Genomic DNA, 56552 nt, shown 5'->3' on the forward strand with positions numbered 1-56552 from the left:
TGCACCTACTCTAAACCAAAAAATGCCGTTTCGCTGAAATCCGGCCAGAGCCATCCAATCAGCGCCTTCAAAGTTAATCGGGTTATCGACACCTTCAAACCATTCAATATCAATACCAAATATTACGTCTTCCGCCAAATCAGGCTCGAAATAAAGATAACCACTCAAGTAGGCTTTGTCGGGGTTCTGAAAGAAAGTATCAAGTTCCTGCCCGTTGTATGCAAATGCTACAGCTGCACTATTGATAAATTCAAGACTTTCAGGTGCCTTATCATCTTCTTCTGTGCAAGCAATAAAAACTAAAAGCGGAATAAAATATTTTGTAAGTCTCATTATATTGGCACCAACTTTTTATAAATAACTTTATCTAATAAAGATTATTGTAAAAAAATCCTTTGGTGCGGTTAAATCCGCTCCTCCAACCACTTTTTAAACGAATAAAAATTTTGGGGCGATACGCCGTGCCCCACGGGAAATTCTTCATAGGTATGGGCAATGCCAAGTTTTTCAAGAAATTCTGGGGCGCGTTGTGCCCATTCAACCGGAATCACCTGATCGACCTGCCCATGCGAAGCATATATCTGTAGTTTTGAATGGTCTTTTTCTTGATACCCCTCCACTAGAATGGCCTCGTTGATATAACCGCTGAGGGCTATCACATTTTTTACCTTCTCTGGATACGAAAGTGCCACGGCATAGCTCAAAATGGTGCCCTGGCTGAACCCTAGCAGGGTAATGTTGTTGCAGTCAATAGGGTAGGCTTTGCAGGCCTCATCGATAAAGGCCACTATTTTTTCGCGCGATTCAATCGCCTGTTGGTCATCGCTCCATTTACCAAATTCTGCATCAAAATTAATGGCGTACCACGCATAACCAAAAAATTCAAGGTTGTGGGGCGCCCTTATAGAAATGATGAAAAGTTCTTGGGGCAGCTCGTTCGCAAAAGAGAAAAGATCTTCTTCATTACTGCCATAGCCGTGCAGCATGAATACCACAGGGGCCTTTTCAACATTTTTGGCGGGACGAATTAGGTGGGTGAGCGATAGTGGGGCGGGGGACATATTGAGTTACGAATTTAGAATTACGAATTTAGAATTATGAATTACGAATTGTGGTTGTATGTTGTGTGTTAGGTTTGGGCATTAAACATTGCATCTGTTTGTCTCACGTCTAAAGTCTAATAGCTAAGCCTCAAGAAATAAAAGTAAACCAATTTTGAAAATGCTCTCCCAAAAGGGGCAATGGCCGCTTTTTTTCATCGAGGGCCGATGTAAGGCCATAGATAAGGCCTATCACGTAGGCCGCAAACAATATGAGCCAAATGTAGGCCGAAAACGAATAGGTGAGTACAATGGCCAGTGCATGAAAAATCAAATGGATACCAAAGGCCTGCCGGGTGTGGAACCGGGCAAAGGCATGCTTGGGCTCGGCATTCATGCTGATGGCGATCAAAGAACCCACAATGGTAATATAGGCGATGATGGCGGTTGATTTCCCTTCAGGTTTCAATTCAATTCTATTTTTCCGTTTTTGATACTACCGAATACGCGGCCCTTTATTTTTCGGTTCAAGAAAATACTGTTTTTTGAGGTTGACCCAATGTGGCCATTGCTGAAAACGAATGTTTCGTCTGGGTCGAAAAGTGTCAGGTTGGCCGGTACTCCCTCTTTTAGGTCAGGGGCGCTAATATGAAAACGTTCTCGGCCCTTTGTGAGCAATTCAACGGCCATGTCTGTGCCCACCAGTGAATTTAATCCGCCGAAGGTACTTTCAAGGCCAATGGTGCCGTAGTTGGCGTTGTCAAATTCCACTCGTTTTTCCTCAATGTCGATCGGTGTATGGTCACTGGTCACATAGTCAATGGTACCGTTCTTAAGGCCCTTTATCAGGGCCTGACTGTCTTTTTTCTCTCTAAGCGGGGGCAAGGTCTTGAAGTTGGTATCAAAGGTTTCGAGTTCTTCATCGGTAAAGAATAGGTTGTGAATGGCCACACTGCAGGTAACGTCCAACCCTTTCTTTTTGGCCTCTGCAATCAATTTTACGGATCTGGCGCTCGAAATGGTGGGTATGTGCAGTTTTCCCCCTGTATATTCCAACAAGAACAGATCACGGGCCAGTTGCAGTTCTTCGGCCAAGGCCGGAATTCCTTTTAAGCCCAACCGTGTCGAAACGGCCCCTTCATGTACATTTCCGTAGGCGGCTATTGAGGCATCTTGTGGGAACGAACATACCAGGCCATTGAAATTTTGGGCATACAACAGCGCTATTTTCAACAGATTGGCATCGGACAACGATTTTTTATGGTCATAGAACGCCACGGCCCCGGCGTTGTGCATATCGTAGAGCTCTGCCAGCCCTTTTCCGTTGCCCCCCAAGGTAAGGTTGCCCATTGGGTGCAGATCGGTTAGTTTGCCGCGCGCCCTATCCTTTAAAAAAACAATATCTGAACTGGTATCAGGGGTGGGGTTGGTATTGGCGTTCAGTACAACATCGGTAAAGCCACTTTTTGCTGCCACATCAAGGCCGTTGGCAATGGTTTCGCGTTCTTCAAATCCGGGTTCGCCAAAGGCAACGCCGCCATCGAACCACCCGATGGATGCGTGCAAATTGGTTCTTTCAATAATTTTCTCGGAACCCTTGGGCGCAATCGTTGAAGCGATTTTTTCAATTTGTCCGCGTTGAATCAGTATATCACGCTTCTTTTGGTGCAAAGAATTGTTGCCTGGCGCGATGATGGTGGCAGACTTGATCAAGATGCTCATGAAATGAGTTTTTGGATGAACATTTCCATAAGGGCGAAAACCAGTGCTAAAATAACAAACCATTTCCAATACGAAGTGATTTCGTCTTGGGCGTTCAGCACCGCAAAGGTATCCTCCAGATTTTCTGTTTGTTCGGTTATAGTAGCGCCAGATAGTTCGTGATAGGCCAAAAGGCTTTCTGTTCGCGGATAATTAAAACTAATACGTCCCACGCGTTGTTGGCCGTTGGTGATGTCATATGTACCGGCAATATGGGGGTTTGCGTCAAAGAACAGGGAGGTCTTATTGGCAAAAGAGCGTTGGCGCGGTATAAACTCTTCCCCATCCAAAGAAAGTTTCAAAATATTGTCTTGACCGGTCTGAACAGGCAGGTCTACCTGGGTGGGCCGCCCCAAAATTTCATACGGCCGAGGCCTTTTTAGGCTTGTCAGGCACATATTGTAGAAAACGGGAACAATAAGCGGGGATCCCTTAAAATTGGTGTTTTCTGAATGAAGCGGCGCAGAGAAAGCATAGAGATTTCCCTGTTGGTACAGAAAGGGCTCGTTGCCATCATACCCCAAAATCGTATTCGCCACACCGTTCGTCTTGTAATGCCCTTCCACTTTTGGATACTGGAAATTTGTCACCTGTTTTTCAAACACGCTCGCCAAAATAGGATGGTCAAAATTGATATTGGATATATTTTTAGGCGCATCAACCCATTCCAAGAACCGGGGAGCGCCAAAAAACGACAACATTTGGTTGTAGTTGCCCAGATCTGCTTCTTTGGAAGGTATAAACACTAGGTTTCCACCATTGGCCATAAAGTCTTTGAGCACTTCTGAAAGGCTTTGGGGGACTCTGGTAAGCCCATCAAGAACCAAGGTGTTCTGTTTTTCTATCAGGCTATAGTCCAGTTGGTCAGGGCGGGCAATGGTCAAATCGAATTCATCTTCGGTATAGATACGCCGCAAATAGTCGCTATTCGCATTGGCGACCACCAGTACCTTGATTTTTTCAGGCTTGCCAATGGTGAAGAAAAAATTGTTGTCATAGGGCAAACCTCCGTCAGAAATCTCTATTCTTCCTTTGATGTCGTCCCCGGCAGGGATTGAGAATATGACCTTTGCACTGCCCGTTTGGTCCATGGCAGCGGAGGTTTTGGCAATCAGGGTATCATTATCAAAGAGTGAAATGGGCAAGTTGTCCTCCTCATGATTGCCAGAGAGATATATGGTAAGATTTGATTGCGAAAGGCCGTTGCCACTTTCAATACTGATGGAGTCGATGGAAACATTGGTTCGTTTTTCGGGCCGTAGGGCCACCGCAAACAGCTTTTGGCCGGGAATGTTATCAGGTACCTCTCCCAATGTTTCTTGAAAGTCTGAGATAAAGACCAAATTGCGAACAGTGCCCTGATTTTTTGAGAAAAGGGTGCTTGCCTTCAACAAGACATCATTAAAGCGTAGTTGCTGTATGGTGGGCCGAATGGCCAATAATTCATTTTTGCTGTCGTTGATGGTAATATTGGCATAGGTTTCACTGTTCGTGATAAGGCTGAACTGGCCATTGTCATCAAAATTGCTTATCAGGTCTTGGATGGCCTTTTCAAGAAGGGCGGCACCCTCTTTCTGTGCCTGCATACTGAATGAATTATCGAGATACACCACCGTTTCTTTGGGGGCCAGCGCGGTTTCATTGGAAGAAAAAGGTTTGGCAAAAGCCAGTACCAAGGCCGTCAATAACCCCAAACGGGTAAGTAACAAAAGCCACTTTTTTAAAGTGCTGCTTTTTCGCGACTCTGAGACCACCTTTTGCAGCATTGCCACATTGGTGAACGGGGTCTTTTTGAACCGTCGCAATTGAAAAAGGTGTACAATGATAGGAACCAGAAGAAGAAAAAGGGCCCAAAGTAGTGCTGGATGTTCGAACTGCATTCCCAATAAGATTGGCCAAATATAGAAAATATGTTTATGGTGGCTATGTTTCTTGTTTAGAGTTTAACAGTTTATGATATTTTCGGGAGAGGCTAGGGCAAGTGTTCTATGTGATGTTTCAAAACAATGATAAGAATTGACTTTTACACCCAACACGTAAACTTGTTCAGCAAAAGAAATAATGGTCTTTCATGGGCTGTTGGCCGAGTTCTTTCAGGTAGCCCCGGATCTCTTTTTGGGCATCTTCATTCGCCACCGTAACGATGCTTTGGGGGTTTCCCATCGCTGGAAGGATGGAAAAGTGCGACAACTTTTTCCCATAAATTTTTTTATCGATTTTATTTGGATTGTCACACAGCCAGGTAAAATCCACCCCTTTTTCAAGCAATGTTTTGGCAATGGTCTTTCCTTTGAACCCGGCGCCCCAAATGACCAAGGGGCGGTTGGGGTCATAATCCAGCTTTAAGAAATAGTGCAGTTTAATATCCAAAAAATAGTTTTGGGCATAGTGCTCATGGGTGCGTGAGGTACGTGTGTCGTAATCGCGCCACAGGTGCAATACTTCTTTGCAGGGAATTATTTTCAATCCCTTTTCATAAAACCGAAAGGTAAGGTCATAGTCTTCTGGGTATCTATCGGGTCGAAATGCGCCACAGGCCTCAAAATCGTCGCGATGTACCATCCAACAGGGCGAGGGAATCACACATTCCTTATAAATTTCCGAATAGTTTTTTCCTTCGGAAATCAATTCGTTCAGCCACTTTTCATAACGGTCATACCCGTCACTGATGCCCCTATCAGAAAAATATTTCACCTGACCCACGGCCACATGGCCTTTTCCCTGTTTTTGAAGCGATTCGACCATTACCTGCAACCGATCGGGCATCATGATATCGTCAGAGTCCATACGGGTAGTGAATTCACCCGAACTGTGCTTGTAGGCCGTACGCAGCGCGGGAATGATTCCACTCCTTTGATTCTCAAAAACCTTTATCCTCAAATCTTCTTTTGCATATGATTTCAGCACTTCAATGCTTTTATCGGTAGAATGGTCATCCACGGCCAACACCTCCCAATCTGTGTGGGTTTGGGCCAAAATGCTTTCAATACATTCGGGTAGATAATGGGCCGTGTTCTTAAAGGGTATCAGGATGCTGACCATATATCAACTCAACAACGAATAATCGATCAACAATTTTCCATTTCGTTGCCATCGTATCCAGCCCTTGCCAATGGGTCTGAAGTCATCGTTCCATAGCTCGACCTGCATCCATTCGTTTTTAATGGAAACGGGCTTTAAGAAGGAATAGGGGAGGTTTACCTCGCTTGCCTGTTCAAAAGGTCGTGCCCTGATCTTTTCGTTGGAATCGGGCGGAAATTCAACCGAATGGACCTGCAACAGAAACGCTGGCCAGAAAATGATTTTACCATCATACTTATTTACAAGGGCAGTTCTTCGGGTTTGGGTGTTTACGACCACTTCGGCAAATTCACGACCCAAAGCAGCTATCTCAAAATAGAGCATGTCATAGTCTAATTTCATGTGCTCGGGCACCAGCCACGGCGGAGCTTGGGCAATATCGAAACCGCCCTGCCCACGTCTTTTAAAAACGATACTGTCGGTAGGGGCATGTTCCATCACCGATTTTTCAGGGTTCACATTGCCATAAAAATAAAGGAGGGGATTGTCGTAAAAATTGGGCGTAAAAAAGCCAAGGCCCATGTCGTTTTCAGGGTTCTGCAAATGTTTTTTTTTTGGGATGGCTGACCAAATCAAGAGATTTCCCTTTTCGGCCGGAGCTGTGGGTTTTGGCGCCTTCATTTCATGCTCGGCAGGTTTGGGGCTGTTTCGGTTTTTGTATTGGATCCTAAAATATAGCAAGAAAGACACCAACAACACCGAAAGCACTATATTGGCGATGACCACATATCGATGCTTTGTATAGCGCACGATTATGAAAGAGGTTACAAAGGCCAGCCCAGCAAACAGCACCCCATAGCCCAAAACAATTGCTCCGGCGGCAAGCATTTGGCCCTTGCCGGCATCAATCAACTTTGCAAACAACAGTCCGACAAAGAAGAACGATACGGGCATCAGCAGATAAAAGAGAAGAAAGGCAGGTTTTAAGAACTTTTTCATCTACGGCCCCTTAAGTGTTTCTTCAATGGCCTTTTCGACCAGTTTTTCCATAATGGCGTATCCTTTTTTGGTAGGATGCACTTCATCACCCGCTAATTCTTTGGGCAGTCCGTTGCGGTCGTCGGCCATGGCCGAAAAATAATCCAAGTACATGACGCCCTTTTCTTTGGCCATTTTTTTGAGCATGGTGTTCAGTTTTGGGATTTTGATGTTGGGTTCCAAACCGGGTCGCCACGGATAGTCATACGCAGGAAGCACAGACGAAACAATGGGTTTGATGCCATTGGCCTGTGCCAATTCGACCATCGAAAGAATGTTGTCGTGTATTTGTTGCAAGGTCATCGGCCCCGTATTGCCCGCAATGTCGTTGGTGCCCGCCAAAATGACCACGACCTTTGGTTGTAGGTCGATGACATCTTGCCGAAAGCGTAACAGGATTTGGGGCGTGGTCTGCCCACTGATACCGCGGTTGATATAGGGCTTGCCCTCAAAAAAACCAGGATTGGCCACCGACCAACCTTCAGTAATGGAATTGCCCATAAAAACCACTCGATTCTCACCCTCTGCCGGTGCCTCGAGCCGGGCATTGGCCTCTTTGTATTTTTGTAGGTTGGCCCAGTCTTGGGCAGTAGCGGTCATGGTTACGGCAAAAAACAGCATCATTATTGTCAGCTTTGATATCAATTGAGGTTTCATGTTATTTTAGAATTGTGTATACGGTTAAAAATAGTTCTTAATGTAGATAGTAGCAATTTTCTGTCTTTCAAAGTTTTGGTATAAATCTTTTCTTTTCCACCTTGTTTGGCAGGTCTGTTAAGTTCAAGCCATGTGGCCATATTTTTGAGGTTCCATAAGCTGTTGACCAAAATCTCATTAAAGCATGGTCAAAGCCCTTAAAATATCAATGGATGCTACACGCATGTTTTCTTGTTGTTCGACTGCCCTATTGGAAGGGGTTACTGCGCATTAGTTTTTTTCTTTTTCCTGAATGGCCGCTGTCATGGCCCTGAAGGTCAATACAGGGCTACGCCCTTTTTCATCCAGTGTGTGTGATGGATCTTTGTACGCTTCCATAAACCGTTCGGCCGAAGACCAGTAGGTGTGCATGACACCCAAATATCGGTCGGCCATTTTTTTGATGGAATTGGCCTTGAAGTCGGCCATCATTTCAACCTGTTTTTTGGCCACCTCTGGAATGCGCCAAGGGCAGGCCACCACATCAAAACCCTTCGTGGCAAAATAGGCAGGCGTCGGGTCGGCCCTTTCGTAGTGCCAATCAGAGATGACCACGTCTTTTGGAATCATATCGATGGCCCGTGCGGTGTTGTTCATACTGGCTTCCCACATACCTATGCCCGTTTCGGCACCGTCGATAAGACGGTCGCCCCAAATCCATAAGCGAATCTTGTTTTGTGCCAAATGGTTACGGATCTTGCGCACCTCATCGGCAAAGAGTTTGGCAGGGTCACGGCCATGGCACCGTGGGCAATCTTCATGGGCCAGGTAAAAGACCTCATCCATGCCCGCGTGAAAGGCTTTTGCCTCAAACACCTCCACAATCTCATCGACCAGATCGAAGACCACCTCGTGTACATCGGGATGCAACGGACAGTAACTCTTGCAGTAGAGACCGTCTTCGTTGGGCCATTCGTAGTTTTCAGGAAGCTTGATGTTCGGGGTTTCGTCAAATTCGGGATATAATTCGAGCAGTTTGGTAGCCTTTGAATGCCAGCTTTGGTGCCCCAACAAATTTACCTGCGGAATGATTTCAATACCCACTTCTTTACAGCCGCTCACCAATTTCTTTACCTGTTCTTTGCTCAGCGCATTCTCTCCTCTAAGCTCGGGCCTAGAGTCATATTCATAGCGATAGTCAACACGCAAAACCAAGGTGTTGATGCCGTTGGGCGCCAATTCTTTTTTTGCAAAATCGATGAACTCATCAAGGGATCCGGGTTGTGGGGCCGCAATGCAGAGCCCTTGCACGGCAAAGACATCTTGACTTAGCGTTGGGGGTATGTTGCCAAAGAAAAGGTATGCCAAAAGAAGGTATTGAAAGGGTTTCATCATGGTTGGAAGTTTTGATTGCCCAATGGGAACCCTCAAAATAGCAAATAAATAGCTCTTGGGCTAACTTAGCCACCAAAAGAGCAAGACAAAGAGAAAGATGGTGGCAACAGCTGCCCACAAAGTTGCCCGAAGGTTCTTTCGCTTTTGAATGGCGATTTTTTTACGGATGGCTGCCATATCTTTGGGAATGGAAGTCTTGAGGCTTAGCTGTGTCAGGTTTTGTTTGCCGTAAACCTCCTCTTTGGTTTTTTTGCTACGTCCCTTCTTTTTGAGCAAACTTCTGTTCTGCCTGATTGTTTTAAGTGCGTGTAATGCAAATCCTCCTCCACCCATTTTTATTGTCTTTTAATTATGGGTATCAAATCGGCATGTTTTGTTACAAGTGATGGGTTTATAGGTGCTATTGAAGATATGCAGAGGGGTTCTTGGCCATTTCTTCAAAAGTTTGAAAAAACTGTCCCATGTGCCAGCCGTCGACCAGGGCATGGTGTGCCTGTACCGATAGCGGCATAAGGGTCGCCCCGCTTTGCCCAAAAAACCTGCCCCAACTGATTCGTGGAACTGAATCATGTGGATGATAGCTCATGGCATGTTGTATACCGGTAAAACTGATCCATGGGATGGCAGACATGAACAAAAAGTCATCGCGACCGGGTTCGTCTTCCATAGAAGGATTTTTCTTCATATCCTCCTTGACCTTTTGGGCCCTTTTGATAAAGTCAGAAGCTTTTTCGGCATGGTCAACCGTACAAAAACTGAAGACATCGGCCTCATCGGTCGGCACAGTGAATGAGGGGTGCACAGATTCATGCTCAATAATTGAACCGTTTCGAATACGCCAACGAAACTCGGGAATATCATTGGCCGTTTTTGATAGCAGATAGACCAAACTAAAGGTCAGGGGCAATTCTGATGCCTTAACATATTTGACAAATGCCGTTATTTCAATATTGGCGGTAATATTAAAATGGGGGTGGTTCATCCCATTGAAAAAATCAAAGTGCTTTTTTCTATGGACGCTGCCAAATTCGATTTTTTTCATTGGCAATTCTTTCAGTTTTTCTTGGGGGGCGTGATCATGATATGCGCCCTGTGCGTGCCGGGATCCATCAGCCAGGCATGGCCCGGTGGGGAGGGGGTGGTCGGTAAGCCCGTACTTTCGCCCGTCGCATACGGAATGTAGAACACATACCGTACATAGGGGTTTTCAATTTCCTTTGTTTCGGGGTTCACCTCACCCGTGAATACACAGAGCGTGGCCTTATCGGGCATTTTCAGTTTTCCTGATTTTACCTCGGCCTCCCTAATGTCGAAAATTTCCTTGAAGGTCTTGCCCTGTGCTTTCAATTCACGGCCACGTGCCATAAAAGGCTCCAGATCCTTGTGGTAGGCAGCGGTTGAGAATTTTTCTCTTTTCGGGTCACTGGCAAGCGCTATGTAATCATTGGTGCCTTCCCGGAGTGTGGTGAAGTTTCCTTCCGCATCATAGCCATAGACTTTTGCGCCATCTTTGTAATCATCGGGAACGGCCATTAAGGCGGTCTTGATCTGCCATGCTGCGGGTGGAATTTCTTGGGAGGCCAAAACTTGGCAGACCAGAAGAAGGGCGAATGCGGATAATAGGTGTTTTTTCATCATGTTTTTCTTTAATATTTGGCACTTTTTCCTATGGCGGTCGTGCGTTTTATGAAATCACGCAGGTCGTCATTGGCCTTTTTAAGGTCTTCACGTCGCAGGTACATCATGTGCCCCGATCGGTAGCCCTTAAACTCGAAACGGTCTTTCATGCGCCCGCTGGGGTCAACTTGCCACATGGTGTACTTCGCGTTGAAATAGGTAGTGGCCCCATCATAATAACCTGATTGCACCAATACGTGCAGGTATGGGTTTTGGGCCATTGCCTGTCTGAGGTTGTCGCGCACATTGTCGTTTTCGTTGTTCCATGGGCGTACAGGGCCGAACATATTGTACTTGATGTCGGTCTTGAAGTTCAGTTCTTCCTGTAGGTAATAATTGATGGCAGGGGTAAAACTGTGAAGCCATGAAGTCAGTTCTGCCGAATAGTCGGGCCCCTCACCGAACAGTTGGCGGTCGATGCCCAGATAGCGGCTGTCAAGACGGCCAACATTGTAGCCGCCCTTATCTTTCAACAAATTTTTCCAAAAAAATCGGGTGGGCACATCTAAATTGTGATCGAGGATGTCTTTCTTGTTGAGTCCGGAATAGTAGGCCATTTTTTCGGCCACGGCATTTCGTTCACTTTCAGGTATAAATCCGCCCTTTGCCAAAGCGGGAATCAGCGTGTTGATCGTATACGCTTCGGCCTCGGGAAGCACTTCGAGCAAATCTTTGCTCTGCAACTCGCTCGGCAAGGCCTTGTGGTGCCACGCCGTAGCGGTGTAGTAGGGCAGGTTCAGGGCACTTGACACGGGTCCGCCCACACGGATCACCTTATAATCAGCCGGACTCACCATGATGACCCCGTTGAGGTACATCCACTGCTGGTTTTGCAATGCCAGGGAAAGACCCATGACGCGGGTGCCCCCATAGCTTTCGCCGATAATGTATTTGGGTGAGCGCCAACGGTTGTTTCGGGTCACAAAAGTGTTCATCCATTCGGCGAGATATTTTACATCGGCATTGATACCGAAAAACTTATCGCGGTCTACTTCTTTACCGGTTTCAGGTATGGTTCTCGAATAACCTGTGTTGGCCGGATTTATATAGACAATGTCGGTAACATCCAATACTGAGTAGGGATTTTCTTTGACGCCGTACGGCTGAACAGGGTAGCCCTCATCATCAATTTTCAATATTCTTGGCCCTGTGTATGCCAAGTGCATCCAAACCGATCCAGAACCTGGCCCCCCGTTGAACGAGAACAGAATCGGCCGCTCGGCCCTGTTTTTGACATTGTTTCGGGTATAATAGGTGTAGTGCAACGAGGCGATGGGCTTGCCCATTTCGTCCCACACAGGCTGCGTGCCCGTTGTGGCCGTATAGGTCATTGGTGTGCCATTGATGGTGACACTGTGTTGGGTGGTCACCATGGTGTCGACAGGTAATTTCCGATCTTGGGAATAAGCAAAAAGAAAACTCATTGTAAGAATGAGAGAGAGTAACTGTTTTTTCATTTTCATTTGAATTAGACTTGCCTTAAAAATAGGCATTTTGTTTAAGAAACTTTAAAGTCTGCAGTGCCCTTGACAATCTTTGTTACCTTTATTAGGCAACAGTATGTTCATATGGAAAAAAACTCAAGAAGAACCTTTAACACCATGCTGGCAAAAGGCATCGGAGCCACGGCCTTGGCCGCCCACCTGCCTTTGTCATGTGCCATGGGAAACAATCAAAAAAAGAAAAAACTGGGCATCGCTTTGGTGGGTTTGGGCAGCTACAGCACCTATCAGTTGGCCCCTGCACTTCAAGATACCCGGCATTGCTATTTAGCAGGCATTGTTACGGGTACCGCTGCCAAGGAAAAAATATGGGCCAATCGATATAACATTCCCCAAGAAAACATCTACAACTACGAGAATTTTGACACCATTGCCGATAATGATGCCATCGATGTGGTGTATGTGGTGCTGCCCAACAGCATGCACGCTGAATTTTCAGTACGGGCGGCCGAAGCGGGCAAGCATGTCATCTGCGAAAAGCCGATGGCCATGAATGTCGCAGAGTGTGATGCCATTATCGATGCCTGTAACAAAGCCGGGGTCAAACTGGGAATGGGCTATCGCCTGCACTCAGAACCCTACACTCAAGAGGTGAAGCGTTTTGTAAGGGAAAAAACCTTTGGCGATGTACTGTACGTCTCGGCAGATGCCGCTTATCGCTCTACGGGAAACCCCAATCAATGGCGGTTGAACAGAAAATTATCAGGCGGTGGAGCCTTGATGAACATGGGGGTATACGCCATTCAAAGTGCCATTTACAGTACGGGCGAAAACCCTGTTTCGGTGACCGCCCAAGAGTTCAGTACACGGCCAGCTTATTTTAAAGATACCGACGAGACCATTACGGCCCAATTCGAATTTGCCAGTGGCGCCGTGGCCAATATGATGACCTCACACAATGTCAGGGCCAATAGACTATATGCTTCCTGTGTGAACGGATGGTTCGAACTCGACCCTGCCAGCACGTATATTCCCTTGGCGGGAAGAACTTCAAGGGGTGAACTGGATTTTCCGCAGGAAAGCCAACAAAAACTACAGATGGATGATTTTGCAAGTCATGTGCTGTACGGCACGCCAAAACTTGCCCCCGGTGAAATGGGCAAACGTGACATGATCATTGTAGAGGCTATTTACAAATCGATTGCCGAGGGAGGAAAAAAGCAGCAAATGAATTTTGAACCAAAGTACGGGTTTGGGGGTTGATTTTAAAAATCTTTTGAAAATTCTCAATCCGAAAAGGGGAAAGTCGTATTTGACGTGATCTTTGGAGTCTAATTTTATGGGATTTAAATCTAGATTGACCATTACCTTGATATGGTTTTTTCTGGTTATGGATCAACCGTCGGAATAGCTCTTTGAAATGTTTGTTTATCAATTTAAAAACGACTTAGGTTAAAAGAGCAGCCTGCCCCCGACAGCTAACCCGGGGAACTTGTGGATGTATTCACTCAATTTAGAAATTGATTTTCCGGTTACGGGTTGGCAGACTGCTATGCTATCGATTTTGAATCTGGAAGTACAGATTAGGTTCGTATTGCAGCGGCGAAAACTAATAAGATTGCTCTAATCGAGCAAGTAAATTTCCTACATTTCGTTGAACGGCATTTATGCTTTTGAAAATAAGTAAAAGACCTCCTTGATGCCTGCCAACAAATGAAATTGAAAGATGGCCTGAAACTGGCAATGACCTATCCGGGCTTCTAAAACTTCTCAAAAACACCTAGACCAAACAGGGCAAAGTCGTATTTCACAGGGTCTTGCAGGTCTAGCCTTCGCAGGTTGCTATCCAATTCTTCAAGTGCTTTGGCATCGTTCTGTTTCCGTTTGAGCAATTTGAGCTTTCGGGCCACGTTGCCCGAATGAACATCCAAGGGACACGACAGTTTACTTGGCCGAATGCCTTTCCATAGGCCAAAATCGACCCCTTTGTCGGCGGTGCGCACCATCCATCGTAAAAACATATTGATACGTTTGGCCGCGGAGCCTTTTTCTGGATTGGATATATGCTTCGTGGTGCGTTGGGCATGGGGCAACCTGAAAAAAAGCTCTTTAAACCTGCCAATGGCCGGTTGTAGCGATGTCTCGGTCTGATAGTCTGTGAAAATAGCTTCCAACCCTCCATGATGCTGGTAAACATATTGTAGCCCCTTCACAAAATAGCAGAGGTCATCACCGTTAAAGGTACGGTGTACAAAGGGTTTCAACCGTTCAAGGTCTCTTTGGGCGTGGTTGACCAAAAAGTCGTGGGGAGCGTTATCCATCAATTCCATCATGCGGGATGCATTGTTGATGATGCTCTTGCGATTGCCCCATGCAATTGTGGCGGTCAAAAATGCGCTGATCTCAATGTCTTCCTTTTTTGAATAGCGATGGGGTACCTGAAGGGGATCGCTCTCCAAAAACTGTGGATGCTCATACTGTTCAGCCTTTGCATCGAGAAAGTCTTTGAGTTCTGCTTTGGTCATTCAAACAATGGTTTGAAGGATTGCATTATGATAAAGGGGCCCAGTAAAATGGCGTTGAAACAGGCGTGCATCAGAATCGAATATCGAAGCCCCATCCTTATTCGGGTGTACCCCAGTAAGATACCTGTGAACAATTGTGGGGAAACAAGCAAAGGGGCCGCCCAGAGTGTTTCATTGTACTGCTCAAAATTGAACAGGTGTACGGCGCCGAACAGCACCACTGAAATATAGAACGCCCATGGAAAATATTTCGAATTTCTGAACCATATCAAGGGTCCCCGAAAAATGGCCTCCTCTACCAATGGGGCAAATATGACGACCAGAAAAAAGATATAGAGGGGCGGTTCATCAAAAAGTTCGCCCATCATATGTTCGCCAGGGTCAAATCCAGTGATGCTTTCAAAAATCCCCGTCACCATTCCCAAACAGAACGCAACCAACAGGTTTGTTCCCAACAAATTGACAAAGAGACGCTTACGTAATCTTGGCGGATACTTATATTGCTGATATCTTGTTTTTTTGGTAAACCGCCATATTTTTCGCAATAGGTCCATCATACGATCAATCCGTCGATCATGGTGAGTTTTCGGTCGGCCATATCGGCCAGTTCTTGGTTATGGGTGACTATTACAAAGGTCTGGCCAAATTCTTCGCGCAGTTGAAAGAACAGTTGATGAAGGTTGTCGGCACTTTCAGAATCGAGGTTGCCGCTGGGTTCATCGGCAAAAACAATGGAGGGATTGTTGATCAACGACCTTGCCACGGCCACACGCTGCTGTTCACCACCTGAAAGCTCGTTGGGCTTATGGTCATGGCGGTGCGAAAGACCCAGAAAATCAAGCAATTCTTTGGCGCGCTGTTCGGCCTTTGCCCTCGGGGTCTTTTTGATGAAAGCAGGAATACACACATTCTCAAGTGCCGTGAACTCGGGCAACAATTGGTGAAACTGAAAAATGAACCCGATATGGTCGTTTCGAAAACGCGCCATGCCCTTGTCATTTAATTTTAGCACATCGACATTGTTGATCTGCAATTGGCACTCTTTCTTGTTGGAGGGAAGGTCAAGGGTGCCCAAAATCTGCAGCAGGGTGGTCTTTCCGGCCCCTGATGGACCAACAATCGAGACAATCTCACCTTTTTTGATATCGATGTCGACCCCTTTTAGTACCTGCAGGTCGCCATAGTTTTTTTTGATGTTCGAGGCCTTGATCATAGCTCTGATGTTCGCTGTGTGAAAGTAATCATTCCCTTGCATTGCAAAAAATCAGCACGAAAATAAGTTTTGCACTATCTTTCCGACTACAAACTTTAACGAATAATTAGGGTGGCAGAGTTCCCTAATGGTTAAATTTGTTCAACTTTTATTTTAAATGGATAAACAAAATAAAGACTCTTTAGAGACAGCCATCTTTGCTGGGGGCTGTTTTTGGTGTACCGAAGCGGTTTTTCAACGGTTGCGTGGGGTAAAGGAAGTGGTTTCCGGATATACTGGCGGGCACATCAAAAATCCGGCCTATCGTGAGATTTGCACGGGTAGAACGGGCCACGCAGAGGCGATAAAGATTACTTTTGATCCAAGTGAGATAACGTTTCGCGAATTGATGGAAGTATTTTTTGCCACCCACGACCCGACCCAATTGAACCGACAGGGCAATGATGTGGGCACCCAGTACCGAAGTGAAATATTTTATACTTCAGAAAAACAAAAAGACGAGGCCGAGGCCTTTATAAACCAATTGGAAAAAGAAAATGTTTTTGGTGCGTCGATAGTAACGGCCGTTTCGCAAGAGAAACCTTTTTATGTGGCCGAAGAAGACCATCAGAATTTTTATAACGAACACCGTTCGCAACCTTATTGTCAATTCATCATCGACCCCAAGATCAAGAAATTGACTTCGACATTTGCAGATAAACTCAATACAGTTAAAAGTTGATATGGCACCATACCAGAATTTAGAGGAATATAACATCAAGATCACCAACGAGGTAAAGGAACGGTTTTCAAAAATCATCGATGAAATAGGGGAGGATGTCAACCGTGAGGGACTGGTAAAAACGCCTGAACGGGCGGCCAAGGCCATGCTTTTCTTGACCCAGGGGTACCGCCAAGATGCGGCGGCCATTCTAAAAAGTGCCATGTTCAAAGAATCGTACAACGAAATGGTGATCGTAAAAGACATTGAAATCTACTCGCTTTGTGAACACCACATGTTGCCTTTTTTTGGCAAGGCGCACATTGCCTACATACCCAATGGCCATATCGTCGGGCTCAGCAAACTGCCGCGTATCGTTGATGTGTTCGCCAGACGATTGCAGGTGCAAGAACGGTTGACCGAGCAAATTCTCGACTGCATCAATGATACCTTGAAACCACAAGGTGTGGCGGTGGTCATAGAGGCCGCGCATATGTGTATGATGATGCGCGGTGTGCAAAAACAGAATTCCGTTACGACAACCTCTGGCTTTCGGGGATCTTTCAAGAACGAAGAAACGCGCAACGAATTTCTAAAACTGATCAGTTCAGATCTTTCGTAGTTGTTTTTTTGGTACGCTACTATTTTCTAAATTTCCAAAATGGGCGAAAAGAACGATAAGAAGTATCAAAAGCTCTTACTGAGTATATTGTTGGACGGCATAGGAATGCTATCGTTCGTGGTTCCGTTTATCGGTGATTTTTCCGATGTGATCTGGGCCCCCATCGCCGGATGGCTGATGACGCGCTTGTACAAAGGAAAAGTGGGGCAGGCAGCAGGAATCATTACGTTCATAGAGGAGCTGATTCCCGGGTTGGATGTGGTGCCTACCTTTACCTTGACTTGGATTTATACCTATCTGTTTAAAAAGGGTAACTAACCCCTTATTGATGCCCATTACCATTTCAATTCGATTTATGGGCAAATCGATCAAAAATAGTTCTATATCAGCAAACACAAATGCTGACTTAGCATACCTTATAAAATGAACATTTAAAACAACATGGTATGAGAAAGTTAGGTTATATAGTATTGTCCATCCTTCTATTGGTAGGTTGTGACAACCAAAAAAAAGAACTGGCAGCACAATTTGACAAATTGCAACAACAGCATGACAGCATTTCGCAAGTGCATGCTGATTTTAAGGCAACCCACGCCCAGATGTCAGAGAAACATCAAGAATTCAAATCTAACATGGAGGCAATGCAAGCACAAGATTCAAGCCTTATGGAAGACATTGCCAAGCACGAAGCCATTCTAAAGAAACATGATGCTCTTTTAAAGGGCGATGATGAAATCATCGAAGCGCACCAAGAACTCAAAAAAGGATTTGGTGAGAAGTCGGCTGCAGAGATGCAGGCCCAAATCACTGAAATGATCGATACCCATAAAAAATTGATGGAAGAGCAAAGTGAAATGGAAAAAAAGCATGAAATGATGCAAAAAGAGCATGAGGCAATTCTCGCAAAACTTGATAGTGCCGATACTTTTGAATAACAATCGGTTAAATTAACTTAAAAGAGCCGCTAGTAATAGATAATTTATGGCATAGCGGCATTTATTATTCAAAAAGCATCTATTTTTCGATACAACTGGCATCGTTCTGGCAATGGCAATACTTACGATTATAAAGGTGAAGTAAGACAAGTGCAACAGTAGGGGCGTATATGGCCTGCTCAGCAATTGGTAACCAAGAAAATTTCTCGTTGCCCACGATTAGGGCCAAAACCACCCAGCTCACCCAAAGCGCGTTTCGCATCCACTTTTTTGAGGTCATTTTGCCCGACCACCATACGGCGGCAAAGGAAATGCCCAAAAACACGATATCGAGAAGACCCCACCACAGCGGATGGCTGTGACCATGCTCGACCAATCCGGCCTGTACCACGAACAGAAATGGGGTGGCTACACAATGAACTAGGCAAAGTGCGCCCGCGACTGCTCCGATTAAATCAGATTTTGAATGTACTAGCAGGGTATTCATGTTTTTTTAAAATTTTCTAGATAAAGCGCAAAAATAGGTTAAAATTTTTAAATGCAACCTAGTTGCATTTACATTTATTTATATTTTTGTGCAATGATCAAAACAACTGATTTAAATTTTGAATACCCGGAGGGCCAATCCTTTGCTTTCCCTGATATCGTTCTAAATTCCAAAGAACATTTACTTGTTTTAGGGCCCTCAGGTGTTGGCAAGACCACTTTGTTGCATTTGTTGTCGGGAATATTGCCAGCATCAAGGGGAACCATATCCATTGATGGGGTTGAAATAACTTCCCTTGGCCGAAAGGCCTTAGATAAATTTAGGGGGGCTAGCATCGGACTCATTTTTCAGCAGTATCATTATGTCAGGTCATTGAACGTTGAAGAAAATTTAAGGTTGCGGCAGCATTTTCCAAAGAAGCTAGTGGAAAAAGAGCGTAGAATTGCCATAGCAGAACGATTGGGACTGGCTGACCATCTAACAAAGAAGGTAGCGCACTTGAGCCATGGGCAACAGCAGCGCTTGGCCATTGCGCTAGGATTGATACATCGACCGAAAGTTGTTTTTGCCGACGAGCCGACCTCTAATTTAGATGATTCAAATTGTGAACAGGTTTTGGGCCTTTTACTGGAAGAGGCCAACTTGTGTGGAAGCAGCCTTGTAATTATTACCCATGACCAAAGGGTGACACAACATTTTTCAAACCAAATGAAGCTATGAACCTAGGATATTTGGCATATCGAAACATGGTTTCAAAACCACTGAACTTGGTTTTGAGTCTGTTGCTTTTGGTTTTGAGCATATCGTTGGTCACTTTTATACTGCAACTCACCAAGCAATTGAATGGGCAACTAGACAAGAACATTGCGCCCGTTGATATGGTTATAGGTGCCAAGGGAAGCCCGTTGCAGTTGGTACTGTCCTCGGTTTTACATATTGATGCCCCAACCGGCAATATCAAGTTGCATGAAGCGGAGCGGATCGAAAAACATCCATTTGTGCAATCGGCTATACCGGTTTCTTACGGAGACAATTACAAGGGGTACCGTATTTTGGGTACAGAGTTGACCTATTTTGAAAGTTATCAGGCCACTTTGGCAGAGGGAAGTTTTTTTGAACGGTCTTTTGAAGTGGTTGTCGGTAGCAACGTGGCCAAAAAGTTGGGACTTAAAATAGGTGACAAGATAACCAGCTCACATGGTTTGGCGGCTGCCAATGCCGAAGCACATGATGAGCATCCCTATACCGTTGTGGGCCTATTGGAGCCAACAGGAACAGTGGTTGACCACTTATTGGTCTGCAATTTGGAAAGTATTTGGGATGCCCATGCGCACGAAGATGGGGAACATGATGAAACGCAAGATCATGAAGAGGAAACACATGAACATCATGAAGACAGTCATGGCGATGAGGCCCATAATCACAACCATGAAGGTGAGGAACATACCGACGATGGGGAAGCCCACGAGCATGGTGACGATGAACTTGAGATAACATCACTGTTGGTCAAATTTAAAAGTCCATTGGGGCTGGTACAAATGCCCCGTTTTATCAATGAAAACACCAACATGCAGGCATCCCTGCCCGGATTCGAAATACAGCGCCTTATGGGCTTATTGGGCTCTGGGGCAAAGACTATCAACGGTATTGCCCTTGCCATTTTATTGGTTTCAGGTTTCAGCATTTTCATCAGCCTACTAAAGACCATTCGCGAAAGACGACCAGAACTGGCCCTGCTTCGCACCTATGGCTTGGGCACGGCAAAGCTACTGTACTTGGTATTGCTTGAAGGCTTATTGTTGGCCTTCTTTGGGTTCGTCCTCGGGTGGTTATTGGGCCGTTTGGCCTTGGTGATGGCTTCAAGGTATATTGAAGCCGGATATGGATACCTCTTAAAGATAAATGGCCCCAATCTTTTGGAGGTGCTATTGATGGGGGCAACTTTGTTCATTGCCGTTATTGCGGTTTTTTTGGCTTCCACATCCATCTTTAAACTCAATATATCTAAAACATTGTCCGATGCATAAATTATTTCTTTTTATAACTTGCCTTATTATGGGTCAAGTTATTTTTGCCCAGTCGAGATTGACTTGGGAAGATTTTGCTGATGTCAATTTCGAACCCGTATATAACAAAAAGTACGATGTACATTTTTTGATGCCCAAGTTTGGAGAGAAGATACAATCCTATAGGGGCAAAAAGATTAGCATCACCGGCTATTTCTTGGATATTTCAGGAACCGGCGAAGTTTTCTTGGTATCCCAAAACCCTATGGCCTCCTGTTTTTTCTGCGGAGCTGCTGGGCCAGAGACCATTATAGAGGTCGATTTCAAGGAAAAGCCCCCGTTCAGAACAGACCAGGTTGTGACTGTTACCGGTGTGCTAGAACTAAATAGAAATGATGTTGACCATTGTAATTATATCTTAAAAGAGGCCACGGGCCAACTGGTAAACTAAAAGTATGCGTTTTTGTCTATTGATAGTGCTGTTTTTAATGGCAACGAATGCCAAGACCCAGACCTTGCTGAGTTGGTCTGATCTTTCAAAAGGCATTTCATTTCAAGCACAATCAACGGAAGACCCTTTTTTCGGATTCACCAAGGCCCAGTTTTCTCAAAAAATAGCTGAATTAGAGGGCAAAGAGGTCATTCTAACGGGTTATTTTCTAGTGTTGGATGGCAATCAATCTATATATATGCTTTCGAAGAATCCGATGGCCTCGTGCTTTTTTTGTGGTAATGGAGGCCCAGAAACGGTAGTAGGGCTCGAGTTTTCAGACAAGCCACTGTTCAAAATGGATGCTTTGTTGTCGGTAAAAGGTGTTTTACGCTTAAACCAGAACGACCCCAACCAATATTATTATCGTATTGAAAAGGCAGATGCCATGCGTCTTGACTAGCAAAAAGAGACACTATGAACAATCAGCAAGCAGCACATCTGTTGCAGCAAAAGGGTTTAAAAAGAACAAAGCTGAGAGTGGCTTTGCTCCAACATTTTGTCAAAACGCCACATGCACAGTCCTATGCCGATGTAAAAGAGGCCTTGTCAGTGGCAACAGATAAATCGACCTTATACCGAAATCTGACTGCTTTTGAAGAAGCGGGGCTGATCCACAGTATCAACGACCATTCAGGTATCGGCAAATATGCATTTGGGCAGTTGCCCGTAAAAGGTGACGAACATGCCCACTTCGTCTGTGAAAGCTGTGAAACTGTGTATTGTGTAGACGGGCTGTTACCGGCACAACCGAAGCTTCCGAGAGGATTTCAAACAAAACAGGTGCAGACCATCATCAAGGGTATCTGTGCCAACTGCTGAAAAACGCGTATTGGTATTTGGTAAAAATAAAAGGTAATCATGGCATATAATCGTAGAAAATTTATCAGTTTTTTGGGTAAGGCCAGTGCGGGAACTGTCATTATTCCACCTTTTTTGGCGGGCTGCGGTAATTTGGCCACCCCAACTGAAAAGAGCTTGAAGTCGAATGGGCAAGCGTTGGATAGGCTAAGACAATTGACCATCGAGGGACTTTCACCATCAAACAAAGATGACCTGCTGTTGGCCAAAGGGATGGACTATCACGTGATTGTCCGGTGGAGCGATAAAATCAGTGAGAACGACGAATTTGGTTTCAACAACGATTTTACCTGTTTTATTCCCTTTGACGATGACAATCCTACCGATGGCCTATTGTGGGTCAACCATGAATATGTCAACCCGCTGTTCGTTTCCGGGTTTGATCGCCACAAATACGAAAATCCCAATGCACACCGAACCAAGGAACAGGTAGATCAAGAAATGTACCATGTCGGGGGCAGTATTGTACGTATAAAGCAGACCAATGGAAGATGGGAAATCGTAAAAAACGACCCACATAACCGTCGAATCACGGCCAAGACACCCATTGCCCTCAATTGGGACCACCCCATCAAAGGGGCCACCACGGTCATCGGTACCCACAGCAATTGTTCGGGCGGAATCACCCCTTGGAAGACCTTTTTAAGCTGTGAGGAGAATTACGATAGTTTTTTCGGGGAAACCGTTTATGATCAAGATGGCCGACCCGCACACCGCGATAGTTCACAGGGGTGGGAAAAATTTTATGATTATCCACCGGAGCATTACGGTTGGGTGGTCGAGGTGGACCCCAAGGACGGTTCGGCCCAAAAGCATATTGCCCTGGGCAGGTTTGCCCATGAATGTTGTACGCTCTACGAACTGAAGGACAAACGAGTGGTCGCCTATACAGGTGATGATAAAAACAACGAGCATCTGTACAAATTCGTATCGACCAAACCGGGTTCTTTAAAAGAAGGTACACTCTACGTGGCCGATACTGTCAACGGGAAATGGTTATCGCTTGATTGGGAAAGCCAACCCAAATTGAAGGAACGTTTTAAGGATCAGACCGAAGTGTTGGTGCGAACCAGGGAAGCGGCCAAGATTTTGGGGGCGACCGAACTGAATCGCCCCGAAGACATTGAGATTGACCCCATAACAGGAAACATTTTCGTGTCTTTGACCAATAATTATGAAAAAAGAGATTTCCACGGATCAATTTTGAAAATCGAAGAGACCGATGGCCAATATGATGCCTTGACTTTTAAGGCCTCAACCTATATGGCAGGGGGCGAGAAAAATGGCTTTTCCTGCCCCGATAACCTCGCCTTTGACATGGCCGGGAATCTATGGATTACCTCCGATATGTCGGGCAGCAAGATGAATAAGGAAGACGGGGCCTATATGCCGTTCAAGAACAACAGTCTTTTTGTGGTGCCCCGCCATGGAAAAGACGAGGGCAAGGTCATTCGTCTGGCTTCGGCCCCCAATGATGCCGAGCTTACCGGCCCATGGTTTTCCCCCGATGGAAAAACCCTGTTTTTGAGTGTACAGCATCCCGGAGAGCAGACTTCCGATCTCAAGAATCCGACCAGTACCTGGCCCTTTGATGCAGATGGCATTCCGAAGCCGGCGGTAGTGGCCATTACGGGTGATTTGATTGAAAAGATGAACAAACTGCATCTACTAGAAAAGGCTTAAATCTAGATAAATCTTACCATCCATAGTATCCTTTGGGTACAACCCCCTTCAAGCGCAAATAAACCACACATTGCCCACGGTGATGGATGATATGGTTTTCCATGGCATAGAACAAACGCCAAATAGGAATGGTTTCCCCGGCAAATTCGCAATCAGATAGCAGCTTTTCATTTGATAATTCAGAAATCGATTTGCGAACATGGGCATACATATTCTTTAGTTCCTTGATGACATCCTCTTTGGGCATCTGTACTGGAAGTTTCACGTTTTCATACGGATTTTCAATTCCCGCTCGGTCCGCCAATTGTCCACAAGTGTAGATAACACAATGCCGCCATTGTTCGGAAAAACTCATGGCTTCTGGGGTATATTTAAAAGTAAACAGCTCGGGGGGCATCTGTTCGACATTTGTCAGCGTCATTTCTTCCGATCTTACCCATGCCGCAATCAGTTCCTCTTTTAGTTTAGCAGGTATTTTCTCCTCTTTATCAGAGCTGACAACAGCATTTGCTAAGGATGCTTTTTCTTTTTTATCCTGCCAATGACATCCCCAAAATGGTAAGATGCTAAATCCTAAAAGGTTCCGAACGAATTGTGTTCTTTTCATTACAATGTCTCGTTCATTTCGATTACTCATGGGCATAGGCACGTGCAACAGGCCAATCGTCGTTTTTGTCAAACTGCCCCTTTTCCCATTGAACAAGTTCGGATTGGGTAAGCAGGCAGTCGTCCAGCTGCTGGGTTACTTTATCCACATCGATGTTCTGCCCAATAAATACCAATTCGATTTTACGGTCGCCAAAAGTAACGTCCCATTCTGCTTCAATCATTTTTTGATTGTTGACAAAAGAGGCGTAACTGATTCTTTCGCTGAATGGCATCGAGGCCCACCAGACACCGGCAGGGTCGGTTTTCAGCGATCCTCCGGCCGAACTCCAGATAAGGGCCTGATCGGGCCGTGAGGCCAACCAAAACAGGCCTTTGCTACGAATAATGTTTGGTGGAAATTGCTGTTGGGCAAACACCAAAAATCGCTGTGGATGAAAGGGTTTACGCCTTCTGTACACAAAAGAGCCGATTCCATATTCCTCGGTTTCGGGGATGTGTTCATTTTCAAGCTCCTGGATCCATCCAGCAGAGGTTTCCGCTTCCTCAAAATCAAACAATCCCGTATCGATTACCTCGTTCAATGGTACTTTGGAGTTTTGGGTTGGGAGTATTCGCGCTTTGGGATTTAGCTTATGTATAATATCATATAGATTCCGTAGTTCCGCTTCGGTGACCAAATCGACCTTGTTCAACAAAATCACGTTTGCAAACTCCACTTGATCGGTCAACAGATTGACAATGGTTCGGTCATCACCCTCAATATTCGTAAGATCCCTGTCGGTCAAATACTGAGGACTCGAAAAATCCCTTAGAAAATTATAGGCATCGACCACGGTGACCATGGTATCCACATAACTGAATCGGCTCAAATCGATTTGCCCGTCTTCACTGGCAAAACTAAAGGTTTGCGCTACGGGAATGGGTTCGGAAATTCCGGTACTCTCGATGATCAGATAATCGAAGCGTTGTTGCTTGGCCAGTTTTTCGACCTCGACCATCAGGTCTTCCCTTAAGGTGCAACAGATACAGCCATTGGACATTTCCACGAGTTTTTCCTCGGTTCGGGAGAGCGTGTTCTCGTTTTCAACAAGTAGTGCATCGACATTGACCTCGCTCATATCATTGACAATGACGGCTACCTTAAGCCCCTCTTTGTTATGCAGAATATGGTTCAGCAAAGTGGTTTTTCCAGCTCCGAGAAAGCCGCTCAACACCGTTACAGGTAATTTTTTCATTGATGATTTTTTAATGGATTTGATTTCTTATTCGGAAACAGCCTTTACGGTTTTAATGTGACCGTTCTTACGACTTTATTGAACGGCCCTGGAATCAGGTTGCCCTCGCGATCCAACAACTCCAACTGTATGGTCACTTCGCCCATCGGCAACCCGGTCATGATATAGGGCGCCCATTCGGCGATTATAAATTCCTCTCCGTTGATAGTGGCCCGTACTTTATCCCCATCTTCTGAAAGTGTGGTATTGAGCACAAAAAAGTCCAACAAAACATTTTTTGTGTCCGCCCCTGAATATTCCCCTTTGGGCCGGCTATAGATTAGGGTAGGGGCCTCCATGTCCAACCCAAGGGTATCCTCTGCGTTCGGCCCGACCTCAAGTTTTCTGACCACGACGGAATTTTCGTTTTTCACCGACTCGTGGTACGAACGGCTCAAAAAGGCCACTAAATGGTGTACGCCATCAGGAATTTCCTTTTTGAAGGTAGGCTCGTAATGCGCTGAATACGGCTGGTTGTTCAAGATAAAATGGATGTGCTGCCCCTTGCCTGAATTGGCCAGCAGTTCTACATTGGGGCCTTCGGTCTGTGTGCCCAACTCATAGTTATTGACCGCGAAAGCAAAATCAACCTCGCCTCCCTGGGCAATTTTACCGCTATCGGGATTTTCCAAAACCAAGGAAGCATTTTCGTAGGCAGGCGAGCCCTGCAACTTCTCTAAGGTAATCGAATTAGGTTTTTCCTCCATGGTTTCGACTTCCGAAACCGTTTCGTTGTCGGCGTCTTTTTTCTGTTGCTTGCAGGAAGTGATCGCCAAAGCCAAGAACATGATTGTAGCAAATACTTTTGATGTGTTCATTTTCATTTTTTTAGTTTTTAGTGTTTATCAATTATTTTTTAAGATTAATCTTCGTATAGGTTTTCCAAATTCCAAATCGATTCGGTGCCCTTGTTGGTAATCGTAAGATTGCCAAGTTGCGTGACGCTGGTATCCACGGCGTTCAAAACACATCGAATATGGGTGATACGGCTAAATTTGATACTGTTCGAAGGTGTGATCGTAATGATGACATCACCACTGGCGATGGTCAGAGTTTTATCGTTCTTTTCCCATAACGCGCATCCTAGATGCCGCATTTCTTGAGCAATACGTTCGTAGTCTTTTGGTGTACAGGTCATTTCGATGGATCGTATGCCCTGAAAAAGCTGTTTCTTGCTGTATGAATTTTTTAAAAATTCCTCTCGAGAGTATTCATGATGTTCCGTTTGGTGTAGACTATCCAAAAAAGCGGGATTGTAGAATGCGTACCAAGTTTGCAACGCGGTGCCTTCACTGGGGGTATAAAATGCCTTGAACCAAGTTGCGCTATTTTTTCCAAATGGCATATGCACTGTTTCAGACATACTGAGATAAGGGGTGCCGGGCCGCTTCAATTTGGGCGTAACACCCAAATGAAAATACTCTCCTTTATTGCGTAGTGAAAAACCGATACCACTTTTGCCAATGGGCTCACCGTACGTGTTCTGCGGACCCAATATTTCAATGTAATGTTTATGTCCTCGTAAATAACATGTAGATGTAGTGCCGTTCAATGGCTTAAAATCAGGAAGCCCAATATCTAGGGAGGCATAGTTATTTTTAAAATTTCGGTTTGTTGTCAGCCTCGCATAGGTTAGGCTATCCACAACAATATATAAATGGTCCAGTAAAACCTTTGACACATCATGCCCAAAGACCATATCGATACGTTCCCGGTCAATTTGGGAAGGGTCGTATTTTTTCGATGCCTTCCTTTGACAACAAATTAGCAGCATGGCCATTAAAGTGAATGTGAGAGACCGGCCCATCATATCAGAACTGCTTTAAAAAGGTTATCTTACTGATAAACTGTGTACTTTGCTGCACTGGATCAAAGATGTTGGTCTGCGTATCGTTGAACACGAGATATATGAAAGACAACGGCATATATTCCCAACTGAAACGCACGTTCCAACGGCCCTGTTCATCAAAACTATTGTATTGGTAAAAGGTTGATAACTGCACCCTCGGATTCAATGCCAATCGTAAACTTCCCGTGTACAGATCGGTATCTAGGTTTTCCTGTGCGATTCCGACCCCGTTGATATTGTTGTTCTCGTAGTTAGCAGTAAAAGCAATATGGGGTATGGGGGCGTAGCGCAAGCCAGCTGTCAAAGAGTTTCTAACACCATTGTAAAAATTACCAAAGTCATATCGAATCGACCCTGAAAACTTTTTTGATCGGTCAGAATTATAGCGCAGCGTATAACGGGTATAACTGTAATCGCCCTGCTCGATTTCCAATCCCAATGGAGCGAAATTAAAATTGATGTTCTGCCACGTAGGGGTAAGGGAGGCCTCTAGAAAACTGTTGTCCTTGAACCAAGTGTAGATAGGGAAAATGTATATGCTGGCCTGTTGAAAATTTCCAAAATTCTCAAAGTCATGGTAGTAGTTGAAGAACACTCCGGGATCCCACCTGCGAACAAAGGGCAACGCCTTGGGCCTCAAAATAGCGTACCCGCCCGGGCTGTGGTACATCACGTCTTTTTGGCGTACAAAACCCATATCTGGTGCATAGGCCGCATTTACAAAATTATTGAGGTAACCCAAGTAATACTTGTTCGTTGTATTACCAATAAAAAATTGTCCGGCATATCCGGCTTCATCTGTTTCACTATCGATTGAAGCGGACAGTAAATAGGTTATAGATAGTTCACTTTTGGGCCGAATCAGCCCATCAACTGAAACCGTTGTGTTATTTTGACTAGAGAGGCCCAGTTCATCAAATGAATCATCCCTGCGATACGTGACCATGGCACCTATATTGTTTTCTTTGCCGTAGTTATGGGTGTACCGAGCAACGCCAAATGTGGCACTCGGGCTATCATCGGTCTCCCGTTGGCGAACGGCGAGGGCAGCTATGGTGCGCTTCTCATTTCTATCGGTGTATCGGGCTCCGGCATCCAATGGGGCAGGTGCTGCATTAAAAGTGTTTGAAAGGCCAATGGTACGACTGAAAAAGGGGCGGACAAAGGAGCTATTGCTTCCTGCCCAAATACCGGAATTCTCCAAAAAGAACTGTCGCCTTTCCGGAAAAAAGATGTTGAACCGCTCCAAGTTATTGACAGCTTGATCTACATCTGCTTGTGCAAAATCGGTATTGATGGTCAAATCAAGCACTGCATTGGGGCTGATGGCCCATTTGACATCTCCTCCGATTTTTGGGTTGTTCAATTTATCGGCCAAAACGTTTCCCTCTCGACTTTCATCATATTGGTACAGCGTATAGGGTTCGATACGGATGTTGGCAGAAGGAGGCGGCACTTCCAAACCCGTAAGCTTGGCCGCATAGGTCATACGATTCTCTGAGAATGACTGAGGTATGGCCGGAAAGACTGTCTTTTCATAGTCCTTACGGGCCAATCTAAAAAATGTGATGCCCCATTCCACCGGAACCCCATCTTCAGGTTTATCGTATCGAATGGATTTAAAGGGAATCGCAAATTCAGCATAGTACCCATGATCGGTACGTTGGGTGCGAACGCGCCATAGTGCGTTCCAGTCTTCATCCCGGTTATTATCATTGAAATTTTGGACGTCTTGTTGGTTTCCATAAGGGGTGGTTTGAAAGGAAATGGCATATTGTTTGGTATTCTGTGCGTCGATTTGAATACCGAAAACATCGTTTTCAAGGCCATTGAAATCCCTGCTCAAATCCTGCATACGAATGCCTTTCTTGCCCATGGAATCGCGAGCGAAGACTCCGAAATAGATATTTTTATCATCAAATAGAATGCGTACCTCTGTGGGGTTTTTGATTTTTCCACCCTGCACCGGCTCTACTCGAAAGAAATCGGTAATGGGCTCGGCCTTGTCCCAGTCGGTTTCATCCAATCGCCCATCTACCATGATTGCACCGCTTGCTTTAGAAGCCTTAATGGTTATCGGTTTTTCAGGAGGGGGAAAGTTGTCGGTTTCCTTTTCTTGGGCGAAAAGAGATAGACAGACCATGAAAAGGATCACCGTTAGAATCTTTTTCATATCATCCCTGATTTAAAATACCGATTTTTTCGAGGTCTTTTGAAACCAAAAGCCCTATACCCAACAAACCGGTGGAAATCACCAAAAGAATAAGGATAGCCGACCATTGTGATTGTGTTCTTTTGTTAAATGTGAAATTTGGAAGATTAGGGTAATCAGCTTTTGAAAAATTTTGGTTGTTGTACAGGAAAGGCATAAAATGTTTTCGCCATTCTTCTGCAAAACCCACAACCTGTTTTCTATAACTTTCATAATCTTTCGTAGACGTGCCCGCCATTTGGTTCATGGATTCTTGGGCAATGATCGCTGGGGAGAGCCACTTAAACCTCCCGATCCAATCTTGTTGGTTCTGAAGTTGTTCTTCGTATGAATTCACAACGGGGGCCAATTCTTTTTTGACCAATTGCTGTGAAGCGATGTAGCCGTGCCAGAAACTTCTTTTTTGAGTAGAATCGTTAATGGCATATTCTGGGTGGTCACGTAAGAAGTTGTCCAATATTTCATCTTGTTTCTTGGTAATATCCGCCTTTAGGGAGCGCATTTCGTTTAACATCAAGGTGCGTGAAGGCATGGGATAGAGCGTATTGCCCAATTGGTTGAGCACCGAGGGCACCAACAGTACAAAGATCACCCATAGCCCCAGTAGTGCCACTGCGTTTTTGGCTGAACTGCCCACCCAAAGGTTGACCAAGAAGGCCAGGGCAAACCAGAAGAGCATATAGGCAAGCGTTAGGCCCAACAAAGTGAAGAACATACCAATATGGGCTATTGGGTTCGCTCCAACAGCAAAAAAAATGATAATCAATATGGCAATGACCGAGACCGAAAGCCAAAAAAATCGTAACCCTAGTTTCTGTAGTACCCAATTTTGTATTCCGATGGGCTGTGCCGCTAACAGACGCAATGAGCCACTTTCCTTTTCAGAAGAGAGCACATTGTATGAAAAGGCTATGATGAGCAGTGGCAATAGGTAAACAATGACGAAGGCCAAGTCAAAACTGCCGAACAATAGCTGTACCGGACTGGTCATTTCTGTGAAGTTGAGGGTAAAGTCATCACCTGATACGGTGGGCTTTACATAATGGGTGAACAGGTCGGCTTGCCCTGTTGAGATAAATGCCAAAGGTTGGGGCTCCATAGCCGCCACTCGCGGATGGTAATTGCCCACTGCCATGGGGCTGGAGGGAATTGTCCAAGGTGATGCGCTTACCTTTAGCCCGCGTTCCACTGAATCCAGTAGTTTGAGCATCATGGCATCATTCTGCTTGACCTCTTCTTGGGCGGCAGTGATATCAGCCTTTCGTTTGGCTACTTTTTCTTTGCCGTTGAAGGCCGAAAACCCGAAAAGTAGTAACAGTATTACACTCAATAATTGTATCCATCGGCTTCGCAACAGCAGCCTTAACTCGTATTTAAAATTGTATGATAGCATGGTCATAGGGTTTTAACATTGAACAACAATAGCCCGAAAGAGGCAAACAGCCAGATACCCAATATCATCAGGTTCGAACTGTTTCTTGAAAGAGTGGAATTCAATTCGGGCGGATCGTATTCGAAGGCGGGCAAATCTTTCCACACACTTGCATCAGCCTTATAGCTCCAATCACCATATGATGAGTTTTCGGCAAAATTGTCGTTCAAAAACTTTTGGGTGGCAATGCGATACTCCTCTGCCGCATCGGCAAAATCCCAATGTGTGGCATAATCGGTATGGGCGATGGCCATACTTAAAAAACGCGTGGGCAGATAGGGTGATATAGCGGCTAGACTTCGATATACCTTAGACTGGTTGTTATATTGGTCTTTTAGGTAGTTGTAGTGCTTAAAGTACACTTCTGCTTGGTGCTCCTCTCCCTTTTGCATGCGATAGCCATCAAAATTGAAGGGCAATTGGTGAAGGCTATCAACACCATACTCCTTGAGCACCTTTTCTTCCAACAACTTGGCTTCTTTGCTCCAAGGATTATGGCCATCGAGCCCCTCTTTTTTATCCTTGAGTATATTGGCCGCAAATTCTTGGCGGGTGGGGTAAGGGTGTTTTGATTCAGCAATGTTGCTTGCTGCCTTGGGCGCGGCCAAACAGGCAATAATCCACACACAGAGCGATACCACCAGCGAAATGCCTGACTTTTTTGTTCGCGCAGAGATAAACAGCACGATATTGATGAAAATGATATAGTAACCAATATACACCAAGAACATTGCCAAGAGTGAGCTCCAATTGAACACTCCAAAATCATCAAGGTTGCTCAATAACAATCCGGCCAATAAAAATAAGGTTGTCGTTATGATAAAGATGGGCAAGAAAAGGGCCGCCCACTTTCCTGACAGCCATTTCCAGTTGGAGATTCCTTGGCTTTTCAATAGGGTCAACGTTCCCATTTCCCGTTCTTTTGTAAAGCTGTTGTATCCTAATAGAATAATAAGCAAAGGGATGATGAACAATAAGATGAAATCTGGTGTTAAATCTCCGAAACGGGCCACTCCCGTTTGGTCTGCAGCCGCACTGAACTGTGCCTCGTTGCGATTGTGCGCCTCCAAGAATATAGAGGTGCCCACGTATTTGTCCACGCCTTGGTCCACTAATGACAACGGATATTTCGGCTTAAAGGCATAGGTGCCATAATGCGCCGCGGAATGTGGATTTTTTTCGCCTTGGTTATCCCAAACAGCACGTTCTGCAGTTTTTGCCGCCGCATATTGCTCGTTTACATTTTGGTATTGTCTGCTACTGATCCATATGGCCATTCCCATGAGCAATAACACAATGAGAAAGGAGATGCGAACCCGGCCTTCACGCAGCAGCTCTTTGGTTTCCTTTATAAACGTCTTTGAAATCATACGGCTAACTCTTTATAATCCACTGTGTTGAGGTATGCCTTCTCTAGCTGTGAGAGGGTAATGTCATCAGCAACGAACTGTTGTTTTAATTGGCCGTCTTTCATGATGCCAATTTGGGTGGCTACTTCTTTGGCCCGAAAGATGTCGTGGGTGGCCATCAAGGTCGCCACACCCTTGGTCCGTAATTTTTGAAGCAACAGCCCGAATTCATTGCTGGCCTTTGGGTCTAACCCCGACGTTGGTTCGTCTAACAACAGTACCTTGGCATCTTTTGCCAAGGCAATAGCAATGCCAACCTTTTGGCGCATCCCTTTGGAGAAAGTTGAGATACGCTTGTTGAACGCTTCAGACTGCAAACCGGATTCTTCAAGGACTCCCTTTAAATCTGAGGTGCTGAGCTTTTTGCCTGCTATTCCCGAGAAATAATCTAAATTTTCAATGGCGGTGAGGTTTGGATACAGCATCAGGTTTTCAGGTATATAGGCTAAAAACCTTTTAGTGGCTCTGGCATTTTCCTGTACGTTCAATTGGTTGATGAAGGCGCTGCCGGAAGTGGGCTGAATAAAACCAAGCAATAGATTGATAGTGGTAGTTTTACCGGCACCGTTGGCACCGAGCAAGCAGTAAATCTCCCCCTCTTTTACATGGAGGTTCAGGTGATCCAAAGCGGTTTGGGCACCATATTTTTTTGTAAGGTTATCGGTAATGATCATAACGAAGTATCTAATAATTATAGTGTCATAAGTTCATTTTACAACCAGAACTTTGGGTGTAAAATGTTGAATGTCAAAGTACGCTGTGGGTGTTTTCGTGAAACAGCTCAAAGCTTTTAACAAAACGGGACAAAGGGAGGGGCCCTAAGAAGATAGATTGTGCCGACCTTTGACCTGAATACCAAAACCTTTTTTAATATGGTTACGGTGGTAACGGTATGGGCCACTAATGGGGTAGCAAAAACCCAGAAAAAAAGTGTTTGCCCCAACAATTTAGCACATAGTTCGCAGTTGAAGGATGTTTTGTCGATTAGGGTTTCGGGAGATTTATGCCCGATGGGGAAATCAGATTCATGATGGGTAAAGACATGAAGGGCATGATATGACAACTGAAACAGTAGTATCGTTGTCAACAAAATTGCAAACCGCTTTTTTGTCTTATAAATCCGCATGGTTAAAGAGGGAGCGGATAAAATCCGCTCCCATTCATATTGGACTTGTATGTTGGTTATGGGGCAATATCCAAAATATTCAAACTGAATGTCTGTGTAATATCGGTTTCGCCACCAGCATCGGCCAAGGTGCCGTCATTTGGCTTTTTGGGTTCGTGACGAAGCGTAATCGCCAGAGAGCCTGAACTGGCATCTCCAGTGGTCAACGTAAACTGCGTGCCCAGCGGATTGCCGTCACCATCAAAATTGCCATATTCTATAGTAGCGTCAAGACCGCCGCCCACTACAAAAAAGAATTGGTGCTCGTCATCTTCTTCCTCTACCTCTTCGGTAATGTTTTCAGGAGGGGTTTCGGTCTCGTTCAACAATACAATGGCACCACCATAGGTGGTATTGGCCGCCAAGTCTCCTGAAACGGTAACTTCTGGAGGGTTTGGTCCATCACCGTCCAAATCTCTTGTCTGTAATGTAATGTTTGTGCCTCCGCCCGCAGGCACAAGTGTCACGGTCATGGTGGTGATCACTTCTTCTTCATTGATTGGGTCAGGGTTTTCATCATCATCTGAACATCCTGTGAATAGAAGTCCTGCCAAGGCAAACATTGATAAAAATTTGATTGTTTTCATGATATAGAATTAGTGTTAATAATTAAACTTTACTTGTACTATTATGTTTCGGCCCAAATCGTCGGCAAAAAAGCGCTGACGGTTTAGGTAGTCTCTGTAATTTGTATCCAATAGGTTGTTCACCGTAAGCGATGTGGTCATTTTGGTTTTCTGGCCCAACGGAAATTCCATTTTGGTAAACAGTCCCAACAAGTGGTAGGCATCTGGCGGGGTGTTTATTTCCAATAGAACATCTTCTTGCTGTTCTGGAGAAAAGACCGTAATGTTCGGCGGAAATTCGTTTTGCCTGAACACATAATCACTGCGCAAAGACAGTTCAAAATTTTTCCATTCGGGCCTTGAATAGGTCAGCCTGTTCCGCAGACTGGCACTCGGTATGTTGATGAGCGCTTGGTCACTTTCGGTATCGTTGCCCTTTACGAGTGAAAATCGGTGGTCGGTCTGCCAACGCTCGGCCCAATCTACATAGGCTGAGGCATCAACCCCTAAAATACGGGCATTGGTCTGTCGGTAGCTCCACACGGGAAAAGCACCCCGGATAGTCAATTCGACCCCAGATGGCTCCAATAAAATGAAGTCTGTGAGAAAATTGGCATGGGGCTCCAATGTGTACCCCCAGTTTTTTAATTGGCGTTCGTATGACAGCGAAAATTTATGAGATGTTTCGCTGCCAATGCGCAAATCGCCCAATTCGATACGGGCCGCAGAGTGGTGCAGGCCATCGCTGAAAATCTCTGAGGGATTGGGCGCACGTTGCGCCAATGCATAATTAAAACGGAACGTTCGGTTGTTGTCTTTGGAAAACTGGATGCCGGCCGTAGCAGAAACGTTGCTGAAATCGAAAACAGGATTGGTCAACAGTTTTGTGCCCAGGTCATCGATAATAAATTGGGGAAAATCCACATCGTAACCCCGTTCTTCCCAACGAGAGGTTTGGTAGAATTTTTTTGCATCGATGCGGGAAAAATCATAACGAATACCTGCATCAAGCTTCCAATATCCGTTCAGGCGATATTCTGAAATCAAAAATCCACCGAAATCAAACTTTTCGTAATCAGGAATCAAACGGCGTACACCCGTGTCAGGATTTGCAAAATTGTCTTGATAGCGGCCCATAAGTCCAGCATGTAGCTGAAAATCTCGATTGGCATCCCATTTAAAGTCGGTATTCAGTGTATGGGTGGTCAATTCAAGGTCTATGGAGGGTTTATCGCGGTCATCGCCAACCCGAACATCGAACTCAAATCTTCGGTTGTTCTGAAAATCGTACTGAAAGGTCCATTTGCCCATTCCTTCAAAACGCTTGTAGAGTTCGAATTTGCCCAAGTGATGGGCTACTTTTTGCCTCGGGTTTTGCAAGTCATAGGTAAACGGCCCAATGATTTCGGGCTGGCCGCTATTGATGCTACGAATCAAATCATCAACATTGCCGATGTGCGAGGCACGTAGAATGGCAATTTCAGCATCATAATACGAATAGCGGGTATTGAACCCCCACTCGAAAAGATTTTTTCCGGCTTCTAACGAGGCGCCAATTTCTTGTATGCCGGTGTTTGACAGCATATAATCGGGAGCCTCTTGGTCGCCCAGGCGTTTATAAGAACCCTGGCCCTTGACATACCAGCCATTTTCGTAGATCCGAGACAATTCTGATGTAACGGCACCACCCCTGCCGTTTGATATTCCGTTGACCAACGTTTTGCCGAACAGGGTGTCTTTCATGAAAATTCTTCGTGGTTCCATTATGATGGTGCCCCCGATTGCATCGCCACCGTACTGTAGCGCAGAAGCCCCTTTGACCACGGTAATGGAACCTGCGGCATTGATGTCGATATTGGGTGCATGCTCGGCACCCCATTCCATATCTTGCATGCGCACTCCGTCGTTGAGCACCAACACACGGCTGCCGTTGAGCCCATGAATGATCGGTTTAACGATGTTGGCCCCCGTGTTCAAGCTTGATACCCCTCCGACTTCCTTTAGTGCCTCACCAAGACTGCCACCACTGTATTGCTCCAATGTTGACAAGGCGAGCGAAGCTTCTTGTGCAGAATTGGTCTGGTCGTAAAGGGCATCGCCGATGACCTTGACCTCTTGGAGCTCTTCCAAATGGTGTTCCAATTTGATGTCGTAGGTAGTGTCACCATCAATTTGCAAGGGTATGAAGAGCGTAGAGCATTCGGGGTGCGATACTTCCAACTCATAGCTACCCTCACAAAGGCCAGCAATTGTATAGCGGCCGTTAGCATCGGACATGGTGGCGATATTTTCATCGAGAACAATTATTGTGGCACCCATAAGAGGTGTCTTATCGTGAAAATCGATTACCTTGCCGGTCAGAATATTTTGGCACTCTTGCGCCCCTACAGCATATGTAACACCAATGCAAAGCATGGCGAAAAACAATGATTTCATAAAGTTTAAAATGTTTTATCCCTTGTTCGGGTCAAAGATCAATACGTGGCTTGAAAAGCTGGGAAAGCGTAATCAAATTACCGGTGGAGGTCTGGAATAGAGACCTGAGCGATAGGTGTTGTCGGCAAAATTGATGCTTTTGCCGTAAAGCTTGGATTCTTTTATTTCAACAGGAGGTTGAAAATCCAAGGCGACAGTAAAGGTCGGTGTGTGTTCAGACTGTTGGTTTTCGATGGCCAAATCACAGAATTCGCAATTTTCGATTTGGCTATCGTTATCTTGGTGGGCATAGACATGAAAGGCCGACACCTTGATGGACATCAAGGCCAAAAAGAGAAGTATGGGCACTATTCTTTTGAATTCCACCATTTAGCACAAAACTAATCTTTTTAAAAAGAAAGCTTATGTTAAGGGAATCATAATTTTAGGGCAACAAAAAACCGAGCCCCATATGCTTCAGCATTTTCTTCTCGAAGTTCCAGAAAAATTTGAATTGGCCGAACAGCCAACCGACCAGTACCAAGAGCACTTGATAAATGGGGAAAATAAGCAGTATCCGAACGGGCCAATAGATCCAACCGCTGATGCTCCCATTTTGCAAGCCTATCAAATCGGTCAAAGGCCCTGCCAGTTTTGCGGAAGCACTGCCGGTAATGGCGAAGACGATAAAAATGGCAATCATCTCCCAACGGTAGGTTACCGGCCATCGGTTATCGAGCTTTTTAAAACACCAGAGAAAGAACCGTACCATTATAAAATAGCCCAATGCAGCCACCCCGAGGGTAAAGACCCATTCAAAAACCGTGTTGTTGAGCTCGAAAAGGTGCAATAGCCTTCTGGACAGCATATAGGCCGTAGCGCCCACTGAAATAACCCCTAAAACGGGAAACAGTAATTGCCAGTTTTGGACAATATCCCAACGATTTTTAATTTTTTCCATCCTGCTGTAGCAAATAGATGGCAAAAATAACCATTAAATACGAGGAAGAAAGGGCCCTAACCGTTGGTTGTATTTTCTTTGGAAATAAATGAAGTAATTATACAACTTATAATTGACCTCGTAGCCATAATCGATCTCGGGGTCATAATCAATTCGCAGTTCATACAGATTGGGACTGAACTGCATGGGGAGCAATACCCTTCGGTTCCATTCCATTACGTATATCTGGTTGCGGTTTTCCAAAAAGCTTTGGGAGTAATACCCTTCTGGTTTGGCAATACTGTTCAACCAAGTGTAGAACCCCGGGTCGAGAATAATGATTTCATAGTTCGACTCTTCATCGGCAATCTCAACTGGTTTTTCTTCGCCTGACTCAAATACTTCTTTTTCTTTTTCTGAAATCTCCAGGGCCGTTTCATCTTTGACTGTCTCTTGCCCAACCTGTTTTTTGGCCGTACAACCGGCCAAAACCAAGACGGCCACCAACAAAAGGGCCTGTGTGTGTAAGACTATCTTTTTCATTTCTTTTTTCTTTTTCAGTGCAAAACCTGTGCCATATAAGATACTAAAAAAGCCGTTCATTGGGTTGAACGGCTTTGTTAAATATGGTCATTGTATAGGGGCCATTATTTTCCGAAAAGCCCGCCGAGCATTCCGCCAAGGCCACCACGTCTTTTGTTGCCGCTCAAGACCATGCCTGCCAAATCGTCCAATACACTGCCGTCACCATCAGAATCCAGAAACGATTCTATCAGTGATTGCTGTCTGTTCGCAGTTTTGCCACCGCCCAGCAATCCGCCCAGTAGACCGTTGAGCGCTTGTGGATCGTTGATGTTTTTTTGGCGTGTCTCTTTTCCCAAATAGCCAAGAAGTATGGGGGCCGCAATTTTCAGTATTTGTGCCACAGAACCCGAATCAAGACCCGTTCTACTGCTCAGGGCATTTTCTAACTGTGGTTTTTTGGGCCCAAGTATGTGCCCCAAAATACCTTCGCCATCTTCTACGACCTCTTTGTTGACCCCTCCGCTGAAAAGATCGCCGAGGTTGTCCAATATACTTCCATCGTGTTTGCTGTTCAATGCATTGTAAAGGCCCTGTGCGCCGCCCGGTGTTGAGGCATTTCGTTTCATGGCAGCCATTAAAACGGGAAGGGCCATGCTAAGAACCTGGGCTGTTTTGTCCTCAGGCTGCCCGGTCTGCTGTGCGGTGCCGTTGATGAGTTGTTTGCCTATGGGGCTGTTAAGTAAATCGAGTAATCCTGACATTGTGATTAGTGTTTAGAATGAACCGACAATGTACGAAAAAGTACTGCATAGCAAGAACTTACGGACCAAAAACGGCCTTATTTCAACAATTTGATGATTTGGGAGGCCAGTTCGAGCCCTATTCGGTCTTGTGCCTCACTGGTGGCGGCCCCAATATGTGGCGTCAATGAAACTTTTGGGTGCATCAACAGTTGCACTTCTGGTCGGGGTTCAGACTCAAACACGTCTAGCCCGGCAAAAGAGACCCGCTCTTTTTCCAATGCCTCGACCAAAGCGATCTCATCTACCACCCCGCCACGGGCCGCATTGATGATGGCGGCACCGGGTTTGATGATCTCAAATTCTTTTTTGCCCAGTACGTAATCTTTCTGGGCGGGTACGTGAACCGTAATAAAGTCAGAATTTTTGAGCACTGTTTCCTTTGGTTCGCTTTTTAGTTCAAATTCCATCGTACGGCCGTCATAGAAAGTAAGTTCAATGGTGGCCTCTGAAACGTACAGGTCATGGTACATGACCCTCATGCCCACACCTAGGGCAATTTTGGCAGTGGCCTGCCCGATACGGCCAAAACCGATTATTCCCAAGGTCTTCCCCCGTAGTTCTGTGCCTGCCCCGTAACTTTTTTTCAATTCTTTGAACCTACTGTCGCCTTCCAATGGCATGTTTCGGTTAGAATCGTGCAGAAAGCGTACCCCTCCAAACAAATGGGCAAACACAAGCTCGGCCACCGATTCAGACGAGGCTGCCGGCGTATTGATAACGTGAAGCCCCTTTGACTTGGCGTACCCGACATCAATATTGTCCATTCCCACGCCGCCACGTCCGATCAGTTTCAGGTTTTTACAGGCCTCAATCAACTCTTTGCGCACCTTGGTGGCACTACGCACCAAGAGTACTTCTATATTGTTTTCATTGATAAAATTGGCCAGTTGTTCTTGGGCCACTTTGGTGGTCAACACCTCGAAACCTGCTTCTTCAAGAGCTTTTTGGCCTGCTTTAGAGATTCCGTCGTTGGCTAATATTTTGGTCATAAAGGTTATATTTTACGTGTTGGGTTGACTGGTTCTGACAATTTTGAAATGGAACGATTTGTATGACAAACTCAAACCCTTTTCTGCTATCACAGAAAAAAATCACAATGTATCATTCAGCATTGAACTATCCCTTCTTCTCGAGTTCGCTCATGATATCGACCAATGCGCCCACACTTTCAATGGTCATGGCATTGTACATCGAGGCCCTGTAGCCACCAACGGACCGATGCCCGCTGATGCCACTTATGCCGGCTTCTTTGCACATGGTCTCAAAGGTTTCCTTTAGGCCTTCATCGGTTATGTTGAAGGTGGCGTTCATGTTTGAACGGTCTTCTTTGGCTGCAATTCCCGCGAATACCGGATTCAAATCTATTTCAGAATAGATCAAATTCGCCTTTTTTTCGTTGATTTCCTCAATTGCGGCAATACCGCCCAGATCTTTTAGCCATTGTAGGGTCAGCATTGAAACGTAGACGGCAAACACCGGCGGGGTATTGAACATGCTGTCTTTTGAAATATGCACCTTATAATCGAGCATTGAAGGAATTTCGCGCCCTACCTTGCCCAATATTTCCTCTTTGACCACAACCAGTGTGGTACCGGCCGGACCCATATTTTTTTGGGCACCGGCGTAGATGAGGTCGAATTGTGAAAAATCCAATTGACGTGAAAAAATATCAGAGCTCATGTCGCATACCAACGGCACATTGGTTTTCGGAAATTCCTTTATCTGGGTGCCAAAAATGGTATTGTTGGAGGTTATGTGAAGGTAATCAAGATCAGAGGGTACCGCATACCCTTTGGGTATATAGTTGAAATTTTGGTCCTGCGATGAGGCCACTTCGACCACTTCACCGAACAGTTTTGCCTCTTTGATTGCCTTTAAGCTCCACGTTCCCGTATTCACGTATCCAGCCTTTTTTTTCAGTAGGTTGTGGGCGACCATCAGAAATTGGGTGCTCGCCCCACCTTGTAGAAAAAGCGCCGAATAGCCTTTTCCTTCCAGTCCCAAAAGTTCCAGGGCCAATGACCGGGCCTTTTCCATGATGGCCACAAATTCTTTGCTCCGATGCGAGATCTCTATGAGTGACAGACCTATTCCATCAAGCTCGACCACCGCCTCGGCGGCCTTTTGCATTACTTCTTTGGGCAGTATACAGGGCCCTGCACTAAAATTGTGTTTTTTCATCTATGCCGAATTTTTGAGTACCTAAAATTTAAGGGCTAAAGGTCTGAAATTTTGATGGAACGAAAAACTGTCTTGAATAACACGGTAGGCTACAGTCGCAACAGAAAATCGAGGGTATCGACCCCATCGGCATAATCGTTCAGTTTGGGCCTTTGCGTATGCCCAAAGGGGATCTCACCCACTATGCCCGTTCGGCCAACAATACACTGCAACTCACCCCTTTTTGCATTTAACTTTTGATGAAGCTCTTTGAGATCGGAATAATATTCATAGAAGAGCACCGCTATGGGCGAGTGCAGGGTGTTGTCTTCCTTTAAGATAAGAAATCCGTTGTCCAGAATCTTAAAGGCACTCATCAGGTAGACCGCCTTGTTGTAGTCATAGTTATTGGCGTACTTGTGATGTTCGATTACTTTTTTGTGGTCGAAAATACCATTGAAGAAAGTGTCGAACTCATAGCCTTTGGGCACAAAAATCTTTGAGACGTTTCGGCAACCAAGACCGAAATATCGAAAAATATCATCCCCTAAAGCCTTGAGGTCTTCCGGTTTTTCATCCCCGGTAAGCACGGCTACAGAGGTTCTGTTCTTGCGGATGATATGCGGATATTGTTTGAAGTAATACTCGAAATAGCGGGCCGTATTGTTGCTGCCCGTAGCGATGATGGCATCGAAACCCTGTATTTTGCCTTCTGTAAATTCAATGCGCTCGTTGAGACTTGGTTCTTGGTCAATTAGATAGTCTGCCAGCACGGGCACCAGCGTGGTGTCGTTCGATGATAGTTTGCACAGCGCTTTGTTACCTGTCAGCAATACACTGAGAAAATCATGGAAACCCACTAGAGGGATGTTTCCCGCCATGATGATGGCTATGGTCTTTTGACTGGATTTTTGTGAAATACCATATTGCGACAACCAGTTTTTCAGTGGTGGTTCGCCCAATGCTTCGCCCCATTGTCGAAGGGCAAAAAGAATATTCTCTTTGGTAAACCAGCCGTTTTGCTCTTCGGCAAGTCGTATTGCCCGGTTCAGGGTTTCAAAGGCTGCATTGTTGCCATTTTCACAAAATTCGGTAAGAAAATCACCGAGTTTAACAAAAGCTTTCAATATTTGGGCGTGTTCGGTCATTAAATTTGTAATCCAATTAGGCAGGGGTTATTTTTGCACAAAAATACGGATGCCGGTCTAAACCTGGCGCTTATAAAAAGAAAAACATGGCAATCATTATTACAGACGAATGCATAAACTGTGGGGCCTGTGAACCTGAATGCCCCAATACGGCCATTTACGAGGGTGCCGATGAATGGCGCTACGCAGACGGTACTTCATTGAAAGGAGAGGTGGTGCTGCCCAATGGCAAGGCCGTCAATGCAGAAGAGCCCCAAGAGCCCATCAGCGATGAGATCTATTATATCGCCCCTGATAAGTGCACCGAGTGCATGGGCTTTCATGAAGAGCCCCAGTGTGCTGCGGTTTGCCCGGTAGATTGCTGTGTGCCCGATGATGACCATGTAGAAACCGAAGAAGAACTGTTGGGCAAGCAGCGCTTTATGCACCCAGAGGAATAATTGTACAATACTTGAAATTCCGTTGCCAGATCTGTAATCCCCGACTTTTTTAATGGAAAAGGAAAAAGAATACAATGGCTTTTGGAAACAGGCGGGATGCCTACTTTCTGTAGTGGCCATATTGGCGTTCATCACCATTTTGGTACTGTTCTTCTATTTTGCCATCAATCGGGTGTAGTGTGGTGGTAAATTACTGCCATTCTAAAACTTCAACTTATATTTGCGCCCGAATTAAAAGTCTGAACTTTTACTCGCCAGCCTTTTTAAGTAGAGGAATAAAAGATTTTCGTCTGCACGGAAATGAAAACAAACGCTGATTTATGAAAGCCGGAATCGTAGGATTGCCCAACGTCGGAAAATCGACACTTTTCAATTGTCTGTCAAATGCGAAGGCACAAAGTGCCAACTTTCCGTTCTGTACCATTGAACCCAACATCGGGGTGGTAAACGTGCCCGACCCACGATTGGAAAAACTGGAAGAGTTGGTAAACCCGCAGCGAGTAGTACCCGCCACGGTCGAAATTGTGGACATTGCAGGTCTGGTGAAAGGTGCAAGCAAGGGCGAAGGACTTGGCAACCAGTTTTTGGGGAACATTCGAGAGACCGATGCCATTCTTCATGTGCTACGGTGTTTCGACAATGATAACGTGGTGCATGTCGATGGCTCAGTGGACCCCATACGGGATAAAGAAACCATCGATATAGAACTTCAGTTGCGTGACCTTGAAAGCGTTGAAAAAAGGCTTGATAAAGTAAGCAGGGCCGCCAAGACCGGCAACAAAGAAGCACAAAAAGAAGCGGCCGTGCTCACCCAATTGAAAGAGGGATTGGAGTCAGGGGTTTCGGTCAGGGCCATATCGGTAGCTGATGATGACCGTACAGAGTTTGTCAAGCCATTGCAGTTGATTACCGACAAGCCCGTCATGTACGTCTGCAATGTGGATGAAGCGGCAGCCGTCGATGGCAACGAATATGTGAAAAAAGTAAAGCAGGCGGTGGCCGATGAAGATGCCGAGGTCATTTATCTGGCCGTGGGAACAGAAGCCGATATCACCGAACTGGAGACCTACGAAGAGCGACAAATGTTCTTGGAAGATCTAGGGCTATCAGAACCCGGTTCGGCCAAGCTCATACGCGGCGCATATAGGTTGTTGAACCTAGAGACCTATTTCACAGCTGGTGAAAAGGAGGTTCGTGCGTGGACAATCAAAAAAGGTTCAACTGCGCCCCAGGCAGCCGGGGTCATCCATACCGATTTTGAAAAGGGCTTTATCCGAGCCGAGGTCATTTCATTTGATGATTATGTGAAATATGGCAGCGAGGCCAAAGTGAAAGAGGCAGGCAAAATGCGGGTCGAGGGTAAAGATTATATCGTACAGGACGGCGATGTAATGCATTTTAGGTTCAATGTATAGCCGAAACATGCCTCAAGTATGAAAATTCTGGGGTATGTCGCCAGATATCAAAAATGGCTTCTTTTTGGTATCGGCAAGAGCGACTATCAACAAAACCCCTATTTTTGTTGTTGATTACTTTCTTGTGGCTGCATTTTGATTTATGCACCTAAATTTTATATTAGCGAGAATGAAGCAACCGCTTCGTTTTATTATCGATAGGTCTGGACCAAAAATGAAGGCAATTCATTAAAAAATGTAAGGTAGCCAAGGTAACTAGGCAACCGTTAATCCAATGCCAGTGGCTGAAACACAATATACAGAAGAGAACATTCGATCCCTTGATTGGAAGGAGCACATTCGTATGCGCCCCGGCATGTATATCGGCAAACTGGGCGATGGTTCTTCTGCCGATGACGGCATCTATATCCTTTTAAAGGAGGTCATTGACAACAGTATTGACGAATTCGTGATGGGTGCTGGCAAGACCATTGAGATTTCCATTAAGGACAATGCCGTGACCGTTCGCGATTATGGGCGGGGCATACCTTTGGGCAAAGTGGTCGATGTGGTCTCTAAAATGAACACGGGCGGCAAGTACGATACCCGCGCCTTTAAAAAATCAGTTGGCTTGAACGGGGTAGGCACCAAGGCGGTAAACGCCCTTTCATCTTATTTCAAGGTAGAGTCTACCCGCGACGGAAAGTCAAAGACAGCCGAATTCGAGACCGGAGAGTTGGTGAACGAAGAGTTGTTGGAAGAAACCTCACGACGAAAGGGTACCAAGGTCACCTTTGTGCCCGACGAGACCATCTTTAAGAAATTCAAATATAGAAGTGAGTACATCGAGCGAATGCTCAGAAACTATGTGTACCTCAATCCTGGCCTGACCATTCTCTTCAATGGGGAAAAATTCCATTCAGAGAACGGACTCAAAGATTTGTTGGAGGACAATACCAATGCCGAAGACATGCTGTACCCGGTCATCCATTTAAGGGGCGACGACATAGAAGTGGCCATGACCCACAGCAAAACGCAGTACAGTGAAGAGTACCACTCGTTTGTCAATGGCCAGAACACCACACAAGGGGGTACCCACCAAGCGGCGTTTCGAGAGGCGGTGGTGAAGACCATCCGTGATTTCTACGGAAAGAACTACGACGCCTCCGATATTCGTAAATCGATTATAGCGGCCATCTCCATAAAGGTAATGGAACCGGTTTTTGAAAGCCAGACCAAAACAAAGTTGGGGTCGACCGAAATGGGTGACGGGTTGCCCACCGTTCGAACCTACATCAACGATTTTGTCGGCAGAAACCTCGACAATTACCTGCACAAGAACCCTGAGACCGCAGAAGCCCTGCAACGAAAGATCATGCAGGCCGAAAAAGAACGCAAAGAACTGTCGGGCATTCGAAAACTGGCCCGTGAACGTGCCAAAAAGGCCAGTCTGCACAACAAAAAATTACGGGACTGCCGTATTCACCTTGGCGACATGAAAAACGACCGGCGGTTAGAGACCACCTTGTTCATTACCGAGGGGGATTCTGCTTCTGGATCGATCACCAAATCGCGAGATGTCAACACCCAAGCGGTATTTAGTTTGCGTGGAAAACCTCTCAACTCGTACGGAATGTCTAAAAAGGTGGTTTACGAAAACGAGGAGTTCAACCTCTTACAGGCGGCCCTCAACATTGAGGAGTCTATGGAGAACCTTCGATACAACAATATTGTGATCGCCACTGATGCCGATGTCGATGGTATGCACATACGCCTGTTGCTGATCACTTTCTTTTTACAGTTTTTTCCTGAGTTGATCAAAGAAAACCATCTGTACATATTGCAAACACCACTGTTTCGGGTGCGGAACAAGAAAGAGACCATTTATTGCTATAGTGAAGAAGAGAAGAGGCAGGCAATGGAAAAGCTCTCAGGAAAACCAGAGATTACCAGGTTCAAAGGTCTGGGTGAAATTTCACCGGATGAGTTCAAACATTTTATCGGTGACGACATCAGGCTAGAGCCTGTGATGCTCGACAAGAACATGAGCATAGACAATCTGTTGAAGTTTTATATGGGAAAAAATACCCCAGATAGGCAAGAATTTATCATCGAAAACCTTAAAATAGAACTTGATTTGATAGAAGAAAACCAATTGTAAAACAATTAGTTGATATTTCTGAATGGAAGAAAATGGTGAATTGAACGGCGAGCCTCAGGGATTTCAAGATGAAAACCAAGAAACCTTGACGAAAGTCACGGGCATGTACAAGGATTGGTTTTTAGACTATGCCTCATACGTTATTCTAGAGCGGGCGGTACCGGCCATTGAAGATGGTTTCAAGCCCGTGCAGCGACGTATCATGCATGCTTTGAAAGAACTCGATGATGGTCGTTACAACAAGGTTGCCAACGTGGTGGGGCATACCATGCAATACCACCCCCATGGTGATGCCAGTATTGCCGATGCCATGGTACAGTTGGGCCAGAAAGAGCTGCTGATAGATACCCAGGGCAACTGGGGCAACATATTGACCGGTGATAGTGCCGCCGCTTCGCGGTACATCGAGGCGCGCCTGTCAAAGTTTGCCCTTGAAGTGGTGTACAGCCCCAAGATTACCGAGTGGCAGCTCTCGTACGATGGCCGCAAAAAAGAGCCTGTTAACCTTCCCGTTAAGTTTCCATTGTTGTTGGCGCAAGGGGCCGAGGGTATTGCCGTGGGGCTCTCCACCAAAATATTGCCGCATAATTTCAATGAGCTAATTGACGCCTCGATCAAGCACTTAAAGGGACAACGCTTCAAACTGGTTCCTGATTTTCCAACTGCGGGCATCATCGATGTTACCAATTACAACGATGGTATGCGTGGCGGCAAGGTTCGGGTACGTGCAAAGATTTCCCAAAAAGACAAAAACACTTTGGTCATCACCGAAATACCCTATGGCACCAACACTTCCTCTTTGATCGATTCCATTTTAAAGGCCAACGAAAAGGGCAAGATAAAGATCAAGCGAATTGAGGACAACACGGCGGCCGAAGTAGAGATTTTGATACATTTGCCAAGTGGCATATCGCCCGATAAGACCATTGATGCCCTGTATGCCTTTACTGCCTGTGAAACCTCTATTTCACCGTTGGCGTGTGTCATTGAGAACAACAAGCCGTTGTTTTTAGGGGTCAAGGAAATGCTTGAGCGCTCGACCGACAAGACCGTCGATCTGCTCAAAAAAGAACTGGAAATCCAACTTTCTGAGCTTGAGGAGCAGTGGCATTTCGCATCGTTGGAGCGTATCTTCATCGAAAACCGTATTTACCGCGATATTGAAGAAGAAGAAACGTGGGAGGGTGTCATCGCCGCCATAGACAAGGGCTTGAAACCGCACATCAAATTATTAAAGCGACCGGTAACCGAGGAAGACATTACCAGACTGACCGAAATAAGGATCAAACGAATTTCAAAGTTTGATTTGGATAAGGCCCAGCAACATATTGACAGCCTTGATGAAAAGATTGCACAGACCAAGCACCATTTAGAGCACCTTACCGAATTTGCCATAGACTACTTCAAAGAGCTGAAGAAGAAATATGGTGCGGGGCGCGAGCGTAAATCTGAAATCCGCATTTTTGATGACATTGAGGCCACCAAGGTGGTGATCCGCAACACAAAACTTTACGTAAACCGCGAAGAGGGATTTGTGGGCACCTCAATGCGCCGCGATGAGTATGTGACCGACTGTAGCGATATTGACGATATCATAGTCTTCACCAAGAAAGGTGAGATGATGGTCACCAAGGTCGACAGTAAGACCTTTGTGGGCAAGAACATTATACATGTGGCGGTCTTCAAGAAAAAAGACAAGCGTACCACCTACAACATGATCTATAAAGATGGTAGGGGCGGCCCAAGCTATATCAAGCGTTTTAACGTAACAAGCGTGACCCGTGACAAGCTGTACGATCTTACCAACGGCAAGAGCAATTCGGAGGTGCTGTATTTTTCGGCCAACCCGAATGGTGAGGCTGAAGTGGTTACGGTGCACCTGCGCCAAACGGGAAGCATTAAAAAGCTAAAATGGGATTTGGATTTTGCCGATGTGCTGATCAAGGGGCGCAATGCCAAAGGAAACTTGGTCACCAAATATGCAGTGAAGCGCATTGAACTCAAAGAAAAGGGGCTCTCGACCCTCAAGCCACGAAAAATATGGTTTGATGAGACCGTTCAACGCCTGAATGTTGATGAAAGGGGCGAACTGTTGGGCGAATTTACCAGTTCTGACAGATTGCTGCTGATCAACCAGAAAGGGGTGGTCAAAACAGTGATTCCCGAGCTTACCTTGCGTTTTGACGATGATTTGGTGGTATTGGAAAAGTGGGATCCCAAAAAACCGCTCACCGCCATTTATTGGGAAGGTGAGAAAGAGTTATTCTATGTGAAAAGGTTTATGATCGAGAATCCAGATAAGGAAGAAATCATCATTACCGACCACCCTAAATCATATTTGGAAAAGGTGTTCACCGATTACCGTCCGCGTGCAGAGGTGGTCTTCACAAAGAAACGGGGCGAGGAGCGCAAGGAGCCTTGGGAGGTTGACCTCGAATCGTTTATAGCCGTCAAGGGCATCACCGCCATGGGCAATCAATTGACCAAAGAAAAAGTGCTCGAGATCAACGAGATGGAGCCGTTGCCCTACAAACCGCCCGAACCGCAAAAAGCGGAAGACATTGAGGTGGTCGATGAAGAAAACGTGTCACCTAACATAACCACTGAGCAGAAGAAAAAGGAAGACGGCGAACAGCCTACCCTTTTCTAGGAGCTGGGTACAAGGGCACATCCAAATAGGTTGGTTTGGTATATGATGGCAACCTCCTTCAGGGTCAGGAGCCGTTAAAATTCAGCGACTTCAAGACTACTCGACAAGGAACGATGGCCAGCCAGCTTCCGGTTTTAGCATTTGTGGAGGGTTGATGGCAACCTATTCATGTTTTTCTACCAATTCTTGTTTTTTGCGAAGCTTCATGTTCAAGAACTCCACCAACAGGGAGAAGGCAATCGCGAAATAGAGATACCCTTTGGGTATGGCACCGATTTCTTGACCGAACACCTTGGCATGGCCCAAGTGAGCCGCCTCTGCAATCAGCATAAATCCTATCAAAATCAAAAAAGACAGCGCTAAGAGCTGCATTGACGGGTGTTTGTTGATAAAGACCCTGATACCGTTGGCAAATACCATCATGATCACAATTGAGATCACCACGGCTATGACCATTAATACCAATGCATCTTGCGGTTTGTTGCCGATACCGTTGGTCATGCCCACTGCAGTCAATATCGAATCGATGGAAAAGATAAAATCGATGATGATAATCTGTACGATGGCTTTTGAAAGGGTGGTAATTTTTTTGGCCTTCAGGGCATCTTCGTCATGCTCTGGCAGTTCTACCTTTTCATGTATTTCAGAGGTACTCTTGTAGATCAAGAACAGCCCCCCAAGAAACAGGATAACGGCCTGCCAGCTAACGCCCACATACAACCAAGAAGTGTTGATGTAGTAAAACGGATTGCTGAGACCGATCAGAAAAGAAACCGCGAACAAGAGAATGATTCGCTGCACCATGGCCAGCAACAGTCCGATATTGGTGGCCTTTCGCTGCTGTCTTTGGGGCAGTTTGTTGGCTGCGATGGAAATGAAAACGATGTTGTCGATGCCTAGCACTATCTCTAAAAAAGTCAGAGTCAGCAGTGCGACCCAAGCATCCGGACTAGCAAGAATTTCAAACATGGTCAGTGTATTTTAAGGGCTTTGCCCCTGAACTTTTGTTTTTCGCCAATGGCATTGTACTCAAATGTATAAGAACTATCTGAGGTTGTCAATATTTTGATGTGAATTGATTTCTCTTCCAACCGATTTTTCGGGTTCAATTTCTTCAACACATATTCGCAATCGTTTATCCACCGAATCGATGAAGTATCTTTAACGCCTTCAAATTCTTCGATTTCTATATTTTCAGACCGCGTAAAAATGGTGGTCTTTTCCGCTCCATCGACCAGGGCGGTAAAGCTGAAGGTGCCCTTTCTGAACGCTTTGCAATTTCTTTCAGGCGGGGGTTGGCAAGACCCTAAGAGCACTATTGCCACAACTAGGAATAAATGTCGCATCATGCTGCAAAATAAAGACATTCTGTTCTTTCGAAGATGCGCAATCCCTATTTTTTTGGCTCGAAATCCTCAAAGGTGCCGTCTTCGTAGAAAACGACGATACGGATGGGTTTTTTGCCCTCGGAGATGGATATTTTTTTTGGGGGAAGAGGGGAAGCCTCAATGTTGTCTTCATCCCCACCATTTTTGGATTGCCCCGGAAAACTGCCCTTGCCGTTCAGTAGCCAATAGATGTTTACCTCGGGAAAGGTTTTGATGACCTTCATCACAAAATCAAGGCTTGGTCGGTTCCTTCCATTCAACAAATGCGAAATGCTCGAACGCTGCATCCCGATCCGGTCGGCAAAGAGGGAAGGGGACAGCTCGTAATGATCGATAAGGGTCTTAAGGCGTTCGACAAAATCGTTGTTCACAACAGTAAATTGTTTGCTGTACAAAAATACATATATTCTTCCTTAAAATGGAACAAAACAGTGTTAATTGGAGGAAAATATATTGTACTAAAAGTTTAAATTATATACTATAATAAATTGATATATAATTTTATATATATAAATAATAGAAAATCGTAAATAACGATTTACATTTGTGACCAAATATATAATTTACTGTAGAAAAAAGGGAACTTTTTTGTTTACAGGTGTAAATTTAGGGTTATTGCAACGCATATCGATTTCATTTTTGTCCGTCACCGGACCAAAACAGGGGCAGCTCATATTATTTCTTGATCATTGGTTGTGTTATCTTTAAAAAAAATGCCTTTTCATTGAGTTTAATTTCTTAATTGATTATTTTCGTTGAAAATTCTGTTGTATGGGCAAGGTTAAATTGGATGAAATAGATCATCAAATTCTGGATATGTTGATCGACAACACCAGAACACCGTTTACCGATATCGCAAAGAAGTTGTTGATATCTGCTGGCACGGTGCATGTACGTGTTAAAAAAATGGAGGAAGCCGGAATTATAAAAGGTTCTTCTTTGACCCTTGACTATGTAAAGCTGGGGTATTCGTTTATTGCCTATGTCGGTATTTTTCTTGAAAAGACCCACCAGACCAAATTTGTGCTCGAGCGCCTGACCCAGATACCTTATGTAACGGTGGCGCACATTACTACGGGCAAATTCAATATTTTCTGTAAAATCAGGGCGCGCGATACCACGCATGCCAAAAATATCATCTTCAAGATTGATGATATTGAGGGGATCAGTCGAACCGAGACCATGATTTCCCTTGAAGAAAGCATCAACGACAAAAAGCGTTTGATGCACACCATCTTCAATGAGATTTAGTTCAGATCATGGTGTTGCCAAATAATTTGAAGGCCGATGAATACCATCCCTTTTATGGTACCTATGTGAAGTTGGTTCAGAACGCGCCTTTGAATGATACCCTTGGCCAGGGTAAAAAACGGTTTGTTGATTTTCTACAGGCCATTCCCATAGAAAAATACCCATATCGATATGCCGAAAACAAATGGTCGGTAGCCGAATTGGTCCTTCATATCATTGATGCCGAAAGGGTATTTCAATATCGTGCCCTCCGTTTTGCACGGAACGACGCGACTCCCTTGCAGGGATTCGATCAGGATTGCTATGTGCCGGAGTCAAATGCCGGGAAGCGGACCAAAGACTCGATTATTTGGGAATATGAAACGGTGCGAAATGCTACGATTTCGTTGTTTGGTTCTTTTGAACCCGAAGCCTTGTTGAGAAAGGGCTTGGCCAGTGGTTCGCCCATGAGTGTCAGGGCCTTGGGATTTGTTATTTGTGGGCATCAGATGCACCACCAGAAGATATTGGAAGAAAGGTATTTGTAATCGCCTGAAGAAAGTACCGATCTACACTTCAGGCTCCAAGCCTTTTTCTGTCTCTAGTTCACTGTTTGAAATGGGTTCTGATTCTTGGTTTCCCAATTCCTTTTCAATGGTTTCCTCAAAGTTCGATATAAAGTTTGCAAGGCTTTTGCTGATTTTTACCAAGTAAATGGTATCGTTGGTCTTGACCTCTACCGCCTCAATAATTTCACCATTCGGCTTTTTTAGAACGATCAAGTCTTCGTCCCCATATCCGTGGGGGTAAAGTTCAATTAAAAGCGAAGCGACATCGTGGGGCAATTTCCTGTAATCGATAAGTATGCGATTCATAGTAGTTTGGTTTTGTGGTTATTACACCTAAGCTATGAATTTTTGCAACCCAGCGATCCAAAGAGTTGTCAAATAAACAAAAAAGTATATGTAGTCAGGGTTCTTTGTAGTAAGCGAATGCTTCATCGAACAAAGAGGCGGGAACTTTGACATCTGCCACCGCCTTTCCAATGCTCTTCAAGAGTACATAATTGATGTTTCCGTGCGAATTTTTTTTATCGTGCTTCAGCAAGTCCAATATTATTTCGATATCGGTGTCGTTGAACTCGACCTGTTCAAAGTACTGTCCAAAGGTTTGCTTAATTTCATGGAGCTCGAATTTTGAAAGGCCCGTAAGCACATGCGAAAAGTAGGCCTCTATGACCATGCCCACGGCAATGGCCTCGCCATGCAACAGGGTTTTTCTATCAGGATGTTCCAAAAAATACGACTCTATGGCATGGCCCACTGTGTGGCCAAAATTCAAGATTTTCCGTATGCCTTTCTCGGTGGGGTCGGCCTGTACAACTTCACTTTTTAAGGCCACTGACCTTTCAATATGTTCTTTGACGGCGTCGAGGCCACTGTCTTTAAGAACACTCCAATAGTTGTGGTCCTTGATGAGACCGTGCTTCAACATTTCAGCAAAGCCGCTGCGTGTTTGTCGACTGTTCAAGGTGTCTAGAAAGTCAGGAAAAACGAGAATCATTTGGGGTTGGTTGATGACCCCTACCTGGTTTTTGAGCACCCCAAGGTCCACTCCGGTCTTACCGCCAATCGAGGCATCGACCATGGCCAGAAGGGTAGTGGGCACATTTATAAAATCAATGCCCCTTTTAAAAGTCGAGGCAACGAACCCGCCCAAATCGGTGATTACTCCGCCTCCAAGGTTGATCAACAGGCTCTTCCGGTCGCCCCCATGGTTTGATAGACCATTCCAAAGGGTGGTGCACGTCTCTATGTTCTTGTATTCCTCACCCGGTTTAATGGTAAACACTGCATCGATTTCGTTCTTTTCGAACATGGGCTCAAAAAGTGGGAGACAGTGTGTTTTTGTATTCTCATCAACGAGTACAAAGATTTTTGAATAATTGTTCTTTGATAGGTGAAGGTTAAGGGCGGCACGCCCCAGCTCATTGAAATAGACACCGTTATCGGCCATTTGTTTTCTGTATAGGGTTCAATCGAGAGCACTAAATAAAGATTATTTTTGATGATTTTCGCAAAGAAGTACTCCTTATATTTGATCCGTTGTAAAATTCATAAAAATGAGGCCCAATTTTGAGGATACTGCAATCGCTTTTGAGCTCAAAAGCGATTCTGAACTTGAACGCGCCTACTTTCTTTTCAAATTGATAGCCAACGAACCCTTGGTGCGTATTGGTACGGCCGTCACCAATTTTGCCGTAAAGGCCCATCTGCCTGTTGAAGGGTTGATCAGGGCCACGGTATTTGATCATTTTTGCGGAGGGGTCAATGAAGAAGATTGCATGCCCGTTATCGATAGGATGTTCGAAAAGGGGGTGCGGGCAATACTGGATTACTCCGTTGAAGGGAAGGAAAAAGAAGATCAGTTCGACTTTGCCCTGAAAAAGACAATGGAGGTGCTTGACTTTGTAAAGGAAAAGGATGCTATTCCCTTTGCGGTTTTCAAACCAACCGGCATGGGCCGTTTTAAGATTTATGAAAAGGTCAGTGCCGGTAGCCAATTGGATGAAAAAGAGCAGGAAGAATGGAATCGTATCGTACAACGTTACGACTGTATTTGCCAAAAAGCCCATGACATGGAAGTGGCACTGTTGATCGATGCCGAGGAAAGCTGGATGCAGGATGCTGCCGACGACATTGTCCTGCAGATGATGCGCAAGTACAACCGCGAACGCCCCGTGGTGTTCAATACCGCCCAAATGTACCGCTGGGACCGGCTGGATTATCTGAAAAAACTGAAATCCCTTGCCACGGACGAAGGATTCAAGGTGGGTATAAAAGTGGTTCGGGGCGCCTATATGGAAAAAGAGAACGACCGGGCAGAAGAGATGGGTTATAAAAGTCCGATCTGTGAATCAAAGCAGGCCACAGATGAGAATTTTGATGCTGCCATTGATTTTATGGTCGAGCACCTTGATACCTTTTCGATTTTTGCCGGCACCCATAATGAGGCCAGCACCTATAGACTGATAGATTTGATGCAGGCCAATGGCATAGCGGTTGACGACAACCGGATCTGGTTCGGCCAACTGTATGGCATGAGCGACCACATTACCTACAATTTGGCGGCCCACGGGTACAATGTTGCAAAATACCTGCCCTATGGACCGGTAAGGGACGTGATGCCCTATCTGATCAGGCGTGCTGAAGAGAATACCTCGGTCGCGGGCCAGACCACCCGCGAACTGTCTTTGTTGAAAAAGGAAAAAGAAAGAAGAAAGATTTAAATCCCTATTCTTTGCTAAGTTTTTGTACAATGGCTTCTTTCTCACAACTTATTACTACCAATGTGTAAGATGCTTCCTCGATATTTTTTGAGATGTAGTAGGTCTTACAAGGCCCTGAACGGGTATCACTCTTCTTGAAATCCACATCCCCATCCCTAAAAAAGGATTTTACCAACAGGGTATCCAGCTCTTGTGATTCCATTTGCGCCAGCGCCCTGTCTGACAAAGAGAACGGTTTCGACCGTAGGTCTTTCAATACCCTACAATTCGGTAGATAGCAGAACTCAAGACCGGTATCTTGGGTTTTCTTTTTCAGAAAAAATACCAAGAACACCAAGCCTATGGAAAGGCCTACCAGATACCACCCGAGACGTTTCAAAAAAGCCATAGGTAACTCAAAAGATTAGGAAGTTGATGTCGCTGAAATTCAATCCGAACCAATCACCGACCGATTTGTTGGTCAAGATGCCATGGTACATATACAGCCCGTTTCGTAGGCCCTTGTCAAACCGAAGAGAGTTTTCGAGGCCCCCATCTTCACCCAGTTTTAGCAGGTATGGGGTAAAGATATTGCTGATGGATATGGATGAGGTTCTCGGGTAACGGGCGGGAATGTTGGGCACCCCATAGTGCAATACGCCAAACTTCTCGATGACCGGTTTATTGTGGGTGGTGATTTCTGAAGTTTCAAAGCAGCCCCCCATATCGATACTGACATCGATGATCACGGCACCTTTTTTCATATTTTCTACCATGGCACTCGACACGATTGTCGGGGATCGGTCTTTTCCCCTTACCGCACCAATGGCAACATCGCAGCGTTTTAGGGCCTTCAACAGGTTTTTGGGTTGTATGGTAGACGTGTAGACGGTTTGGTTCAAACTGGTCTGAATATTGCGCAACTTGGTGATCGAGTTGTCGAACACCTTGATGTTGGCACCAAGCCCCAGGGCAGATCGGGCGGCGAATTCACCGACAGTGCCCGCGCCCAAAATGACCACCTCTACCGGTGGAACCCCACTGATATTACCGAACATGAGTCCATTGCCCTTATTGGTGGCGGCCATCAGTTCCGCAGCGATCAATATAGAGGATATACCGGCTATTTCACTCAGTGATCGCACTGCAGGGTATTTGCCGTCATCGTCGCGAATGTATTCAAAGGCAATGGCCGTGATACGCTTCTTGGCCATCGCCTCAAAATATTGTTTTGACTGGGTCTTGATTTGTAGGGCCGATATGACCGTGGTCTGCGGATTCAGCAGTTCAATTTCATGAAGGGTAGGGGGCTCTACCTTCAAGATAAGGGGGCATGAGAACACTTTTTTCGTGTCGCGAACAATTTCGGCCCCCGCATTGGTGTAATCGATATCGCTATAATTAGCGCCTTCACCGGCCCCGGATTCGATCATGACCCGGTGCCCGTGGGCCGTAATGGCGTTGACAGCATCGGGGGTAAGGCAAATACGCTTTTCTTGAAAAAGGTTCTCTTTGGGAATACCTATAAATAGCTCACCCTTTTGCTTGATCACCTCAAGCGTTTCTTCCTGTGGCAGTAGTTGCTGTTTGCTAAAAGGAGACGAAGGTTGGTCCATATGTTTGGTTGCGGGCACCAAAAAGGGTGGCCCCGTTATGTACGGACGAATTTACGATTTTTTTGAAAGGGCCTCTCTTCTCCTTTCCAGCTTTTCGAGCTCTTTGCGTATGGCCTCTTTTTCTTTGTGCAGCTTCAGTTCGGTGTCCATCGCCTTTAGATCGATGCCATGTACGTATTTGTCTACCAGCTTGACCCTGATAAAATACACGATGGGCACGATGACCATGGTCACCGCGATTACATAGAGGATTTCGTTTTCGTCAATCTTAGTCGAATCTTCCACAAGGCTCCCTTGGTAAAACTGAAATGCAAACATTGCAATAGGTATCAAGATGGCATGGTACCACCAATGCTTGCAGGTTAC

General features: G+C 45.4%; 61 protein-coding genes (1 of these 61 only partly in view). 19 read left to right on the top strand and 42 right to left on the bottom strand.

Going from position 1 to position 56552, the window contains the following annotated elements; translation table 11 throughout:
* From VC82_RS13265 to VC82_RS13325, 13 genes are all read right to left on the bottom strand, one after another.
* A protein-coding gene (locus tag VC82_RS13265) for a hypothetical protein (protein ID WP_045802797.1) crosses the window boundary here: on the bottom strand, nt 1–333 show its beginning. Its footprint begins 537 nt before the window's first position; the window shows 333 of its 870 coding nt (coding positions 1–333); it begins with the start codon at nt 331–333; its stop codon lies off the left edge, out of view.
* Between the two features lie 71 nt (nt 334–404).
* Entirely contained in the window at nt 405–1061 is a 657-nt protein-coding gene (locus tag VC82_RS13270) for an alpha/beta hydrolase (protein WP_045802798.1), read from the bottom strand.
* A 130-nt stretch (nt 1062–1191) separates the two neighbouring features.
* Nucleotides 1192–1509 carry a magnetosome magnetite crystal formation protein family gene (locus tag VC82_RS13275; protein ID WP_313777701.1) on the bottom strand — a complete coding sequence of 106 codons (318 nt, stop codon included), beginning with the start codon at nt 1507–1509 and terminating at the stop codon, nt 1192–1194.
* Nucleotides 1506–2762, bottom strand: a complete 1257-nt coding sequence (locus VC82_RS13280) for a dihydroorotase (protein WP_045802800.1) — start codon at nt 2760–2762, stop codon at nt 1506–1508. The genes VC82_RS13275 and VC82_RS13280 overlap by 4 nt, the downstream gene beginning before the upstream one ends.
* Nucleotides 2759–4681 (bottom strand): BatA domain-containing protein, encoded by a 1923-nt coding sequence (locus tag VC82_RS13285; RefSeq protein ID WP_045802801.1) that lies wholly within the window; start codon nt 4679–4681, stop codon nt 2759–2761. The genes VC82_RS13280 and VC82_RS13285 overlap by 4 nt, the downstream gene beginning before the upstream one ends.
* A 166-nt stretch (nt 4682–4847) precedes the next feature.
* Nucleotides 4848–5843, bottom strand: coding sequence for a glycosyltransferase family 2 protein (locus VC82_RS13290; protein WP_045802802.1), 996 nt, complete (start codon nt 5841–5843; stop codon nt 4848–4850).
* A gap of 3 nt (nt 5844–5846) precedes the next feature.
* Nucleotides 5847–6821 (bottom strand): hypothetical protein, encoded by a 975-nt coding sequence (locus tag VC82_RS13295; protein WP_045802803.1) that lies wholly within the window; start codon nt 6819–6821, stop codon nt 5847–5849.
* Entirely contained in the window at nt 6822–7517 is a 696-nt protein-coding gene (locus VC82_RS13300) for an SGNH/GDSL hydrolase family protein (protein ID WP_045802804.1), read from the bottom strand.
* A 270-nt stretch (nt 7518–7787) separates the two neighbouring features.
* Complete coding sequence (locus tag VC82_RS13305) at nt 7788–8891, bottom strand: family 20 glycosylhydrolase (RefSeq protein WP_084598232.1); 1104 nt, start codon at nt 8889–8891, stop codon at nt 7788–7790.
* A gap of 60 nt (nt 8892–8951) precedes the next feature.
* The gene (locus tag VC82_RS13310; RefSeq protein ID WP_045802805.1) at nt 8952–9224 is read right to left on the bottom strand and encodes a hypothetical protein; all 273 of its coding nucleotides are present in this window, start codon (nt 9222–9224) and stop codon (nt 8952–8954) included.
* A 67-nt stretch (nt 9225–9291) separates the two neighbouring features.
* The gene (locus VC82_RS13315; protein WP_045802806.1) at nt 9292–9933 is read right to left on the bottom strand and encodes a chloramphenicol acetyltransferase; all 642 of its coding nucleotides are present in this window, start codon (nt 9931–9933) and stop codon (nt 9292–9294) included.
* A gap of 11 nt (nt 9934–9944) precedes the next feature.
* Nucleotides 9945–10529 carry a hypothetical protein gene (locus VC82_RS13320; protein WP_245615906.1) on the bottom strand — a complete coding sequence of 195 codons (585 nt, stop codon included), beginning with the start codon at nt 10527–10529 and terminating at the stop codon, nt 9945–9947.
* An 8-nt stretch (nt 10530–10537) separates the two neighbouring features.
* A complete protein-coding gene (locus VC82_RS13325; RefSeq protein ID WP_045803454.1) occupies nt 10538–12025 on the bottom strand; it encodes a S10 family peptidase in 1488 nt (495 codons plus the stop codon).
* A 111-nt stretch (nt 12026–12136) separates the two neighbouring features.
* On the opposite strand from VC82_RS13325, the gene VC82_RS13330 reads away from it, so the two are divergent.
* Entirely contained in the window at nt 12137–13273 is a 1137-nt protein-coding gene (locus VC82_RS13330; RefSeq protein ID WP_045802808.1) for a Gfo/Idh/MocA family protein, read from the top strand.
* 497 nt (nt 13274–13770) lie between these two features.
* Here VC82_RS13330 and VC82_RS13335 read toward each other — a convergent pair whose 3' ends face one another.
* The 3 genes from VC82_RS13335 to VC82_RS13345 form a co-directional block, all read right to left on the bottom strand.
* Entirely contained in the window at nt 13771–14535 is a 765-nt protein-coding gene (locus VC82_RS13335; protein WP_045802809.1) for a TIGR02757 family protein, read from the bottom strand.
* A complete protein-coding gene (locus tag VC82_RS13340; protein ID WP_170218325.1) occupies nt 14532–14990 on the bottom strand; it encodes a CPBP family intramembrane glutamic endopeptidase in 459 nt (152 codons plus the stop codon). The genes VC82_RS13335 and VC82_RS13340 overlap by 4 nt, the downstream gene beginning before the upstream one ends.
* 98 nt (nt 14991–15088) lie before the next feature.
* Entirely contained in the window at nt 15089–15748 is a 660-nt protein-coding gene (locus VC82_RS13345) for an ABC transporter ATP-binding protein (RefSeq protein ID WP_045802810.1), read from the bottom strand.
* A gap of 157 nt (nt 15749–15905) precedes the next feature.
* On the opposite strand from VC82_RS13345, the gene msrA reads away from it, so the two are divergent.
* The 4 genes from msrA (at nt 15906) to VC82_RS13365 (ending at nt 18005) form a co-directional block, all read left to right on the top strand.
* Entirely contained in the window at nt 15906–16469 is a 564-nt protein-coding gene (gene msrA / locus VC82_RS13350; protein WP_045802811.1) for a peptide-methionine (S)-S-oxide reductase MsrA, read from the top strand.
* Between the two features lies 1 nt (nt 16470).
* A complete protein-coding gene (folE, locus tag VC82_RS13355; protein WP_045802812.1) occupies nt 16471–17070 on the top strand; it encodes a GTP cyclohydrolase I FolE in 600 nt (199 codons plus the stop codon).
* 39 nt (nt 17071–17109) lie between these two features.
* The gene (locus VC82_RS13360) at nt 17110–17388 is read left to right on the top strand and encodes a hypothetical protein (protein WP_045802813.1); all 279 of its coding nucleotides are present in this window, start codon (nt 17110–17112) and stop codon (nt 17386–17388) included.
* Between the two features lie 128 nt (nt 17389–17516).
* Nucleotides 17517–18005 carry a hypothetical protein gene (locus tag VC82_RS13365; RefSeq protein ID WP_045802814.1) on the top strand — a complete coding sequence of 163 codons (489 nt, stop codon included), beginning with the start codon at nt 17517–17519 and terminating at the stop codon, nt 18003–18005.
* 79 nt (nt 18006–18084) lie between these two features.
* Here the strand turns inward: VC82_RS13365 and VC82_RS13370 are convergent, their stop codons facing one another.
* Nucleotides 18085–18492, bottom strand: coding sequence for a MerC domain-containing protein (locus tag VC82_RS13370; protein WP_045802815.1), 408 nt, complete (start codon nt 18490–18492; stop codon nt 18085–18087).
* A 93-nt stretch (nt 18493–18585) separates the two neighbouring features.
* On the opposite strand from VC82_RS13370, the gene VC82_RS13375 reads away from it, so the two are divergent.
* Genes VC82_RS13375 through VC82_RS13400 form a run of 6 tightly spaced genes read left to right on the top strand, consistent with a single transcriptional unit; the run spans nt 18586 to nt 23532 of the window.
* Nucleotides 18586–19212, top strand: coding sequence for an ABC transporter ATP-binding protein (locus tag VC82_RS13375; protein ID WP_052699037.1), 627 nt, complete (start codon nt 18586–18588; stop codon nt 19210–19212).
* Nucleotides 19209–20519, top strand: a complete 1311-nt coding sequence (locus tag VC82_RS13380; protein WP_045802817.1) for an ABC transporter permease — start codon at nt 19209–19211, stop codon at nt 20517–20519. Before VC82_RS13375 ends, VC82_RS13380 begins: the two co-directional genes overlap by 4 nt.
* Nucleotides 20520–20547: 28 nt before the next feature.
* Nucleotides 20548–20949, top strand: a complete 402-nt coding sequence (locus tag VC82_RS13385; RefSeq protein WP_245615907.1) for a hypothetical protein — start codon at nt 20548–20550, stop codon at nt 20947–20949.
* Between the two features lie 4 nt (nt 20950–20953).
* Complete coding sequence (locus VC82_RS13390; protein ID WP_045802819.1) at nt 20954–21391, top strand: hypothetical protein; 438 nt, start codon at nt 20954–20956, stop codon at nt 21389–21391.
* Between the two features lie 14 nt (nt 21392–21405).
* Nucleotides 21406–21810, top strand: coding sequence for a Fur family transcriptional regulator (locus VC82_RS13395; protein WP_045802820.1), 405 nt, complete (start codon nt 21406–21408; stop codon nt 21808–21810).
* 39 nt (nt 21811–21849) lie between these two features.
* The gene (locus tag VC82_RS13400) at nt 21850–23532 is read left to right on the top strand and encodes a PhoX family protein (protein WP_045802821.1); all 1683 of its coding nucleotides are present in this window, start codon (nt 21850–21852) and stop codon (nt 23530–23532) included.
* A 13-nt stretch (nt 23533–23545) separates the two neighbouring features.
* Here VC82_RS13400 and VC82_RS13405 read toward each other — a convergent pair whose 3' ends face one another.
* The 17 genes from VC82_RS13405 to VC82_RS13490 all read right to left on the bottom strand — a co-directional run bounded on the left by VC82_RS13405 (nt 23546) and on the right by VC82_RS13490 (nt 42039).
* A complete protein-coding gene (locus tag VC82_RS13405) occupies nt 23546–24139 on the bottom strand; it encodes a DinB family protein (RefSeq protein ID WP_045803456.1) in 594 nt (197 codons plus the stop codon).
* Nucleotides 24140–24161: 22 nt separating this feature from the next.
* Nucleotides 24162–25376, bottom strand: a complete 1215-nt coding sequence (locus VC82_RS13410) for a GTP-binding protein (protein ID WP_045802822.1) — start codon at nt 25374–25376, stop codon at nt 24162–24164.
* Between the two features lie 44 nt (nt 25377–25420).
* On the bottom strand, nt 25421–26233 hold the full coding sequence (locus tag VC82_RS13415; protein WP_245615909.1) for a hypothetical protein: 813 nt from the start codon (nt 26231–26233) through the stop codon (nt 25421–25423).
* Between the two features lie 44 nt (nt 26234–26277).
* Nucleotides 26278–27189 (bottom strand): DUF5829 family protein, encoded by a 912-nt coding sequence (locus tag VC82_RS13420; RefSeq protein ID WP_157518115.1) that lies wholly within the window; start codon nt 27187–27189, stop codon nt 26278–26280.
* A gap of 37 nt (nt 27190–27226) precedes the next feature.
* The gene (locus tag VC82_RS13425; RefSeq protein WP_045802825.1) at nt 27227–29437 is read right to left on the bottom strand and encodes a DUF5916 domain-containing protein; all 2211 of its coding nucleotides are present in this window, start codon (nt 29435–29437) and stop codon (nt 27227–27229) included.
* Between the two features lies 1 nt (nt 29438).
* Nucleotides 29439–30869: a DUF3526 domain-containing protein gene (locus VC82_RS13430; RefSeq protein WP_045803457.1), complete on the bottom strand. Its 1431-nt coding sequence runs from the start codon at nt 30867–30869 to the stop codon at nt 29439–29441.
* A gap of 2 nt (nt 30870–30871) precedes the next feature.
* Complete coding sequence (locus VC82_RS13435) at nt 30872–32278, bottom strand: ABC transporter permease (protein WP_045802826.1); 1407 nt, start codon at nt 32276–32278, stop codon at nt 30872–30874.
* Nucleotides 32275–32991 carry an ABC transporter ATP-binding protein gene (locus VC82_RS13440; RefSeq protein ID WP_045802827.1) on the bottom strand — a complete coding sequence of 239 codons (717 nt, stop codon included), beginning with the start codon at nt 32989–32991 and terminating at the stop codon, nt 32275–32277. The genes VC82_RS13435 and VC82_RS13440 overlap by 4 nt, the downstream gene beginning before the upstream one ends.
* Before the next feature lie 508 nt (nt 32992–33499).
* Nucleotides 33500–34069: a hypothetical protein gene (locus tag VC82_RS13450; protein WP_045802829.1), complete on the bottom strand. Its 570-nt coding sequence runs from the start codon at nt 34067–34069 to the stop codon at nt 33500–33502.
* A 15-nt stretch (nt 34070–34084) separates the two neighbouring features.
* Complete coding sequence (locus tag VC82_RS13455; RefSeq protein WP_045802830.1) at nt 34085–36484, bottom strand: TonB-dependent receptor; 2400 nt, start codon at nt 36482–36484, stop codon at nt 34085–34087.
* Between the two features lie 72 nt (nt 36485–36556).
* The gene (locus VC82_RS13460; RefSeq protein WP_045802831.1) at nt 36557–36853 is read right to left on the bottom strand and encodes a hypothetical protein; all 297 of its coding nucleotides are present in this window, start codon (nt 36851–36853) and stop codon (nt 36557–36559) included.
* Between the two features lie 55 nt (nt 36854–36908).
* Nucleotides 36909–37424 (bottom strand): DUF6787 family protein, encoded by a 516-nt coding sequence (locus VC82_RS13465; protein WP_045802832.1) that lies wholly within the window; start codon nt 37422–37424, stop codon nt 36909–36911.
* A gap of 33 nt (nt 37425–37457) precedes the next feature.
* Entirely contained in the window at nt 37458–37946 is a 489-nt protein-coding gene (locus VC82_RS13470) for a DUF6146 family protein (RefSeq protein ID WP_045803458.1), read from the bottom strand.
* Between the two features lie 104 nt (nt 37947–38050).
* Nucleotides 38051–38689 (bottom strand): DUF937 domain-containing protein, encoded by a 639-nt coding sequence (locus VC82_RS13475; RefSeq protein ID WP_045802833.1) that lies wholly within the window; start codon nt 38687–38689, stop codon nt 38051–38053.
* Between the two features lie 77 nt (nt 38690–38766).
* On the bottom strand, nt 38767–39720 hold the full coding sequence (locus VC82_RS13480; RefSeq protein ID WP_045802834.1) for a D-2-hydroxyacid dehydrogenase: 954 nt from the start codon (nt 39718–39720) through the stop codon (nt 38767–38769).
* A gap of 127 nt (nt 39721–39847) precedes the next feature.
* On the bottom strand, nt 39848–40912 hold the full coding sequence (gene serC / locus VC82_RS13485; RefSeq protein ID WP_045802835.1) for a 3-phosphoserine/phosphohydroxythreonine transaminase: 1065 nt from the start codon (nt 40910–40912) through the stop codon (nt 39848–39850).
* 89 nt (nt 40913–41001) lie between these two features.
* Nucleotides 41002–42039: an acyl-CoA reductase gene (locus tag VC82_RS13490; RefSeq protein WP_045802836.1), complete on the bottom strand. Its 1038-nt coding sequence runs from the start codon at nt 42037–42039 to the stop codon at nt 41002–41004.
* Nucleotides 42040–42125: 86 nt separating this feature from the next.
* On the opposite strand from VC82_RS13490, the gene VC82_RS13495 reads away from it, so the two are divergent.
* The 5 genes from VC82_RS13495 to VC82_RS13510 all read left to right on the top strand — a co-directional run bounded on the left by VC82_RS13495 (nt 42126) and on the right by VC82_RS13510 (nt 48684).
* A complete protein-coding gene (locus VC82_RS13495; RefSeq protein WP_045802837.1) occupies nt 42126–42479 on the top strand; it encodes a 4Fe-4S dicluster domain-containing protein in 354 nt (117 codons plus the stop codon).
* Between the two features lie 52 nt (nt 42480–42531).
* Nucleotides 42532–42657: a hypothetical protein gene (locus VC82_RS15875; RefSeq protein ID WP_262491907.1), complete on the top strand. Its 126-nt coding sequence runs from the start codon at nt 42532–42534 to the stop codon at nt 42655–42657.
* Nucleotides 42658–42799: 142 nt separating this feature from the next.
* The gene (gene ychF / locus VC82_RS13500; protein ID WP_045802838.1) at nt 42800–43894 is read left to right on the top strand and encodes a redox-regulated ATPase YchF; all 1095 of its coding nucleotides are present in this window, start codon (nt 42800–42802) and stop codon (nt 43892–43894) included.
* Nucleotides 43895–44168: 274 nt separating this feature from the next.
* Nucleotides 44169–46034: a DNA topoisomerase IV subunit B gene (locus VC82_RS13505; RefSeq protein WP_417935060.1), complete on the top strand. Its 1866-nt coding sequence runs from the start codon at nt 44169–44171 to the stop codon at nt 46032–46034.
* A 22-nt stretch (nt 46035–46056) separates the two neighbouring features.
* Nucleotides 46057–48684, top strand: coding sequence for a DNA gyrase/topoisomerase IV subunit A (locus VC82_RS13510; protein WP_045802839.1), 2628 nt, complete (start codon nt 46057–46059; stop codon nt 48682–48684).
* 162 nt (nt 48685–48846) lie between these two features.
* Here VC82_RS13510 and VC82_RS13515 read toward each other — a convergent pair whose 3' ends face one another.
* The 3 genes from VC82_RS13515 to VC82_RS13525 are packed head-to-tail and all read right to left on the bottom strand — an operon-like array spanning nt 48847 to nt 50443.
* Complete coding sequence (locus VC82_RS13515) at nt 48847–49653, bottom strand: TerC family protein (RefSeq protein ID WP_045802840.1); 807 nt, start codon at nt 49651–49653, stop codon at nt 48847–48849.
* A 2-nt stretch (nt 49654–49655) separates the two neighbouring features.
* Entirely contained in the window at nt 49656–50033 is a 378-nt protein-coding gene (locus VC82_RS13520; protein ID WP_313777702.1) for a DNA topoisomerase IV, read from the bottom strand.
* A gap of 44 nt (nt 50034–50077) precedes the next feature.
* On the bottom strand, nt 50078–50443 hold the full coding sequence (locus tag VC82_RS13525) for a helix-turn-helix transcriptional regulator (RefSeq protein ID WP_045803460.1): 366 nt from the start codon (nt 50441–50443) through the stop codon (nt 50078–50080).
* 400 nt (nt 50444–50843) lie between these two features.
* Between VC82_RS13525 and VC82_RS13530 the strand changes: the two genes are divergently transcribed.
* Both VC82_RS13530 and VC82_RS13535 read left to right on the top strand, forming a co-directional pair.
* The gene (locus VC82_RS13530) at nt 50844–51323 is read left to right on the top strand and encodes an Lrp/AsnC family transcriptional regulator (protein WP_045802842.1); all 480 of its coding nucleotides are present in this window, start codon (nt 50844–50846) and stop codon (nt 51321–51323) included.
* Nucleotides 51324–51331: 8 nt separating this feature from the next.
* Entirely contained in the window at nt 51332–51850 is a 519-nt protein-coding gene (locus tag VC82_RS13535) for a DinB family protein (RefSeq protein ID WP_045802843.1), read from the top strand.
* Between the two features lie 21 nt (nt 51851–51871).
* Here VC82_RS13535 and VC82_RS13540 read toward each other — a convergent pair whose 3' ends face one another.
* Both VC82_RS13540 and aroB read right to left on the bottom strand, forming a co-directional pair.
* Nucleotides 51872–52177, bottom strand: coding sequence for a hypothetical protein (locus VC82_RS13540; protein ID WP_045802844.1), 306 nt, complete (start codon nt 52175–52177; stop codon nt 51872–51874).
* A gap of 94 nt (nt 52178–52271) precedes the next feature.
* Nucleotides 52272–53318, bottom strand: a complete 1047-nt coding sequence (aroB, locus tag VC82_RS13545) for a 3-dehydroquinate synthase (protein ID WP_045802845.1) — start codon at nt 53316–53318, stop codon at nt 52272–52274.
* A 106-nt stretch (nt 53319–53424) separates the two neighbouring features.
* On the opposite strand from aroB, the gene VC82_RS13550 reads away from it, so the two are divergent.
* Nucleotides 53425–54591: a proline dehydrogenase family protein gene (locus tag VC82_RS13550; RefSeq protein ID WP_045802846.1), complete on the top strand. Its 1167-nt coding sequence runs from the start codon at nt 53425–53427 to the stop codon at nt 54589–54591.
* Between the two features lie 4 nt (nt 54592–54595).
* Here VC82_RS13550 and VC82_RS13555 read toward each other — a convergent pair whose 3' ends face one another.
* The 3 genes from VC82_RS13555 to VC82_RS15830 are packed head-to-tail and all read right to left on the bottom strand — an operon-like array spanning nt 54596 to nt 56504.
* Nucleotides 54596–54979 (bottom strand): hypothetical protein, encoded by a 384-nt coding sequence (locus VC82_RS13555; protein WP_045802847.1) that lies wholly within the window; start codon nt 54977–54979, stop codon nt 54596–54598.
* A 7-nt stretch (nt 54980–54986) separates the two neighbouring features.
* Entirely contained in the window at nt 54987–56186 is a 1200-nt protein-coding gene (locus VC82_RS13560) for an alanine dehydrogenase (RefSeq protein ID WP_045802848.1), read from the bottom strand.
* Between the two features lie 51 nt (nt 56187–56237).
* A complete protein-coding gene (locus tag VC82_RS15830; protein WP_245615911.1) occupies nt 56238–56504 on the bottom strand; it encodes a hypothetical protein in 267 nt (88 codons plus the stop codon).
* Between the last annotated feature and the right edge of the window lie 48 nt (nt 56505–56552).

This window comes from Flagellimonas lutaonensis (assembly GCF_000963865.1).
GTDB classification, from domain to species: Bacteria; Bacteroidota; Bacteroidia; order Flavobacteriales; family Flavobacteriaceae; genus Flagellimonas_A; species Flagellimonas_A lutaonensis.

Bases quoted from the DNA above. Each gene is read 5' to 3' on its own strand.
- VC82_RS13270 (WP_045802798.1), bottom strand. From the start codon at position 1,061: ATGTCCCCCGCCCCACTATCGCTCACCCACCTAATTCGTCCCGCCAAA.
- VC82_RS13280 (WP_045802800.1), bottom strand. From the start codon at position 2,762: ATGAGCATCTTGATCAAGTCTGCCACCATCATCGCGCCAGGCAACAAT.
- VC82_RS13285 (WP_045802801.1), bottom strand. From the start codon at position 4,681: ATGCAGTTCGAACATCCAGCACTACTTTGGGCCCTTTTTCTTCTTCTG.
- VC82_RS13290 (WP_045802802.1), bottom strand. From the start codon at position 5,843: ATGGTCAGCATCCTGATACCCTTTAAGAACACGGCCCATTATCTACCC.
- VC82_RS13295 (WP_045802803.1), bottom strand. From the start codon at position 6,821: ATGAAAAAGTTCTTAAAACCTGCCTTTCTTCTCTTTTATCTGCTGATG.
- VC82_RS13300 (WP_045802804.1), bottom strand. From the start codon at position 7,517: ATGAAACCTCAATTGATATCAAAGCTGACAATAATGATGCTGTTTTTT.
- VC82_RS13305 (WP_084598232.1), bottom strand. From the start codon at position 8,891: ATGATGAAACCCTTTCAATACCTTCTTTTGGCATACCTTTTCTTTGGC.
- VC82_RS13310 (WP_045802805.1), bottom strand. From the start codon at position 9,224: ATGGGTGGAGGAGGATTTGCATTACACGCACTTAAAACAATCAGGCAG.
- VC82_RS13315 (WP_045802806.1), bottom strand. From the start codon at position 9,933: ATGAAAAAAATCGAATTTGGCAGCGTCCATAGAAAAAAGCACTTTGAT.
- VC82_RS13320 (WP_245615906.1), bottom strand. From the start codon at position 10,529: ATGATGAAAAAACACCTATTATCCGCATTCGCCCTTCTTCTGGTCTGC.
- VC82_RS13325 (WP_045803454.1), bottom strand. From the start codon at position 12,025: ATGAAAAAACAGTTACTCTCTCTCATTCTTACAATGAGTTTTCTTTTT.
- VC82_RS13330 (WP_045802808.1), top strand. From the start codon at position 12,137: ATGGAAAAAAACTCAAGAAGAACCTTTAACACCATGCTGGCAAAAGGC.
- VC82_RS13335 (WP_045802809.1), bottom strand. From the start codon at position 14,535: ATGACCAAAGCAGAACTCAAAGACTTTCTCGATGCAAAGGCTGAACAG.
- VC82_RS13345 (WP_045802810.1), bottom strand. From the start codon at position 15,748: ATGATCAAGGCCTCGAACATCAAAAAAAACTATGGCGACCTGCAGGTA.
- msrA (WP_045802811.1), top strand. From the start codon at position 15,906: ATGGATAAACAAAATAAAGACTCTTTAGAGACAGCCATCTTTGCTGGG.
- folE (WP_045802812.1), top strand. From the start codon at position 16,471: ATGGCACCATACCAGAATTTAGAGGAATATAACATCAAGATCACCAAC.
- VC82_RS13360 (WP_045802813.1), top strand. From the start codon at position 17,110: ATGGGCGAAAAGAACGATAAGAAGTATCAAAAGCTCTTACTGAGTATA.
- VC82_RS13365 (WP_045802814.1), top strand. From the start codon at position 17,517: ATGAGAAAGTTAGGTTATATAGTATTGTCCATCCTTCTATTGGTAGGT.
- VC82_RS13370 (WP_045802815.1), bottom strand. From the start codon at position 18,492: ATGAATACCCTGCTAGTACATTCAAAATCTGATTTAATCGGAGCAGTC.
- VC82_RS13375 (WP_052699037.1), top strand. From the start codon at position 18,586: ATGATCAAAACAACTGATTTAAATTTTGAATACCCGGAGGGCCAATCC.
- VC82_RS13380 (WP_045802817.1), top strand. From the start codon at position 19,209: ATGAACCTAGGATATTTGGCATATCGAAACATGGTTTCAAAACCACTG.
- VC82_RS13385 (WP_245615907.1), top strand. From the start codon at position 20,548: ATGGGTCAAGTTATTTTTGCCCAGTCGAGATTGACTTGGGAAGATTTT.
- VC82_RS13390 (WP_045802819.1), top strand. From the start codon at position 20,954: ATGCGTTTTTGTCTATTGATAGTGCTGTTTTTAATGGCAACGAATGCC.
- VC82_RS13395 (WP_045802820.1), top strand. From the start codon at position 21,406: ATGAACAATCAGCAAGCAGCACATCTGTTGCAGCAAAAGGGTTTAAAA.
- VC82_RS13400 (WP_045802821.1), top strand. From the start codon at position 21,850: ATGGCATATAATCGTAGAAAATTTATCAGTTTTTTGGGTAAGGCCAGT.
- VC82_RS13405 (WP_045803456.1), bottom strand. From the start codon at position 24,139: ATGAAAAGAACACAATTCGTTCGGAACCTTTTAGGATTTAGCATCTTA.
- VC82_RS13410 (WP_045802822.1), bottom strand. From the start codon at position 25,376: ATGAAAAAATTACCTGTAACGGTGTTGAGCGGCTTTCTCGGAGCTGGA.
- VC82_RS13415 (WP_245615909.1), bottom strand. From the start codon at position 26,233: ATGAACACATCAAAAGTATTTGCTACAATCATGTTCTTGGCTTTGGCG.
- VC82_RS13420 (WP_157518115.1), bottom strand. From the start codon at position 27,189: ATGCTGCTAATTTGTTGTCAAAGGAAGGCATCGAAAAAATACGACCCT.
- VC82_RS13425 (WP_045802825.1), bottom strand. From the start codon at position 29,437: ATGAAAAAGATTCTAACGGTGATCCTTTTCATGGTCTGTCTATCTCTT.
- VC82_RS13430 (WP_045803457.1), bottom strand. From the start codon at position 30,869: ATGCTATCATACAATTTTAAATACGAGTTAAGGCTGCTGTTGCGAAGC.
- VC82_RS13435 (WP_045802826.1), bottom strand. From the start codon at position 32,278: ATGATTTCAAAGACGTTTATAAAGGAAACCAAAGAGCTGCTGCGTGAA.
- VC82_RS13440 (WP_045802827.1), bottom strand. From the start codon at position 32,991: ATGATCATTACCGATAACCTTACAAAAAAATATGGTGCCCAAACCGCT.
- VC82_RS13450 (WP_045802829.1), bottom strand. From the start codon at position 34,069: ATGAAAACAATCAAATTTTTATCAATGTTTGCCTTGGCAGGACTTCTA.
- VC82_RS13455 (WP_045802830.1), bottom strand. From the start codon at position 36,484: ATGAAATCATTGTTTTTCGCCATGCTTTGCATTGGTGTTACATATGCT.
- VC82_RS13460 (WP_045802831.1), bottom strand. From the start codon at position 36,853: ATGGTGGAATTCAAAAGAATAGTGCCCATACTTCTCTTTTTGGCCTTG.
- VC82_RS13465 (WP_045802832.1), bottom strand. From the start codon at position 37,424: ATGGAAAAAATTAAAAATCGTTGGGATATTGTCCAAAACTGGCAATTA.
- VC82_RS13470 (WP_045803458.1), bottom strand. From the start codon at position 37,946: ATGAAAAAGATAGTCTTACACACACAGGCCCTTTTGTTGGTGGCCGTC.
- VC82_RS13475 (WP_045802833.1), bottom strand. From the start codon at position 38,689: ATGTCAGGATTACTCGATTTACTTAACAGCCCCATAGGCAAACAACTC.
- VC82_RS13480 (WP_045802834.1), bottom strand. From the start codon at position 39,720: ATGACCAAAATATTAGCCAACGACGGAATCTCTAAAGCAGGCCAAAAA.
- serC (WP_045802835.1), bottom strand. From the start codon at position 40,912: ATGAAAAAACACAATTTTAGTGCAGGGCCCTGTATACTGCCCAAAGAA.
- VC82_RS13490 (WP_045802836.1), bottom strand. From the start codon at position 42,039: ATGACCGAACACGCCCAAATATTGAAAGCTTTTGTTAAACTCGGTGAT.
- VC82_RS13495 (WP_045802837.1), top strand. From the start codon at position 42,126: ATGGCAATCATTATTACAGACGAATGCATAAACTGTGGGGCCTGTGAA.
- VC82_RS15875 (WP_262491907.1), top strand. From the start codon at position 42,532: ATGGAAAAGGAAAAAGAATACAATGGCTTTTGGAAACAGGCGGGATGC.
- ychF (WP_045802838.1), top strand. From the start codon at position 42,800: ATGAAAGCCGGAATCGTAGGATTGCCCAACGTCGGAAAATCGACACTT.
- VC82_RS13505 (WP_417935060.1), top strand. From the start codon at position 44,169: ATGCCAGTGGCTGAAACACAATATACAGAAGAGAACATTCGATCCCTT.
- VC82_RS13510 (WP_045802839.1), top strand. From the start codon at position 46,057: ATGGAAGAAAATGGTGAATTGAACGGCGAGCCTCAGGGATTTCAAGAT.
- VC82_RS13515 (WP_045802840.1), bottom strand. From the start codon at position 49,653: ATGTTTGAAATTCTTGCTAGTCCGGATGCTTGGGTCGCACTGCTGACT.
- VC82_RS13520 (WP_313777702.1), bottom strand. From the start codon at position 50,033: ATGATGCGACATTTATTCCTAGTTGTGGCAATAGTGCTCTTAGGGTCT.
- VC82_RS13530 (WP_045802842.1), top strand. From the start codon at position 50,844: ATGGGCAAGGTTAAATTGGATGAAATAGATCATCAAATTCTGGATATG.
- VC82_RS13535 (WP_045802843.1), top strand. From the start codon at position 51,332: ATGGTGTTGCCAAATAATTTGAAGGCCGATGAATACCATCCCTTTTAT.
- VC82_RS13540 (WP_045802844.1), bottom strand. From the start codon at position 52,177: ATGAATCGCATACTTATCGATTACAGGAAATTGCCCCACGATGTCGCT.
- aroB (WP_045802845.1), bottom strand. From the start codon at position 53,318: ATGGCCGATAACGGTGTCTATTTCAATGAGCTGGGGCGTGCCGCCCTT.
- VC82_RS13550 (WP_045802846.1), top strand. From the start codon at position 53,425: ATGAGGCCCAATTTTGAGGATACTGCAATCGCTTTTGAGCTCAAAAGC.
- VC82_RS13555 (WP_045802847.1), bottom strand. From the start codon at position 54,979: ATGGCTTTTTTGAAACGTCTCGGGTGGTATCTGGTAGGCCTTTCCATA.
- VC82_RS13560 (WP_045802848.1), bottom strand. From the start codon at position 56,186: ATGGACCAACCTTCGTCTCCTTTTAGCAAACAGCAACTACTGCCACAG.
- VC82_RS15830 (WP_245615911.1), bottom strand. From the start codon at position 56,504: ATGTTTGCATTTCAGTTTTACCAAGGGAGCCTTGTGGAAGATTCGACT.